Source organism: Pseudomonas sp. NPDC089743, from assembly GCF_044748785.1.
Lineage (GTDB): Bacteria > Pseudomonadota > Gammaproteobacteria > Pseudomonadales > Pseudomonadaceae > Aquipseudomonas > Aquipseudomonas putida_X.
On sequence record NZ_JBIVGS010000003.1, the window covers coordinates 337,413 to 394,601 of the forward strand.

General features: G+C 60.4%; 49 protein-coding genes and 1 pseudogene (1 of these 50 cut by a window edge). 19 read left to right on the plus strand and 31 right to left on the minus strand.

All coding sequences use genetic code 11. The annotated features are described in order from the left end of the window. On the plus strand, positions 1-784 hold the 3' portion of the coding sequence (gene lptG, locus ACIPZC_RS08400; RefSeq protein WP_267818466.1) for an LPS export ABC transporter permease LptG. It extends 278 nt beyond the left edge of the window; only the last 784 of its 1,062 coding nucleotides appear in the window; the start codon falls outside the window, past its left edge; the stop codon is at positions 782-784. A gap of 191 nt (positions 785-975) precedes the next feature. Here lptG and ACIPZC_RS08405 read toward each other — a convergent pair whose 3' ends face one another. From ACIPZC_RS08405 to ACIPZC_RS08440, 8 genes and pseudogenes are all read right to left on the minus strand, one after another. Further along, positions 976-1,464 carry an RDD family protein gene (locus ACIPZC_RS08405; protein WP_267818464.1) on the minus strand — a complete coding sequence of 163 codons (489 nt, stop codon included), beginning with the start codon at positions 1,462-1,464 and terminating at the stop codon, positions 976-978. Positions 1,465-1,555: 91 nt separating this feature from the next. Continuing rightward, positions 1,556-1,768: a cold-shock protein gene (locus tag ACIPZC_RS08410; protein WP_012316046.1), complete on the minus strand. Its 213-nt coding sequence runs from the start codon at positions 1,766-1,768 to the stop codon at positions 1,556-1,558. Positions 1,769-2,123: 355 nt separating this feature from the next. Further along, positions 2,124-3,245, minus strand: coding sequence for a glycine cleavage system aminomethyltransferase GcvT (gene gcvT / locus ACIPZC_RS08415; RefSeq protein WP_400626156.1), 1,122 nt, complete (start codon positions 3,243-3,245; stop codon positions 2,124-2,126). 28 nt (positions 3,246-3,273) lie between these two features. Then, positions 3,274-4,650 (minus strand): L-serine ammonia-lyase, encoded by a 1,377-nt coding sequence (locus tag ACIPZC_RS08420; protein ID WP_400626158.1) that lies wholly within the window; start codon positions 4,648-4,650, stop codon positions 3,274-3,276. Between the two features lie 190 nt (positions 4,651-4,840). Next, a complete protein-coding gene (gcvP, locus tag ACIPZC_RS08425; protein ID WP_400626160.1) occupies positions 4,841-7,696 on the minus strand; it encodes an aminomethyl-transferring glycine dehydrogenase in 2,856 nt (951 codons plus the stop codon). An 11-nt stretch (positions 7,697-7,707) separates the two neighbouring features. Beyond that, the gene (gene gcvH, locus ACIPZC_RS08430; protein ID WP_400626162.1) at positions 7,708-8,091 is read right to left on the minus strand and encodes a glycine cleavage system protein GcvH; all 384 of its coding nucleotides are present in this window, start codon (positions 8,089-8,091) and stop codon (positions 7,708-7,710) included. A 312-nt stretch (positions 8,092-8,403) separates the two neighbouring features. Beyond that, positions 8,404-9,609, minus strand: coding sequence for a sodium/glutamate symporter (gltS, locus tag ACIPZC_RS08435; RefSeq protein ID WP_400626164.1), 1,206 nt, complete (start codon positions 9,607-9,609; stop codon positions 8,404-8,406). A gap of 141 nt (positions 9,610-9,750) precedes the next feature. Then, positions 9,751-9,894: pseudogene (locus ACIPZC_RS08440) on the minus strand (TyrR/PhhR family helix-turn-helix DNA-binding protein); the annotation flags it as partial. A gap of 526 nt (positions 9,895-10,420) precedes the next feature. Here ACIPZC_RS08440 and ACIPZC_RS08445 point away from each other — a divergent pair. After that, complete coding sequence (locus ACIPZC_RS08445) at positions 10,421-12,289, plus strand: S-type pyocin domain-containing protein (RefSeq protein ID WP_400626166.1); 1,869 nt, start codon at positions 10,421-10,423, stop codon at positions 12,287-12,289. Positions 12,290-12,291: 2 nt separating this feature from the next. Further along, entirely contained in the window at positions 12,292-12,573 is a 282-nt protein-coding gene (locus tag ACIPZC_RS08450) for a bacteriocin immunity protein (protein ID WP_241804266.1), read from the plus strand. A gap of 103 nt (positions 12,574-12,676) precedes the next feature. Here ACIPZC_RS08450 and ACIPZC_RS08455 read toward each other — a convergent pair whose 3' ends face one another. The 6 genes from ACIPZC_RS08455 to arcD (ACIPZC_RS08480) form a co-directional block, all read right to left on the minus strand. Further along, on the minus strand, positions 12,677-14,185 hold the full coding sequence (locus ACIPZC_RS08455) for a sigma-54-dependent transcriptional regulator (protein WP_241804267.1): 1,509 nt from the start codon (positions 14,183-14,185) through the stop codon (positions 12,677-12,679). Between the two features lie 149 nt (positions 14,186-14,334). Next, entirely contained in the window at positions 14,335-14,703 is a 369-nt protein-coding gene (locus ACIPZC_RS08460) for a DUF5064 family protein (RefSeq protein WP_349974791.1), read from the minus strand. Between the two features lie 56 nt (positions 14,704-14,759). Continuing rightward, complete coding sequence (arcC, locus tag ACIPZC_RS08465; RefSeq protein WP_400626169.1) at positions 14,760-15,689, minus strand: carbamate kinase; 930 nt, start codon at positions 15,687-15,689, stop codon at positions 14,760-14,762. A 119-nt stretch (positions 15,690-15,808) separates the two neighbouring features. Further along, positions 15,809-16,819 carry an ornithine carbamoyltransferase gene (locus ACIPZC_RS08470; RefSeq protein ID WP_241804270.1) on the minus strand — a complete coding sequence of 337 codons (1,011 nt, stop codon included), beginning with the start codon at positions 16,817-16,819 and terminating at the stop codon, positions 15,809-15,811. A gap of 68 nt (positions 16,820-16,887) precedes the next feature. After that, positions 16,888-18,141: an arginine deiminase gene (gene arcA / locus ACIPZC_RS08475; RefSeq protein WP_241804271.1), complete on the minus strand. Its 1,254-nt coding sequence runs from the start codon at positions 18,139-18,141 to the stop codon at positions 16,888-16,890. Between the two features lie 32 nt (positions 18,142-18,173). Next, positions 18,174-19,601: an arginine-ornithine antiporter gene (arcD, locus tag ACIPZC_RS08480; protein ID WP_241804272.1), complete on the minus strand. Its 1,428-nt coding sequence runs from the start codon at positions 19,599-19,601 to the stop codon at positions 18,174-18,176. A gap of 436 nt (positions 19,602-20,037) precedes the next feature. Here arcD (ACIPZC_RS08480) and arcD (ACIPZC_RS08485) point away from each other — a divergent pair, with 436 nt between their 5' ends. Continuing rightward, positions 20,038-21,465, plus strand: a complete 1,428-nt coding sequence (arcD, locus tag ACIPZC_RS08485; protein WP_400626172.1) for an arginine-ornithine antiporter — start codon at positions 20,038-20,040, stop codon at positions 21,463-21,465. Here arcD (ACIPZC_RS08485) and ACIPZC_RS08490 read toward each other — a convergent pair. From ACIPZC_RS08490 to gap, 6 genes are all read right to left on the minus strand, one after another. Beyond that, positions 21,451-21,858, minus strand: a complete 408-nt coding sequence (locus tag ACIPZC_RS08490) for a YbaN family protein (RefSeq protein ID WP_241804274.1) — start codon at positions 21,856-21,858, stop codon at positions 21,451-21,453. The two genes, arcD (ACIPZC_RS08485) and ACIPZC_RS08490, sit on opposite strands and share 15 nt — an antisense overlap. 54 nt (positions 21,859-21,912) lie before the next feature. Further along, positions 21,913-22,506, minus strand: a complete 594-nt coding sequence (locus tag ACIPZC_RS08495) for a biliverdin-producing heme oxygenase (protein ID WP_400626174.1) — start codon at positions 22,504-22,506, stop codon at positions 21,913-21,915. Positions 22,507-22,705: 199 nt separating this feature from the next. Continuing rightward, on the minus strand, positions 22,706-25,291 hold the full coding sequence (locus tag ACIPZC_RS08500; protein WP_400626176.1) for a TonB-dependent receptor: 2,586 nt from the start codon (positions 25,289-25,291) through the stop codon (positions 22,706-22,708). 126 nt (positions 25,292-25,417) lie between these two features. Next, positions 25,418-26,380: a FecR family protein gene (locus tag ACIPZC_RS08505; RefSeq protein ID WP_400626178.1), complete on the minus strand. Its 963-nt coding sequence runs from the start codon at positions 26,378-26,380 to the stop codon at positions 25,418-25,420. A gap of 90 nt (positions 26,381-26,470) precedes the next feature. Beyond that, positions 26,471-26,983: an RNA polymerase sigma factor gene (locus ACIPZC_RS08510; protein ID WP_241804278.1), complete on the minus strand. Its 513-nt coding sequence runs from the start codon at positions 26,981-26,983 to the stop codon at positions 26,471-26,473. A gap of 164 nt (positions 26,984-27,147) precedes the next feature. After that, on the minus strand, positions 27,148-28,149 hold the full coding sequence (gene gap, locus ACIPZC_RS08515) for a type I glyceraldehyde-3-phosphate dehydrogenase (RefSeq protein WP_400626180.1): 1,002 nt from the start codon (positions 28,147-28,149) through the stop codon (positions 27,148-27,150). A 264-nt stretch (positions 28,150-28,413) separates the two neighbouring features. Between gap and edd the strand changes: the two genes are divergently transcribed. The 11 genes from edd (at position 28,414) to ACIPZC_RS08570 (ending at position 41,685) form a co-directional block, all read left to right on the plus strand. After that, complete coding sequence (gene edd, locus ACIPZC_RS08520) at positions 28,414-30,240, plus strand: phosphogluconate dehydratase (protein WP_400626182.1); 1,827 nt, start codon at positions 28,414-28,416, stop codon at positions 30,238-30,240. Next, a complete protein-coding gene (locus tag ACIPZC_RS08525) occupies positions 30,237-31,196 on the plus strand; it encodes a glucokinase (RefSeq protein ID WP_400626184.1) in 960 nt (319 codons plus the stop codon). The genes edd and ACIPZC_RS08525 overlap by 4 nt, the downstream gene beginning before the upstream one ends. 194 nt (positions 31,197-31,390) lie before the next feature. Beyond that, positions 31,391-32,116 carry a two-component system response regulator GltR gene (gene gltR / locus ACIPZC_RS08530; protein ID WP_241804282.1) on the plus strand — a complete coding sequence of 242 codons (726 nt, stop codon included), beginning with the start codon at positions 31,391-31,393 and terminating at the stop codon, positions 32,114-32,116. Beyond that, positions 32,097-33,551, plus strand: coding sequence for an ATP-binding protein (locus ACIPZC_RS08535; protein WP_400626186.1), 1,455 nt, complete (start codon positions 32,097-32,099; stop codon positions 33,549-33,551). Before gltR ends, ACIPZC_RS08535 begins: the two co-directional genes overlap by 20 nt. Before the next feature lie 107 nt (positions 33,552-33,658). Beyond that, complete coding sequence (locus ACIPZC_RS08540) at positions 33,659-34,885, plus strand: AGE family epimerase/isomerase (protein WP_349974786.1); 1,227 nt, start codon at positions 33,659-33,661, stop codon at positions 34,883-34,885. 104 nt (positions 34,886-34,989) lie between these two features. Further along, positions 34,990-36,276: an ABC transporter substrate-binding protein gene (locus ACIPZC_RS08545; RefSeq protein ID WP_400626188.1), complete on the plus strand. Its 1,287-nt coding sequence runs from the start codon at positions 34,990-34,992 to the stop codon at positions 36,274-36,276. Between the two features lie 148 nt (positions 36,277-36,424). Then, on the plus strand, positions 36,425-37,333 hold the full coding sequence (locus tag ACIPZC_RS08550; RefSeq protein ID WP_241804286.1) for a carbohydrate ABC transporter permease: 909 nt from the start codon (positions 36,425-36,427) through the stop codon (positions 37,331-37,333). Beyond that, on the plus strand, positions 37,326-38,171 hold the full coding sequence (locus ACIPZC_RS08555) for a carbohydrate ABC transporter permease (RefSeq protein ID WP_241804287.1): 846 nt from the start codon (positions 37,326-37,328) through the stop codon (positions 38,169-38,171). Before ACIPZC_RS08550 ends, ACIPZC_RS08555 begins: the two co-directional genes overlap by 8 nt. Before the next feature lie 3 nt (positions 38,172-38,174). After that, entirely contained in the window at positions 38,175-39,329 is a 1,155-nt protein-coding gene (locus ACIPZC_RS08560) for an ABC transporter ATP-binding protein (protein WP_400626191.1), read from the plus strand. Positions 39,330-39,420: 91 nt separating this feature from the next. After that, the gene (locus tag ACIPZC_RS08565) at positions 39,421-40,713 is read left to right on the plus strand and encodes a carbohydrate porin (RefSeq protein ID WP_267824086.1); all 1,293 of its coding nucleotides are present in this window, start codon (positions 39,421-39,423) and stop codon (positions 40,711-40,713) included. A gap of 117 nt (positions 40,714-40,830) precedes the next feature. After that, positions 40,831-41,685, plus strand: coding sequence for a D-hexose-6-phosphate mutarotase (locus ACIPZC_RS08570; RefSeq protein WP_241804289.1), 855 nt, complete (start codon positions 40,831-40,833; stop codon positions 41,683-41,685). On the opposite strand, the gene hexR is transcribed toward ACIPZC_RS08570, so the two are convergent. Further along, complete coding sequence (hexR, locus tag ACIPZC_RS08575; protein ID WP_400626369.1) at positions 41,678-42,541, minus strand: DNA-binding transcriptional regulator HexR; 864 nt, start codon at positions 42,539-42,541, stop codon at positions 41,678-41,680. The two genes, ACIPZC_RS08570 and hexR, sit on opposite strands and share 8 nt — an antisense overlap. A 211-nt stretch (positions 42,542-42,752) precedes the next feature. On the opposite strand from hexR, the gene zwf reads away from it, so the two are divergent. The 3 genes from zwf to ACIPZC_RS08590 are packed head-to-tail and all read left to right on the plus strand — an operon-like array spanning position 42,753 to position 45,614. After that, positions 42,753-44,222: a glucose-6-phosphate dehydrogenase gene (gene zwf / locus ACIPZC_RS08580; RefSeq protein WP_400626193.1), complete on the plus strand. Its 1,470-nt coding sequence runs from the start codon at positions 42,753-42,755 to the stop codon at positions 44,220-44,222. Further along, positions 44,209-44,922, plus strand: coding sequence for a 6-phosphogluconolactonase (pgl, locus tag ACIPZC_RS08585; RefSeq protein ID WP_400626195.1), 714 nt, complete (start codon positions 44,209-44,211; stop codon positions 44,920-44,922). Before zwf ends, pgl begins: the two co-directional genes overlap by 14 nt. A gap of 17 nt (positions 44,923-44,939) precedes the next feature. Beyond that, the gene (locus tag ACIPZC_RS08590) at positions 44,940-45,614 is read left to right on the plus strand and encodes a bifunctional 4-hydroxy-2-oxoglutarate aldolase/2-dehydro-3-deoxy-phosphogluconate aldolase (protein WP_046784404.1); all 675 of its coding nucleotides are present in this window, start codon (positions 44,940-44,942) and stop codon (positions 45,612-45,614) included. Between the two features lie 284 nt (positions 45,615-45,898). Here ACIPZC_RS08590 and ACIPZC_RS08595 read toward each other — a convergent pair whose 3' ends face one another. The 7 genes from ACIPZC_RS08595 to aepX all read right to left on the minus strand — a co-directional run bounded on the left by ACIPZC_RS08595 (position 45,899) and on the right by aepX (position 51,398). Further along, positions 45,899-46,459 (minus strand): cupin domain-containing protein, encoded by a 561-nt coding sequence (locus tag ACIPZC_RS08595; protein WP_400626197.1) that lies wholly within the window; start codon positions 46,457-46,459, stop codon positions 45,899-45,901. Next, positions 46,449-47,600 carry a hypothetical protein gene (locus ACIPZC_RS08600; RefSeq protein ID WP_400626199.1) on the minus strand — a complete coding sequence of 384 codons (1,152 nt, stop codon included), beginning with the start codon at positions 47,598-47,600 and terminating at the stop codon, positions 46,449-46,451. The genes ACIPZC_RS08595 and ACIPZC_RS08600 overlap by 11 nt, the downstream gene beginning before the upstream one ends. Continuing rightward, on the minus strand, positions 47,597-48,481 hold the full coding sequence (locus tag ACIPZC_RS08605; RefSeq protein WP_400626201.1) for an NAD(P)-dependent oxidoreductase: 885 nt from the start codon (positions 48,479-48,481) through the stop codon (positions 47,597-47,599). Before ACIPZC_RS08605 ends, ACIPZC_RS08600 begins: the two co-directional genes overlap by 4 nt. A gap of 172 nt (positions 48,482-48,653) precedes the next feature. After that, complete coding sequence (locus tag ACIPZC_RS08610; protein ID WP_400626203.1) at positions 48,654-49,223, minus strand: hypothetical protein; 570 nt, start codon at positions 49,221-49,223, stop codon at positions 48,654-48,656. Further along, the gene (locus tag ACIPZC_RS08615) at positions 49,220-49,969 is read right to left on the minus strand and encodes a PHP-associated domain-containing protein (protein WP_400626205.1); all 750 of its coding nucleotides are present in this window, start codon (positions 49,967-49,969) and stop codon (positions 49,220-49,222) included. Before ACIPZC_RS08615 ends, ACIPZC_RS08610 begins: the two co-directional genes overlap by 4 nt. Positions 49,970-49,972: 3 nt before the next feature. After that, positions 49,973-50,533 (minus strand): HD domain-containing protein, encoded by a 561-nt coding sequence (locus tag ACIPZC_RS08620; RefSeq protein ID WP_400626207.1) that lies wholly within the window; start codon positions 50,531-50,533, stop codon positions 49,973-49,975. Beyond that, a complete protein-coding gene (gene aepX, locus ACIPZC_RS08625) occupies positions 50,514-51,398 on the minus strand; it encodes a phosphoenolpyruvate mutase (RefSeq protein ID WP_161872947.1) in 885 nt (294 codons plus the stop codon). The genes ACIPZC_RS08620 and aepX overlap by 20 nt, the downstream gene beginning before the upstream one ends. A gap of 210 nt (positions 51,399-51,608) precedes the next feature. On the opposite strand from aepX, the gene ACIPZC_RS08630 reads away from it, so the two are divergent. Further along, a complete protein-coding gene (locus ACIPZC_RS08630; RefSeq protein ID WP_400626210.1) occupies positions 51,609-52,802 on the plus strand; it encodes an MFS transporter in 1,194 nt (397 codons plus the stop codon). Between the two features lie 111 nt (positions 52,803-52,913). Here ACIPZC_RS08630 and leuA read toward each other — a convergent pair whose 3' ends face one another. The 3 genes from leuA to xseA form a co-directional block, all read right to left on the minus strand. Then, positions 52,914-54,587 carry a 2-isopropylmalate synthase gene (gene leuA / locus ACIPZC_RS08635; protein WP_125924466.1) on the minus strand — a complete coding sequence of 558 codons (1,674 nt, stop codon included), beginning with the start codon at positions 54,585-54,587 and terminating at the stop codon, positions 52,914-52,916. A gap of 367 nt (positions 54,588-54,954) precedes the next feature. Continuing rightward, entirely contained in the window at positions 54,955-55,782 is an 828-nt protein-coding gene (locus tag ACIPZC_RS08640) for a M23 family metallopeptidase (protein ID WP_196996972.1), read from the minus strand. Between the two features lie 3 nt (positions 55,783-55,785). After that, positions 55,786-57,165 (minus strand): exodeoxyribonuclease VII large subunit, encoded by a 1,380-nt coding sequence (gene xseA, locus ACIPZC_RS08645; protein ID WP_400626213.1) that lies wholly within the window; start codon positions 57,163-57,165, stop codon positions 55,786-55,788. Positions 57,166-57,189 lie beyond the last annotated feature (24 nt).

Below are 57,189 nucleotides of genomic sequence, written 5' to 3' on the forward strand. Positions count from 1 at the left end.
TTCCATCGGGCGTATCGTATGGGCGGTGATGAAGCCCATGCTGGTGCTGATGCTGGTCGGCCTGCTGATTGGTGAGTACGTGGCGCCGATCAGCGAGAACAAGGCCCAGGCCGACCGTTCCCTGGCCCAGGGCGGCGGTGAGGCGCAGAGCTCCAAGCGCGGTATGTGGCACCGTCAGGGTGATGAGTTCGTGCATATCAACTCGGTGCAGCCCAATGGCCTGCTGCTGGGCGTGACCCGCTACCGCTTCGACGAAGCGCGCAAGATCGTCACCTCGAGTTTCGCGCGCCGGGCACGTTACGAGACCGATCATTGGATACTCAGCGATGTCAGTACCACCTACTTCCGTGGCGATCACACTGAAGTGGTGAAGAGCCCGGAAGAACGCTGGGATGTCTCAGTGACCCCACAATTGCTCAATACCGTGGTGTTGGCTCCGGAGTCGCTGTCGATCACCGGGCTTTGGGATTACATCCACTACCTGTCCGAGCAAGGCCTGAACAATGCCCGTTACTGGCTGGCGTTCTGGACCAAGGTGCTGCAGCCGGCGGTGACTGCGGCGTTGGTGTTGATGGCGATTTCGTTCATCTTCGGGCCGCTGCGTTCGGTGACCCTCGGCCAACGCGTGTTCACTGGCGTACTGGTGGGTTTCGTGTTCCGCATTGCCGGCGACCTGCTTGGCCCTTCGAGCCAGGTGTTCGGCTTCCCGCCGCTGTTGGCGGTGGTGATCCCGGCCGGTGTGTGTGCGCTGGCCGGCGTATGGTTACTGCGCCGGGCGGGATGATGGCCTGGTGAGGTGAGAAAGCCGACCTTGAGGTTGATGCCGGTCAGGTAGCGTTAGCAGGGCTGCTATGCAGCCCATCGCCGGCAAGCCGGCTCCCACAAATACCGCGCATCTCGTGAGGGCTGCGCTGTACCGGTGGGAGCCGGCTTGCCGGCGATGGGCCGCAAAGCGGTCCCTTAATTGCTTGGCTGTCATTTCGTCTGTTTTGGCACCCGCACCAACTCTGTTTGCGAGTAAATGTCATGCCAGCCCCGCTTTCGCTTGTCGATCAGCGACCAGAGAAACCCCAGCCCCAGGCACAGCCATGAGGCGATCGACACGATAAAGCGCAGCAGCGCCTGCCACAGGCTGATTGCGCTGCCATCAGGGTTTTGCACGCGCACGCCCCATACCTGCATGCCCAGAGTCTGCCCGCCGTGGGTCCAGAACTTGGCAAAGAAACCGAACAGCGCAAACAGCAGGATCGTCGACAGCAGCGGGTCGCCGTCCAGGGCACCAGCCTCGGTCAGTTCGCGCATGCGCGCCTCGCCGATGATCGCCATCTGGATCATCTTGTAAGCCCCTGCGGTGACGATCAGCAGGGCCGTACACAGCAGGAAATCGTAAAACATCGCCGCCAGGCGCCGGCCCAGGCCGACCGGCGGGAAATCACCTTGGGGTGAAAGCAGAGGCTTGGGCATGCAGGACAGCTCCGAAGGATGAAGCCGTCATTCTACGGGCAAAAAAAAGCCCCTGCACAGGGCAGGGGCTTTCTTCGAAGTCGCGACCGGCTTAGCCGAGGACTTGAACCTTGTCAGCCTGCAGGCCTTTTTGGCCCTGAACTGCTTCGAAGGTGACCTTCTGGCCTTCTTTCAGGCTCTTGAAGCCGTTGCCCTCGATGGCACGGAAGTGCACGAACAGATCAGCACCGCTTTCTGGGGTGATGAAGCCGTAACCTTTCTCGTCATTGAACCACTTGACGGTACCGTTCTGACGCTCAGCCATTGTCTTATTTCCTATGAAGCTTAAATTTGAATGACAGTTACTTTCACGTTATCGAAAGTGAAAGAGTACTGGGCTGGGTTGCAGGAAAGTAAGTCACGTCGAACGGGTTGTAGCAGATTGCGGCTACTGGCCCAGGTCACGAACTGTTGCGACCCATGCAAACACAGTGCATTGACTCTACGCCAACTCCCAAGAAAAAAACAAGCCCTTGCTCAGCTGGAAAATCGGGCTTTTTTCGATAACTGGAAAATTCGTCGCAAACGGCATGACGCCTGGCCTGGCGCCATGTTCATAAGTTATGGAGCAGGTTCGAAAACGAATAAGTCGACCTGCCCGCAAACCTCATGTACCGCGTTCAACCGCGATAGTAACGTTGCGCCACAAAAGGCGTTTTGCTGACTTTCAGGGCAACCTTCTTGCCGCGCACCAAGGCAAACAGTGGCGTGTCCAGCGCGCCATGTTCGATATCGACATAACCCATGGCCACCGGCGCGCCAAGTGTCGGGCCGAAGCCGCCACTGCTGACGTTGCCCACAGGCTTGTCAGCGGCATCGACAATCTCTGCGCCTTCACGCACCGGTGTACGTTCCTGTGGCAGCAGGCCCACACGCTTGCGGGCCACGCCTGCTTGCTGCTGGGCAAAGATCACCTCGGCGCCGGGGAAGCCGCCGGCACGCGCCCCTTCGGCACGGCGAACCTTGGACATGGCCCAGAGCAGGCTGGCCTCGACCGGCGTGGTGGTGGTATCCATGTCGTGGCCATACAAGCACAGGCCAGCTTCCAGGCGCAGAGAGTCGCGCGCGCCCAAGCCGATCGGCTGCACCTGCGGATCGGCCAGCAGGTGGCGGGCCAGGGCTTCGGCGGCCTTGGCCGGCACCGAAATCTCATACCCGTCTTCGCCGGTGTAGCCTGAGCGGCTGACGTAGCAATCTTCGCCCAGCAGGGTGACGGGGCGTACCTGCATGAAGGTCATGCCGGCCACTTCCGGGGCCAGGCGCGCGAGCACGGTGACTGCGGCCGGGCCTTGCAGGGCGAGCAGGGCACGCTCCTCGAACAGTGGCTGAATCTGGCAACGGTCACCGATATGCTGCTGCAGGTGGGCCAGGTCCTGCGCCTTGCAGGCGGCATTGACCACCAGGAACAGCGTGTCGTCGCCCAGGTTGGCAACCATCAGGTCGTCGAGGATGCCACCTTGCTCGTTGGTGAACATCGCATAGCGCTGCATGCCCACCGGCAGGTCGATGATATCCACTGGCACCAGGCTTTCCAGGGCCTGGGCGGCATCCTTGCCGCGCAGCATGATCTGGCCCATGTGCGAGACATCGAACAGCCCGGCCTGCTCACGGGTGTGCAGGTGCTCCTTGAGCACGCCCAGCGGGTACTGCACCGGCATGTCGAAGCCGGCGAATGGCACCATGCGCGCGCCCAGTTCCAGGTGCAGGGCGTGCAGCGGGGTCTTGTGCAGTGTTTCGGACATCGATGACTCCTTGGGTTTTGTTGTCGGGTCAACATTCGATGATGTTGACGGCCAGACCGCCGCGGGCGGTCTCCTTGTATTTGCTTTTCATGTCGGCGCCGGTCTGGCGCATGGTACGGATGACCTTGTCGAGCGACACGTAGTGCTGCCCGTCGCCACGCAGGGCCATGCGCACCGCATTGATGGCCTTGACCGAGCCCATGGCGTTGCGCTCGATACAGGGCACCTGTACCAGCCCACCGATCGGGTCGCAGGTCAGGCCCAGGTTGTGCTCCATTCCGATCTCGGCGGCGTTTTCCACCTGTTGCACGCTACCGCCCATCACCTCGCACAAGGCGCCGGCTGCCATCGAGCAGGCCACGCCGACTTCGCCCTGGCAGCCGACCTCGGCCCCGGAGATCGAGGCGTTTTCCTTGTACAGGATGCCGATGGCCGCGGCAGTCAGTAGAAAACGCACCACGCCGTCTTCACTGGCGCCGGGGACGAAGCGCATGTAGTAGTGCAGTACCGCCGGTACGATGCCCGCTGCACCGTTGGTCGGGGCAGTGACCACGCGCCCGCCATAGGCGTTTTCCTCGTTGACCGCCAAGGCATAGAGGTTGACCCAGTCAAGTACCGACAACGCATCGCGAAGGTTGGCTTCCGGGTGCTGGCTGAGTTGGCGGTACAGTGCTGGTGCCCGGCGTTTGACCTTGAGCCCGCCCGGCAGGATGCCCTCGTGCCGGTAGCCGGCGGCGACGCAATCCTGCATCACCTGCCAGATCCGCAGCAGACCTGCACGGGTTTCGGCCTCGGGGCGCCACGCCGCCTCGTTGGCCAGCATCACCTGGCTCACCGAGAGGTGATGGGCGGTGCAATGCCCGAGCAGTTGCTTGGCGGTCTTGAACGGGTAGGCGAGGACGGTGCTGTCTTCGACGATACGGTCCAGCCCGGCGGCCTCTTCATCGACCACGAAACCGCCGCCTACCGAGTAGTACTCCCGGCTGCGGATTTGCAGGCCGGCAGCGTCGAAGGCGCGAAAGATCATGCCGTTGGGGTGGTAGGCCAAAGGCTTGCGGATCAGCGCCAGGTGCTGCTTCTCGACGAAGGCGATGCTGTGTTCACCGAGCAGGCGCAGGTGGCCGCTTTCACGGATTGCCTGCAGGCGGGCGGGAATGGCTTCGGTGTCGACGGTATCGGGGTGCTGGCCTTCCAGGCCAAGCAATACCGCCTTGTCGCTGCCATGGCCTTTGCCCGTGGCCCCCAGCGAGCCATACAGTTCGGCCTTGACGCTGGCGGTGCTGGCCAGCAGGCCGTCGCGGCGCAAGCCTTCGGCGAACCGCGCGGCAGCGCGCATCGGGCCGACCGTGTGTGAGCTGGAGGGGCCGATGCCGATCTTGAACAGGTCGAAGACGCTCAGTGACATGGTGCTTGCTCCAGAGGTATCCGGTTATCCCATTGGGGCTGCTGCGCAGCCCATCGCCGGCAAGCCAGCTGCCACAGGTGTTGCTGCGCAGCCCATCGCTGGCACGCCAGCTGCCACAGGTGTTGAAACCTGCCGCGTAACCTGTGGGAGCCGGCTTGCCGGCGATGGGCCGCGCAGCGGCCCCACGCGGTCAGGCGTCCTGGTAGCTCTCGATCGACGGGCAGGCGCACACCAGGTTGCGGTCGCCGAACACATTGTCGACCCGGCCCACAGGCGGCCAGTACTTGCCTTCCACCAGGCTTGGCAGCGGGTACACCGCCTGTTCGCGGCTGTAACCGTGGGCCCACTCGCCAGCCAGCTCGGCAGCGGTGTGCGGCGCGTTCTTCAGCGGGTTGTCATCCTTGTCCAGGCTACCGTTCTCCACCGCGCGAATCTCTTCGCGGATCTGGATCATCGCATCGCAGAAGCGGTCCAGTTCTTCCTTGGCCTCGCTTTCGGTCGGCTCGATCATCAGCGTGCCGGCCACCGGGAAGGACATGGTCGGGGCATGGAAGCCGAAGTCGATCAGGCGCTTGGCCACGTCGTCGACGCTGATGCCGCTGGTGTCCTTGAGCGGGCGCAGGTCGAGGATGCACTCGTGGGCGACCAGGCCATTGCCGCCGGTGTACAGAACAGGATAGTGCTCTTCCAGGCGGCGGGCGATGTAGTTGGCATTGAGGATCGCCATCTGCGAGGCACGCTTGAGGCCGGCACCGCCCATCATGCGGATGTACATCCAGGTGATCGGCAGAATGCTGGCGCTGCCGAACGGTGCGGCGCATACCGCGCCGTCACGGTTGTCCAGTTGCGCGTGGCCGGGCATGAACGGCGCCAGGTGCGACTTGACGCCGATCGGGCCGACGCCTGGGCCACCACCGCCGTGCGGAATGCAGAAGGTCTTGTGCAGGTTCAGGTGCGAGACGTCGCCGCCGAACTTGCCCGGTGCGCACAGGCCCACCATGGCGTTCATGTTGGCGCCGTCGATGTACACCTGGCCGCCGTTGTCGTGAATGATCGCGCAGATCTCGCCGATCGCTTCTTCGAACACGCCGTGGGTCGACGGGTAGGTGATCATGATCGCGGCAAGGCGCTCACGGTGCTCGATCGCCTTGGCGCGCAGGTCCTCGACATCGACGTTGCCACGCGCGTCACACGCGGTGACCACGACGCGCATACCGGCCATGTGTGCGGTTGCCGGGTTGGTGCCATGAGCCGAGGACGGGATCAGGCAGATGTCGCGATGGCTTTCGCCGCGGCTGCGGTGGTAGGCACGGATGGCCAGCAGGCCCGCATATTCACCCTGCGACCCGGCATTGGGTTGCAGCGATACGGCGTCATAGCCGGTGGCGGCGCAGAGCATGGCTTCCAGTTCGGTGGTCATCTGCAGGTAACCCTGGCTTTGCTCGGCCGGGGCGAACGGGTGCAGGTTACCGAACTCGGCCCAGGTCACCGGGATCATTTCACTGGCGGCGTTGAGCTTCATGGTGCACGAGCCCAGCGGGATCATGCTGCGGTCCAGCGCCAGGTCCTTGTCGGCCAGGCGGCGCAGGTAGCGCATCAGCTCGGTTTCGCTGTGGTAGCGGTTGAACACCGGGTGTTCGAGGATGGCCGACTGGCGCAGCAGGGCGGCAGGCAGACGCGAGCCGGTACTGGCGGCCAGGGCGGCGAAGTCCGGTTGGGCCTGCTGGCCACCGAACAGCTGCCACAGTGCCTCGACGTCAGCCTGGGTGCTGGTCTCGTCGAGCGACAAGCCCAGGTGCGCGGCGTCGATCTGGCGCAGGTTGATGCGCTGGGCGCGTGCCTTGTCGTGCAGGCTTGCGGTAGCGCTGCCGGTGTCCAGGGTCAGGGTGTCGAAGGCGGTCTCGCCGACCACTTGCACGCCGAGGGTTTTCAGGCCGGCAGCGAGGATCGCGGTCAGCGCGTGGGTGCGTTCGGCGATGCGCTTGAGGCCCGCCGGGCCGTGGTACACGGCGAACATGCTGGCAATGTTGGCCAGCAGCACCTGGGCGGTGCAGATGTTGCTGGTGGCCTTCTCGCGGCGGATATGCTGCTCGCGGGTTTGCATGGCCAAACGCAGGGCGGTCTTGCCGAATCGGTCGATCGACACACCGACCAGGCGGCCCGGCATGTCACGCTTGAAGGCGTCGCGGGTGGCGAAGTAAGCCGCGTGCGGGCCGCCAAAGCCCAGGGGTACGCCAAAGCGCTGGGCGCTGCCGATGGCCACGTCCGCTTCGAACTCGCCTGGTGGGGTCAGCAGGGTCAGCGCCAGCAGGTCGGCGGCCACGGCGACCAGGGCATTGGCGGCGTGGAAGCGCTCGACGACTTCACGGTAATCGAATACTTCGCCGTTGCTGGCCGGGTACTGCAGCAAAGCGCCGAAGAAGGCGCTGACATCGCCCAGCTCACGCTCGTCGCCCACCACGATCTCGATACCCAGCGGCTCGGCACGGGTGCGCAGCACGTCGAGGGTCTGCGGGTGGCAGTGCACGGACGCGAAGAAGGCATGGCTGGCCTTGTTCTTCGACAGGCGCTTGCAGAAGGTCATGGCTTCGGCGGCGGCGGTCGCTTCGTCGAGCAATGAGGCGTTGGCGATCGGCAGGCCGGTCAGGTCGCTGACCAGGGTCTGGAAATTGAGCAAGGCTTCCAGGCGGCCTTGGGAGATTTCTGGCTGGTAAGGCGTGTAAGCGGTGTACCAGGCCGGGTTTTCCAGCAGGTTGCGCAGGATCGGCGCCGGGGTGTGGGTGTTGTAGTAGCCCTGCCCGATATAGTTCTTGAACAGCTGGTTTTTACCGGCGATAGCTTTCAGCGCGGCGAGGGCATCGGCCTCGCTCTGGCCGTCTTCGGCGCCCAGTACACTGGTGCCCTTGATGGTGTCGGGGATGACTGCGGCGGTCATCGCCTCCAGCGAGTCGAAACCCAAGGTGGCCAGCATGGCCTGCTCGTCTGCGGCGCGCGGGCCGATGTGGCGGGCGATGAATTCGTTGGCGGTGCCGAGGTTGATGGTCATGGTCGGGCTCCTCAGGCGTCGTCGTTGGCTTTGATCAGGCGGTCGTAGGCGTCCTGGTCGAGCAGGGCTCCGACTTCGCTCATGTCGGCAGGCTTGAAGCGGAAGAACCAGCCTTCGCCCAGCGGATCTTCGTTGACCAGCTCCGGGCTGTCGTTGAGCCCATCGTTGACGGCGACCACTTCACCGCTCAGGGGCATGTAGACGCCGCTGGCGGCCTTGACCGACTCGACGGTGGAGGCTTCGGCGCCTTTGTCGTAGTGCTGCAGCTCCGGCAGTTGCACGTAGACCACATCGCCGAGGGCGTTCTGGGCGTAGGCGGTGATGCCTACGGTGACGCTACCGTCGGCTTCGACGCGCAGCCATTCGTGATCTTCAGTGAAACGCAACTCGCTCATGGGGAATCCTCGGGAAGCAGGGCGTTGGGCGCGGTGGGTTCGCGCTCTTGGGTTGAGGTTTCATAAGCAAAAATGCGGCCATTAACAAAAAAACGTTAAAAATCAATTAGATAAAATATTCCGCTAAACATGCGATCAATAATTTGGAATGAAAACGCTACAGCGCAAGCGAGGACGAAAAGGTTCGGAGGATCAAACCCTTGTCCAAGATGACTGGAATGGGTTTGTATTGAATTCGATACGATGTATCGTTTTCAGTACGGCCCTGTGCGAGATGCGTCGCGACAGGGCCCTTGGCCCAAAGACCAGCCGTCAAAGGGCGACGAAGAAAGGCAGCGCCAAGTACAGCTTGATCACGATTACATTGATGATATCGATAAAGAACGCCCCAACCATCGGTACCACCAGGAAAGCGATCTGCGACGGACCGAAGCGCTGCGTTATAGCCTGCATGTTGGCAATCGCAGTAGGTGTGGCGCCAAGCCCGAAACCACAGTGCCCTGCTGCCAGCACCGCTGCATCGTAGTTGCTGCCCATGATTCTGAACGTCACGAAGATCGCGAACAGCGCCATCACCAATGTTTGCGCTGCCAGCAGAACGAAGAACGGCAGAGCCAGCGCAGCCAGGTCCCACAATTTTAGCGACATCAGCGCAATGGCCAGGAACAGCGACAAGCTGACATTCCCAAGTACTGAAACTTCACGCTCGAAGACCTGATACATACCCAGCAATGAAAGCCCATTGCGCAGCAGGACCCCCACGAACAATACGCAAACGAATGTCGGCAACTCGAACGCTGTACCGTGGAGCATGCTGTTCAGCAAGGAGCCTCCCATCAGGCTGACTGCGATCAGCGCAAGCGTTTCGATCATTGTGTAGGGCGTGATCAGATGTTCTTTGTTGGGCTGTTCAAAGCCCTTGGGAGTACGCGGCATTTCCTGTCCCAAACCGGGAGTTTGCACGCGCTTGATGAGCAGCCGTGCGACCGGCCCGCCAATCAGGCCGCCCAGCACCAGGCCAAAAGTGGCTGCGGCCAGTGCCAGTTCACTGGCAGAGGCCAGGCCGTATTTTTCACTGAAGGTGGCACCCCACGCAGCGCCTGTGCCGTGGCCGCCCGACAAGGAAATCGACCCGGACAGCAAACCCATCAAGGGATCGAGCCCCAACGCTTTTGCCAGGGCAATGCCCATCGCATTCTGCGCCAGCAGCAGCCCTGTCACCGCAAGGAGGAATATACCGACAATGCGGCCGCCTTTTTTCAGGCTGGCAATGTCGGCACTTAAACCGATGGTCGCAAAAAACGCCAGCATCAAGGGTGTTTGCAATGAAGTATCAAACTTCACGTGCAGGTCCAATGCACGTAGGCTCAATAGCAGTAGAGCAACCACCAAACCTCCGGCGACCGGTTCGGGAATGTTGTAGGTACGCAAGAAACCAACGCGTGTAACAAGGCCACGCCCTAGTAGAAGCACTAGGGAAGCGGCCACCAGTGTGCCGTAGAAATCGAGTGCAAGCATTCAGGTTACTCTTTGCTCTATTAGTGGCGAACACTGCAGGGGGTCGCCTGGGGGGCGAGTTTAGGGGCAATGTCAGCACGCTACGGCTAGGAAAATTCTGAACAACGTTGCGATTTCACCTTGTTGAAATGACGGCGAGTGTCAGCTTTTGCCGGGAATACCGTACTTGCGCAAGCGTTGGGCAATCGCGGTGTGCGATGTCTGCAAGCGCCCAGCCAACTGCCGGGTTGAGGGGTAACTGGCATCCAGGCGCTGCAGCAGCTCTCGCTCGAAATCACCCACTGCGCTGGCAGCCTTTGGATTCTGCGGAGGCTGCATAAACCGAGCGCCGCCGGCGCGGCGCTCGGTCTCACATGGCTGCATGCCGGGGAGCACCTCGCAGCCCATACCCCCTAAAACAAACTTTAACAGCTTGGGCAATAGAAAGTATGTTGGATCGTTCTTGTGGGAATCCTCTACTTCCACTGATCACTACTGGCTATCGCGAATTGAATCTGTCTTTCTTTGCACTGGGAGCTTTGCCTTCTGCGACTTTGCCTCGTTTTTCCTGAAGATCATCCGCAGGCTGCTGTGGGGCTGGTGCGCGGTTGAAATCTTGCAAGTTGCCAAATGTGCCAAATGCTCAAGCAGCTGAACGGTTAGACGCATTTTTGTTGAGGAAACACGGATGTCTAGAAAACGCAGGCAAATTCAGCTACCCCACAGTTTTGTAGAGGGGAAACCACCTGAGGGTAAGTTCACAATTCCTCCTGGTTATTCTGGGCCGCTGCCACCGTTGGGTAATAATCCCCATGGTGAGTGGGTAAGGCGCATGAATTCTGGCAGTAAAGATGCAAGAAGACAGATGGCACTCTTCAATCAAGCACCCTATGCGATGAAGGCGGCAGATGATGAAGCGAAAAATGAGTATGTGACTAAATTGGCAACTGCGTCGCAGCGCATTGATTTGGATGTTCAAGCACTTCGCCAGAGTGTGGAAGGCGAGCCACAATCTCATATTGATATGCTGAGGCAGAACGTCAATGTACGAAACTTGCTCATTCTACGAAGAACACAGGACTTAGACAGGCATCGTGCAGCTGCAGACAGTTATTTTGGTTCGACCCCGTTTGGCAAAAGCCCAGTTGAATATGCAATTGCCACATATCGCCTGACCGTACAGATGCGGATGAGGCGCCCTGCGTTGATACAAGCATTGAAGAGTGCTTATCACGCCGCTTACTCAGCTCAGCTGGATGAAGCTGAGATACAGATACTTCAGGCGCAGATAGCGACATTGCACCAGGCTATCGCCAATGCTGAAGCACAAGCGCTTGTGCAAGCGCAGCTAGAGGCAGAAGCTGCGGCTCGAGCCCAGGCGGAGGCAGAAGCTGCAGCCCGTGCCCAGGCAGAGGCAGAAGCTGCGGCTCGTGCCCAGGCGGAGGCAGAAGCTGCGGCCCGTGCCCAGGCAGAGGCAGAAGCTGCGGCTCGTGCCCAGGCGGAGGCAGAAGCTGCGGCTCGTGCCCAGGCAGAGGCCCGTGCCGAAGCTGAAGCGCATGTCAAAGCCCAAGAGGCGGCTGAGAGGGCGTTGGCAGAGCAAGCCGTGCGCCAAGCCAACACTTATAAAGCGCTGCTATCTGAGGTAGCGGCAAAGCCAGCCATCGTCATGGCTACGGCAGCGGCTCCAGTGCTAGAGGCTGGTGTAGCACTGGGTACGGCCATTCGCTCAGCCGTCGCATCGTTGAGTGTCGCTTCGATCGAAGCTGTGGCTGGGCCTTTCCTCGTGGGTACCTTCGCACTGCTCTACGCCCCCAAACTGGGGAATGGGGAGTTACCAGACAACTATGTCCTGACCTCGCCGCTGACCGACCTGACGGTTGAATTGAATCCTGCATCTCAAGCTGCCGCCCTTGAGCTTGGCACGGTCGATCTTCCAGTGCGGATGGGCGACAAGCGCGAGCAAGTCGGGTCTATCGAGCTGTTCGCCGCCCGCACCGGGGGGGCCGTCATTCCTTCCACAGTGCCGGTACTGGCGGCAGCGTATGACGCCCCAAGCGGTCAGTACACCGTCACCACCGGTGACATACCGTCCAGAACACTGACATGGACGCCCGCAGTCGAGCCGCAGGACAGCTCGACAACCTTACCAGCGACTCCTCCATCTGGAGCGGCACTGGTTGGACCGACGCTCGAGCCACTTGAGGGCCGGCTCGACATTTACCCTGAGCTGCCAGATTTTGGGTTCGATGACTACGTCATCATTTTCCCCGCCGATTCGGGATTGCCGCCGCTTTATGTGATGTTCAAAAGCTCGCGGAATAAACCGGGGGTTGTGTCGGGTAACGGAGTATTGCACAAAGGCCCGCTGCTGGTTGAAGACAGTGAGAATGGGGCCGCTATACCGACTTCGATTGCCGATCAGTTACGAGGGAAAAGCTTTAGTAGTTTTGATGCGTTCCGAAGACAGCTCTGGAAAGTAATTGCAGATAGTTCCTACTCTGATCAGTTTGATGAGGCTGCCTTGTACATGATGCGTAAAGGCTTGGCCCCCCTCGCTTCCGCATCTGAGCAAGTGGGGGGTAGAATTAAGTACGAAATTCATCATAAAATAAAGATTGTGGAAGGGGGTGCTGTTTACGATGTGGATAATATCGTTATCTTGTCTCCGAAATTTCATATAAATATTCACAGGAAAGGGTGAGCGTGGTGAAGGAAATATCTGACTATACTGAAGCTGAATTCTTGAGTTTTGTGTTGGGAATATATACTGCCAATTCAGAGCTTTATCCTACTGAGCGCGCACATACTAAAGCGATACTGGAGTTCAAGCGATTGTCGGGACACCCGCTTGGAACTGACCTCATGTATTATCCAACCAAGCATGGGTTGAAGGACTCTCCTGAGGAAGTTGTGCGCGTCGTTAAGGAGTGGAGGGCTGCGCAGGGCCTGCCGGGTTTTAAGGCTGAACAGCAGTCTAGCGAATGACTTAGACTTAGCAATTCAGGTGGTGTTGCTAGCGTTCGCAATACCACCTGAGTTATGTATCTGCCATCAAATAAGGGTTTTGTCAGGTTGATGGCGTGAATACTCAACTTTTGCTACGAATTCCGTATTTGCGCAACCGCTGGGCGATGGCCGTATGCGAAGTCTGCAGTCTTCCCGCCAACTGCCGGGTCGAGGGATAACTGGCATACAACCGCTGCAGCAGTTCACGCTCGAAATCACCCACTGCCTGCTCAAGGCTGCCCACCTCACCATCCTGCCCACGCGCTACCGAGGTACCGGCAATGTCGAGGTCGCCGATATCCACCAGGTTGCTTTCACAGATGGCCGCCGCGCGGAATATCACGTTCTGCAACTGGCGCACGTTGCCCGGCCAAGGGTTGGCCAGCATCGCCGAGTGGGCAGCTGGGGTCAGGCGGCAGGCGGGGCGCTGGATCTGCGTGCAGGCCTGCTGCATGAAGTAGTGCGCGAGCATGAGGATGTCCTGGCCGCGGTCACGCAGTGGCGGCACCTGCAGGTTGAGCACGTTGAGGCGGTAGAACAGGTCTTCGCGGAACGTGCCCTCGGCAACCATGCGTTCCAGGTCGCGGTGGGTGGCGCTGATGATGCGCACATCGACCTTTACCTCGCGGTCGCCGCCCACGCGGCGGAAGCTGCCATCGCTGAGAAACCGCAGCAGTTTGGCCTGCAGGTACGGCGACATCTCGCCAATCTCGTCGAGAAACACCGTGCCCTGGTTGGCCAGCTCCATCAGCCCGGGCTTGCCACCCCGTTGGGCGCCGGTGAAGGCGCCGGGGGCATAGCCAAACAGCTCGCTCTCGGCCAGGCTTTCGGGCAGCGCAGCGCAGTTGAGGGCCAGGAAAGGCGCCGCTTGGCGGCTGCTGATGGCATGGCAGGCACGGGCCACCAGCTCCTTGCCGGTGCCGGTCTCACCATTGACCAGCAGGGGCGCATCCAGGGCCGCTACGCGCAGGGCGCGGGCCTTGAGGGTGCGGATCGCCGGGGACTCGCCGAGCAACCCATCAAAGCCCTCTGCATGGTCGTGGTGCAGGGCCGACAGGCGTTCGCCCATACGGTTGGGCGGGTACAGGGTCAACAGGCCGCCGGCGTTGGTGATGGGCGTAGCGTCCAGCAGCAGGCTCTGGCCGTTAAGCTGCATCTCGCGCATCGGCAGATGGAAGTTGTTGTCCAGCAGGGCCTGCAGCAGGCCGGGGTCACCGAACAGCTCGCCAACAGACCGCCCCGCTGACTCACGCCCGCACAGGGCGATCAACGCGGGGTTGGCCAGCAGCACCAGGCCTGCGCTGTCGACGGCCAATACCGGGTCACTCATGGCGGCCAGCAGGGCATCGAGCTGCAGGTGGCGGCGCTGGCCGGGGAGGATGTCGACCACGTCTACCGACTGCACGCCATGTACCTCGAACAGCGCGTCGTGCAGCTCTTCGAGCACGGCTGGGCTCAGGGTTGGGGCGTCGATGTAGACATTCGGTGGGACCATCTCCACGGCGTCCAGGTTGAGGTTGCGGGCACCGAGCAGGGCGAGGACTTCCTGGGTGATGCCGACGCGGTCGATGAAGCTGACGTGGATGCGCATGGGGAGGCGGGGGTCATGGCCGGGGAGGGCGGTAGTATGCCTTGGGATCAGGGTCGAACCCAATCGCCGGCACGCCGGCTCTCACAGATACCCCGCTTGCCTGAGGCTCGGCGGGGTGCCTGGGGGGGCCGGCTTGCCGGCGATTGGCTTCACTCTAAATGTTCAGGCTTGATCGGATCGCCGGACTTCACATCCAGTTTGGCGCGGATGTCCTCGAACATCTGGTCGTAGATCTTGTGCGGTGAACTGAGTGTTTCAAATTTCTTGGGTGGTGTGAGGTGATTCTGCGCCTTGCGGCTGAGCACCATCAAAAAGCTCGGCAAGACCTGGTCTTTGGCCAGGAAGAACGTTTCATCCACCGGTTTGCCCTCGATGCTTCCATGCAGGCGAAACTGCACACCTCGGCCTTCCTTGGGATCCTGGGTCGCTTCGTACTCGATCTTGAGGTCGTAGCTGTGGTCATTGTTATTCAGCGCAACGCGCTCGATATGCACGTGACCAGGTTCGAACTGGGCCATGGCGGAATCCTCCGAAGGGTCGAAAATGGCGGGCGGCCTGCGCCCGCCTACTGCAGTCAACGGTAGCTGATGCCTGGCTTGGCGGTTGAAACACGGGTGCCGGCGGTGCCCTTGACGATATCCTCGATATTCTCCAGCGAGCTGATCACCGCGACCTTGCCGGTGGCGCGGGCAAAATCGCTGGCGGCCTGCACCTTCGGCCCCATGGAGCCGGCGGCAAAGCCCAGGCGTTCGAGTTCGTCGGGGTGGGCCTGGGCAATGGCTTTTTGCGTGGGCTTGCCCCAGTCGGTGTAAGCCGCATCGACGTCAGTGGCGATTATCAGCAGGTCGGCTTCCAATTGCTCGGCCAGCAGCGCCGAGCACAGGTCCTTGTCGATGACCGCTTCGATGCCTTTGAGCTTGCGGTTTTCATCGTACATGGTGGGGATGCCGCCACCGCCGGCGCAGATCACGATGCTGTTTTTTTCCAGCAGCCACTTGATCGGGCGGATCTCGAAGATGCGCTTGGGTTTGGGGCTGGCCACCACGCGGCGGTACTTGTCGCCGTCGGCCTTGACCACCCAGCCTTTTTCCTTGGCCAGGCGTTCGGCTTCTTCCTTGCTGTAGACCGGGCCGATGAACTTGGTAGGGTCCTTGAAGGCCGGATCGTTGGCATCGACCTCGACCTGGGTCAGCAGGGTGGCGAACGGCACTTCGAACGCCAGCAGGTTACCCAGCTCCTGTTCGATCATGTAGCCGATCATGCCTTCGGTTTCGGCGCCAAGCACGTCCAGCGGGTAGGCTTCATCAGGTTTGTACGACAGGGCCTGCAATGACAGCAAGCCAACCTGGGGGCCGTTACCGTGGGCGATGACCAGCTCGTTGCCGGGGTGAATCTTGGCGATTTGCTCCGTGGCGGTGCGGATATTGGCGCGCTGGTTGTCAGCGGTCATGGGCTCGCCGCGACGCAGCAGGGCGTTGCCGCCCAATGCAACAACGATACGCATGGGAATGTCCTTGTGTGGGCAGCTTCAAGCGCCAAGCTACAAGCTCAAGATGAGGCGGGCTGCAGTCATGTGCCGCTGTTCTTGTAACTTGGAGCTTGAGGCTTGCAGCTATTCAGCGTTTAAAGATCAGCCAGGGTCGACACCAGGATCGCCTTGATCGTGTGCATGCGGTTTTCCGCCTGTTCGAAAGCGATGCAGGCGGGCGACTCGAACACGTCGTCGGTCACTTCGATGCCATTGGCCAGGTCCGGGTACTGTTCGGCGATCTGCTTGCCGACCTTGGTTTCGGAATTGTGGAAGGCCGGCAGGCAGTGCATGAACTTGGTCCGCGGATTGCCGGTGGATTTCATCAGTTCCGTGTTCACCTGATAGGGTTTGAGCTGCTTGATGCGCTCGCCCCAGGCTTCGATCGGCTCACCCATCGACACCCAGACGTCGGTGTGCACGAAGTCCACACCTTTGACCGCGGCTTTCGGGTCCTCGGTCAGGGTGATGCGTGCACCGCTTTCCTCCGCGTATTTCTTGCAGCGCTCGACCAGGTCGTCATGCGGCCACAGTGCTTTTGGCGCAGCGATACGCACGTCCATACCGAGCTTGGCGCCGATCAGCAGCAGCGAGTTGCCCATGTTGTTGCGGGCGTCGCCCAGGTAGGCATAGCTGATGTCGTGCAGCGGCTTGTCGCTGTGCTCACGCATGGTCAGCACGTCGGCGATCATCTGGGTCGGGTGGTACTCGTCGGTCAGGCCATTGAACACCGGCACCCCAGCGAACTTGGCCAGCTCTTCGACGATTTCCTGCTTGAAGCCGCGATACTCGATGGCATCGTACATGCGCCCCAGTACCCGGGCGGTGTCCTTCATGCTTTCTTTGTGGCCGATCTGCGAAGAGTTGGGATCGATGTAGGTGACGTTGGCACCCTGGTCATAAGCGGCCACTTCGAAGGCGCAGCGGGTGCGGGTCGAGGTTTTCTCGAAGATCAGGGCGATGTTGTTGCCCTTGAGATGCTGCTGCTCGGTCCCGGTGTACTTGGCACGCTTGAGGTCGCGGGACAGGTCCAGCAGGTACTTCAGCTCGCGGGTGGTGTGGTGTTCCAGGCTGAGCAGGTTGCGGTTGTGAATGTTGAACGCCATGGTGATTCTCCTTGAGTTCGGTAATCGGCCCGGCCACCGCCTTGTGGGGGCAGCCGGGAAAATGGTCGTTAGTAATCGATGGGGTCACGCACGATCGGGCAGGTCATGCAGTGGCCGCCGCCACGGCCCCGGCCAAGCTCGCCGGCACTGATGGTGATGACCTCGATGCCAGCCTTGCGCAGCAGGGTGTTGGTGTAGGTGTTGCGGTCGTAGCCGATGACCACGCCAGGCTCCATCGCCACCACGTTGTTGCCGTCATCCCACTGTTCGCGCTCGGCGGCGAAGCTGTTGCCGCCGGTCTCGACCACGCGCAGCTTGACCCCCAGTTGCTCGCCCACCACTTCGATGAACGACTTGTTCTCGCGGCGTACGTCCATGCCGTAGGGCTTGCTTTCGTCCGGCCGGATGATGAACGGCACGATTTCTTTCACCACCTCGGGGAAGATTGTCACCAGGTCGCGGTCGCAGAAGCTGAAGACGGTGTCCAGGTGCATCGCCGCGCGGGATTTCGGCAGGCCGGCAACGATGACCTTCTCCACTGCGCCCTTGGCGAACAGGTTCTGCGCCAGCTGCCCGATGGCCTGGCGTGAAGTGCGCTCGCCCATGCCGATCAGCACGATGCCTTTGCCGATCGGCATCACGTCACCGCCTTCAAGGGTGGCGTTGCCGTGTTCTTTGTCCGGGTCGCCGTACCAGACCTGGAAGTCGGCACCGGTGAACTGCGGGTGGAATTTGTAGATGGCGGTCGTCAGCAGCGTTTCCTGGCGTCGTGCCGGCCAGTACATCGGGTTCAGCGTAACCCCGCCGTAGATCCAGCAGGTGGTGTCGCGGGTGAACTGGGTGTTCGGCAACGGCGGCAGAATGAAGCTGGAGTGGCCCAGGTAGTCGTTGTACATCTTGACCACGTCGGCGCCCTCGCTCTGCGGCAGGTCCTGGCCGGCCACACCGCCGATCAGAAACTCGGCGAGGTGGCGCGGCTCCAGGCCTTCGAGCCAGCTGCGCACTTCGTTGGTCAGCCCCACACCTACGGTGTCAGGGGTGATCTTGCGGTCAAGGATCCACTTCAGCGCGTCTTTGTTCTGCACGATATCGGTCAGCAGGTTGTGCATCTCCAGCACATCCACGCCGCGCTCGCGCATCTTGGTGACGAAGTCGAAATGGTCGCGTTTGGCCTGGTCGACCCAGATCACATCATCGAACAGCAGTTCGTCGCAATTGCTCGGGGTCAGGCGCTTGTGCGCAAGCCCTGGGGCGCACACCATTACCTTGCGCAGTTTGCCGGCTTCGGAGTGCACACCGTACTTCTGTTTTTCAGCGGACATGGTTCTTTCCTCCAATTGAGCGATGACGTGGGTCACAGGGTCAGGAAGCCGTCATACAGGCCATAGGCCGCCACCAGGGCGCCGATGACCACAGCCGCGAAGATCAGTTTTTCCACGTTGGTGAAGATCGGTTGGCCAATTTCACGCTTGGCCTTGGCGAACAGGATGACCCCAGGGGCATACAGCAAGGCCGAGAGCAGCAGGTACTTCATGCCGCCTGCATACAACAGCCAGATGGCGTAGATCAGTGCGATGGCGCCGATGAGCAGGTCTTTATTGCGTTCGCTGGCGGCCTGCTCGTAGGTTTCACCGCGCATGGCCAGCAAGAAGCCATAGGCTGCCGACCACAGGTAGGGCACCAGAATCATCGAGGTGGCGAGGTAGATCAGTGACAGGTAAGTGCTGGCGGAGAACAGTGTGATCACCAGGAAGATCTGCACCATGGCATTGGTCAGCCACAGGGCGTTGGCCGGCACCTGGTTGGCATTTTCGCGGCGCAGGAACTCCGGCATGGTGTGGTCTTTGGCTGCGGCGAACATGATCTCGGCGCACAGCAGCACCCACGACAGCAGTGCGCCGAGCAGCGAGATGATCAGGCCGACGCTGATCAGCACCGCGCCCCAATGGCCAACCACGTGCTCCAGCACGGCCGCCATCGACGGGTTTTGCAGTTTGGCCAGTTCCGGTTGAGTCATCACACCCAGCGACAACACGTTGACCAGCACCAAGAACAGCAACACGGTGATGAAGCCGATGACCGTGGCCTTGCCGACGTCGGCGCGTTTTTCCGCTCGCGAGGAGAAAATGCTCGCACCCTCGATGCCGATGAACACCCAGACGGTGACCAGCATCATGTTGCGCACCTGGTTCATCACGCTGCCCAGTTCCGGCGTACCGGTGGCCCAGATGTCAGCGGTGAAGATGTCGAGCCGGAAGGCGAACAGGCAGATCAGCGCGAACAGCACCAGCGGCACCACCTTGGCAACGGTGGTGACCAGGTTGATGAACGCCGCTTCCTTGATGCCGCGCAGGACCAGGAAGTGCACTGCCCACAGCAGCACCGATGCGCCGATGATGGCGGCCGGGGTGTTGCCTTCGCCGAAGATGGGGAAGAAGTAGCCTAGGGTGCTGAACAGCAGCACGAAGTAACCGACGTTGCCCAGCCAGGCACTGATCCAGTAGCCCCAGGCCGAGGAGAAGCCCATGTAGTCACCGAAGCCGGCCTTGGCGTAGGCGTATACCCCGCCGTCCAGATCAGGCTTGCGATTGGCCAGGGTCTGGAACACGAAGGCCAGGGTCAGCATGCCCACTGCGGTGATTGCCCAGCCGATCAGTACGGCGCCAACCCCTGCGCTCGCGGCCATGTTTTGCGGCAACGAGAATATACCGCCACCAATCATCGAACCGACGACGAGTGCAACGAGTGCGCCAAGTTTAAGTTTTCCGGAAGAATCAGACATTTAACAACTCCATACCAGGAGAACGTTGACGACAGATTAAAACCGTCGCCGTGGCCATGATCTGACATGGATCAGTTCATGGCGTTGTGAAGTAGGAAATTTCCTTCACTTGACTCCTGGAGCGTGCCGACAGCCCTGTTGCAGGCCCTGTACCCTGGCACCTCCATGCACAACCAAAACAAACGCCGTGTTCAGCCTGCGAACTCTGACGCTAGTCGCTTTTGCAGTTTTCGCAAACTTTTCTCAACAAATGCCAGGGGTGATCGAGGGATTAAAGTTGCACGTCGGACAAGCGTTTATCTGGGATAGCTGGTATAGACAAAAGAGTTATGAGTGCTATAGCTTTAATGGCTTTGTCTATTATAAGCAGCCTTATTCATATACTGATAAAGCTGTTTCAGCGGTATGACAACACGAACGACAGGCGGGGAATCGCATGAGCGAACCAGGACAGAAACTGCGCTTAGGCGCGTTGATAGCACTGGTGGTCGGTTCGATGATCGGCGGCGGCATCTTTTCATTGCCACAGAACATGGCCGCGCGCGCGGATGTCGGTGCCGTGCTGATTGGTTGGGGTATCACGGCGGTGGGCATGCTGGCGCTGGCCTTCGTGTTCCAGACGTTGGCCAACTGCAAGCCTGAGCTGGATTCAGGAGTGTATGCCTATGCCAAGGCAGGGTTTGGCGATTACATGGGCTTTTCGTCAGCGTGGGGGTACTGGATCAGCGCCTGGCTGGGCAACGTGGGGTACTTCGTGCTGCTGTTCAGTACCCTTGGCTTCTATTTTCCGGTGTTCGGTGAGGGCAATACGCCCATTGCCATCGGCTGTGCCTCGTTGCTGCTGTGGTCGGTGCACTTTCTGGTGCTGCGTGGCATCAAGGAGGCGGCGTTCATCAACCAGGTGACCACCGTGGCCAAGGTGGTGCCGCTGCTGATCTTCATCGTCATTGCCGCCTTCGCCTTCCGCGCCGACATCTTCACTCGGGATATCTGGGGCGTGAGCAACCCGCAGTTCGGCAATGTGCTGGACCAGGTGCGCAACATGATGCTGGTCACCGTATTCGTGTTCATCGGCATCGAAGGCGCCAGCGTCTATTCGGGGCGGGCGCTGCGCCGGACGGATGTGGGCAAGGCCACGGTGATCGGTTTTCTCGGGGTACTGGCGCTGCTGGTGCTGGTCAACGTGCTGTCGCTGGGGGTGATGACCCAGCCGGAACTGGCCGGCTTGCAGAACCCCTCACTGGCCTCGGTGCTTGAGCACATCGTCGGGCCATGGGGCGCGTTGCTGATCAGCATCGGCCTGGCAGTTTCGCTGCTCGGCGCCTTGCTCTCCTGGGCGCTGCTGTGTGCAGAAATCCTCTTCGCCACGGCCCGGGACAAGACCATGCCGCGCTTTTTGGCCAAGGAAAATGCCAACCATGTGCCGGCCAATGCCCTGTGGCTGACCAACTGCATGATCCAGGGGTTCTTGCTGATCACCCTGGTTTCGGCGGGTACCTACACCAGCCTGATCTACCTGGCGTCGTCGATGATCCTGGTGCCGTACCTGTGGTCGGCTGCCTATGCGGTGCTGTTGGCGCTGCGCGGGGACAGTTATGCCGGGCAGGAGGCGCTGCGCCGCAAGGACCTGTTGGTGGCGTTGGTGGCACTGTTGTATGCGGTGTGGCTGCTGTATGCCGGCGGGCTCAAGTACCTGCTGCTCTCGGCATTGCTGTACGCGCCAGGGGTGATCCTGTTCGCCCGGGCCAAGCGTGAGCAAGGCCAGGTGCTGTTCACCACGTGGGAGAAGGTGATCTTTGCCGCGGTGCTGATTGGCGCGGCCCTGGCCGCTTATGCGCTGTATTCAGGGCTACTGAGCCTGTGAGGCAGGCGGGCATGCCTGCTCTGGCCGTGACCAGATCCACAGGTTGCCCAGGGCCATGCCGGCGATGGCCAGAAACACCGGCCAGTGATGGTCGAGGAACGCCAGCATCAGGCCAGCGCACAGCAGCATGCTGAGGGTTGCGCTGACCTTCGCCCGGCGTTGGATGACCTTGCCATTGCGCCAGTTGAACAGGATGGGGCCGAACAGCCTGTGGTTCTCCAGCCATGCCGACAGGCGCGGCGAGCTGCGTGTCGCTGCCCAGGCAGCCAGGAGGATGAACTCGGTGGTCGGCAGGCCAGGAATGACGATGGCGACCAGGCCGATACCCAGGCTCACGTAAGCCAGGATGCCATAGAGCAGGCGCGAAAGTTTCGAGCGGGCAGGTCGGGTCATGGTCTCACTGCAGAAAACGGTCCGGCCACCGGAAGGGCGGCCGGGTAGAGCATATCAGGCCAGCGCGCTGTCGGCGGCGTAGGCATGTTTGAGCAGTTCGGTGAAGCGCTCGAAGGCGGCCACAGCGCCGCGCTCGGCTGCAGCGTCGTCTTCGGCAGACAGCGCCAGGCCATCGAGGGTTCGGGTGAACTGCTTCCAGCCTTCGGCGCGGCCTCCGGCCGGTTCGCCCAGGTGGCGGGCGCCAAAGCTGTCGGACAGCCCCAGGGCCACGGCCCGTTTGATCAGAAATGCGGCGCCCAGTTTGGAGCCTTCGGAGACGAAGATCCAGCCCAACGCCTCTGCCAGGCTTGGGTCGCGCAAGGCGCCGGGTACTGCAGCCGGTACTTCGGTGTTGAGGTCTGCCAGGTCCAGGCGGGCTTGTTCGGCGCGGCAGCGCTGGGCCAGGTCAGGCACGATGGCGATCAGTTTCGGGTCGTTGTACAGGGCCTGCAGTTCGGATTGGAACAGGTACTGGGCGACGACGAAGCGGGCGAAACTCTCGCGGCTGTCGAACGGCGCATGCGATTTGACCAGCGCATCGAGCTCGGTGTGCGGTGCGTGGGTGACCTGGTTGAGACGTTGCGAGCGCAGGGCTGGGCGGTCGGTCATGGTGTTTCCTTGGGAATGGGTGGCGTCTAGGGACAAGACGAAACAGCGGCGTGGGGAGAGTAAAAAAACTGGTTTTTCGTGTTGTCAGTAACGGCCCTGTCGCCGGCAAGCCAGCCCCCACAGGGTAGCCACTGCCCTCAGGTTCAGTGGCGTAGCTGTGGGGGCTTGCCGGCGATAGGGCCAGTACCGATCAGCTTAGTCAGATATCCCACACCACATTGATGGCGAAGTTGCGCCCTGGCATGGTCAGGCGGTCGAGGTTGGCCGGCTGGGTCACGCCCGCCTCACCCTGGCCGTCGTAGCCGCGCACCGAGTCCCACTGCCAGTATTTCTTGTCGGTCAGGTTGTACAGCCCAGCGTTGACCGTTACGTCGTCGGTCACCTTGTAGAAACCGCTCAGGTCCAGCACGCCGTAGCCAGGGGTACGGAACTGCGAGCTCTGTCCGTCCGGGGCGAAGAACGTAGTGTCGTCGACGCGGGTCTTGCGCTTGACCAGGGTCCAGCTCAACAGACCACCGTAATTGGGCTGCTCATACCCCAGGCCGAACACGCCGGTCAGTGGGTTGACGCTGTTCAGCGGCTGGCCGTTGTCGTCGTTGCGGCCGTGGGCGTAGGCGATCGAGCCTTGGGTGTAGAGCCCCTCCGGAGCACCGAAATGGTCGAGGTTGAGGCGGCCTTTGACCTCTGCGCCCTTGATGGTGGCGTGCTTGATGTTGTTGGCCTGGAAGGTGGTTTCCAGGTTGGCCGACTGCACGGCGTCTTCGTCGATGAAGTCGCGGTACTTGTTGTAGAACACCGCAGCGCTGAAGTTACCGGCGTCGAAATTGCCGCGCAGGCCGGTCTCGTAGCTCTTGCTCTTCTCCGGCTCAAGCCCGGGGTTGCCCTGCACGCTGTAGCCCAGTGTCGGGTTCTCGAAGCGGCCGTACATCGACTTGGCAGTCGGTGTGCGGAAGCCTTCGGCGTATTGGCCGTACCAGGTGTAGTTTTCGTTGAAGGCGTAGGTCAGGCCGAACTTGGGCGACAAGCGGTGCCACTTCTTGTCCGAATCATCGAGGCTGCCAGGGGCGGCTCCGGAGCCTTGGATGCCCCGCAGGAATTCGTCGGTGAATTTCGGCTCCATGCGCGTGTAGTCGTAGCGGGCACCGGGCAGGAAGGTCCAGTTGTTCCAGCGGATCTCATCCTGCACGAACAGGCTGTAGGTGTTGATGGTCGGGTCCGGGAAATCGCTGACCAGGGCCTGGCCGTCGCGCGAGCTGTCCTGGCCGATGGCGGTGCAGGTACCGCCAATGGCCACACAGGTGCCGGAGCCGCTGCGTGAGCCGGTCACTTCTTCATGCTTTATGGTGGTGCCGTAGGTCAGCAGGTGATCGGTCTGGCCGATGCTGAAAGCTTTGTCCAGCTGGGCATCGAACACCCATTGGCGGTCCTTGTAGGTGGTCTGGCGGTCGCGCAGCACCTGCCGCCCCGACGCGACATACAGCTCATCGGTACGCTGGTCGGTCTTGGCGATCTGGTAGTTCAGGCTCCATTTCACGTGGTCGGCGACCAGGCTGTCGAGGCCGAACTCGTGGTTGATGCCGAAGCGCTCGCGGGTGACGGTGTCGTTGCCCTGGCGCGTGCGGTAGGCGTTCATGGCACCAAAGCCTGGAATGAACGGCCCTCCCACGGCGCTGAGGATGTTCTGGTCGCGGTCGTCCTTGTAGCGCTCATAGGTCAAGCCAAAGCGTGCGTCGTCGGCATAGTTCCAGCCCAGCTTGGCCAGCACGTTGGTGGTGCGCACATCTTCCGGGTTGGCTTCGGTGCGTGACAGCCCGGTGCCGCCGTGTTCGCCATACGATTCGGTTTCGTGGCCATTGCGCTGGCTCACATGCAGCAGGCCGTCGAAGTCGCCCTGGCGGCCGGCCACGGTGGCAGAGGTCAGCCAACTATCGTCGGCCGAGCTGTAGCCGGTCTTCAGGCGCGCGCCCACGTCCCTGCCGGGCTTGATGATGTCGTCCGGGTCGAGGGTGAAGTAGCTCACCGCGCCACCGATGGCGTTGCTGCCATACAGCACCGAGGCCGGGCCGCGCAGGATCTCCACGCGCTTGACGATTTCAGGGTCGACGTAGTTGCGCTGCGTCTGGGCGTAGGGGCCGTAGAAGAAGCTGTCGGGGATCGACACACCGTCGATCTGGGTGAGGATGCGCTCGCCGTCGATACCGCGGATGTTGTAGCCGTTCAGGCCGCTGCGCTGGCCCACGCCGCCGACCGACACGCCAGGCTCGTAGCGCACCAGTTCCTGGATGTCATTGACGTTCTGCCGGTCCAGCTGTTCGCGGGTCTGCACGCTCACGGTGCTGGGTACCTGGCTGACATCCTGAGCGCTGCGGGTCGCGCTGACGGTCATTTGCTGCAGGGCAATGGCGTTGCCCGCCTGACGCTCCAGCACCACATTACCGTTGCTGATCTTGCGATAGCCCAGGCCGGTACCTTGCAGCAGTTGTTTCAGCGCTGCTTCCGGAGGCAGCGAGCCGCGGACGCCTGGCGAATCCACACCCTCGGCCAGTTCGGCGCTGAAGCCCACCTGCCAGCCGGTCACCTGGCTGAAGGCATTGACGGCCTCGACCAGGGGCTGCTGGGCGATGCTGAAGCGGTAGCCGCCCATGCGCGGGGTTGTTGCCTGCGCAGGGTCCGCGGCCAGCGCCGGCAGGCCGCAGGCGCCACTGGCGAGCAGGGCCAGGGTCAGCAGGGACAGTTGGCCGGTACGGCGGGGAAGGTGGGACGGGCGAGTTGGACCTGTGGACATCGAAAGCGCTCCCTGACGCGCGAACTGTTATAGGTGATTACCGTTCCTGTTTTCAAACAAGAATCAGTTGCATTGGCTATAACGAGACGGGCGGGCCAGGGCGATCGCGTAAAAATAATGTTCAGGTCAGTTGAGGATGACCACGGCGGGGTATTCGTGCAGCTGTGCCGAGGTGATATGGGCCAGCGCGCGCAAGGTCTCCAGCGGCTGGTCGAGGCGGTAGTTGCCGGTGACCGCGATATCGCCCAGGTGGGCGTTGCGGTTGATGATCCAGCCAGGGTAATAGCGCCGCACCTCGGCCAGCACCTGGCTAAGTGGGCAGTTTTCGAACACCAGGCGCCCATCGACCCAGGCGAGGTCCTTGTGCATGTCCGGGCGCTGGCGCTGGCCGAAGCCTTTCGGGCCGACGCTGATACTGTCGCCGGCGCTCAGGCGGATCCGCTGGTCGCTGGCGGCCTGCAGGTCGACATCGCCGCGCTGTACCCGGACCTGTGCTTCGCCATCGAGGTAGCGCACGGCAAAATCCGTGTCGCGCACCTGTGCCCGTAGCGGGCCGGCCTGAACTTCCAGGGGGGGTTGGCTGCCACCGGGTACCTGGAAATACGCCTCGCCTTGTAGCAGCTGGGCCACCTGACGGCCGTCGCGCAGATCGCTGGCGAAGGCCGAGTCGGTATTGAGCAGCACCTTGGCGCCGTCATCGAGTTGCAGGCGCTGACGCTCGCCCACCACGGTCAGATGATCAGCTTGCAGGCGCATCGGCAGGTTGCCGACGGTGAACAGGCCGACCAGCAGCACTGCGGCAGTGGCCAGGGGTTTCCAGTGGGCGCGCAGGCGCCCGCCTACCGAGCGTCGCCGGCCCTGGTCCATCTTCATGGCAGCCTGACGCAGGGGGGAACCGTTCCACAGGGCTTCGGCTTCGACGTAGGCTTCGGCGTTTTCCGGCGCAGCACTGAGCCACTGCTCGAAGGCCAGGGTGTCGGCTTCTGTGGCGCATTGCAGACGTACCAGCCAGTCCAGCGCTTCGTCCATCGCTCGGGCACGGGCATTGGGCCCGTTGGTGGGCGGGCGAGGGGCGCAGCTGTCGGTCACGGTGAATCCTTGAAATGATTTTCCCGAATGATCAAGGCTTAGGCGGGGCGTGGCAAGCGCTTCGCCGAAGTAGGGTGGCCAGCGGTCGCCTCACTTCAAACGTTCGGCCACACCCATGCAGATTGCCATGATCAGCTTCAGTTCCTTCTGGACCGTGCTGGCCGAGACATTCAGTTGCTCGGCAATTTCCAGGTAGCTGGCACCGTGCAGGCGGCTGAGGATGAAAATACGCTGCTGACGTTCACTCAACTGGTTGAGGCTGACGCTCAGGTGCTTGAGCAGCTGCTCGGCGTGTGCGGCATCTTCGCTGCTGCTCAGCGGCGCGGCGACGTTGTGGAGGATTTCTTCGGGCACATCGTCCACCAGCATGCGCGCCTGCACCCGGCGTGCGCGCAGATGGTCCAGGGCCAGGTTGCGCGCGGTCTGGAACACGAAAGGCTCAAGGTGTTCGATGGGCCGCTCCCCCAGGGCGCGTGACACCCGCAGGTAGGTTTCCTGAAGCAGGTCCTCGGCGGTGCTGGGGTTGCCCACCATGCGTTGCAAGGTTCGCAGTAGGGGGAGGCGCTGAACGAGGAAGACAGAATTGAACCGGGACTGACTCACAGGGGGACCTGGCCGACGAAAGGTTAATGATAATGCTTATCATCTTGCCTGGAGGTCAAGCCTGGAATTGTTAGGAAAAGGTAAAGATTGTCTGAGGGCGCGGCGTGAAGGCGCGAAAGGGCTGCTGAGCAGCCCCAACGTCGTTCCTGGCGCAACGGGCGTGCTCAGCGGGCGCTGCACAACGCCAGGCAGTTATCCAGCATGCGGTTGGAGAAGCCCCACTCGTTGTCATACCAGGCCAGCACCTTGAGCATCCTGCCGTTGGCGCGGGTATGGTTGGCATCGAAGATCGACGACAAGGGGTTGTGATTGAAATCGCAGGAGACCAGCGGCAGGGCATTGTAGCCGAGCACCTTGGAGTGCCGGCTGGCTTCGAGGAACAGCTGGTTGACCTGCTCGGCCGTGGCCTCGCGCTTGAGGTTGACGGTGAGGTCGACCAGCGACACGTTGATCACCGGTACCCGTACCGCCATGCCGGTGAGCTTGCCGGCCAGCTCTGGCAAGACCAGGCCCACGGCTTCGGCGGCGCCGGTCTTGCTCGGGATCATCGATTGGGTGGCCGAGCGCGCCCGGTACGGGTCGCTGTGGTAGACGTCGGTCAGCACCTGGTCGTTGGTGTAGGCATGGATGGTGGTCATCAGCCCCTGCTCGATGCCGAACTCGCGGTCCAGTACCTGGGCGATCGGCGCCAGGCAGTTGGTGGTGCAGGAGGCGTTGGAAATGACCTGGTGCGAGGCACGCAGGATGTCGTGGTTGACGCCGTACACCACGGTGGCGTCGGCGCCCTTGGCCGGTGCCGAGACGATCACCTTGCCAGCCCCCGCTGCCAGGTGCGCTGCGGCCTTGGCGCGGTCGGTGAAGAGCCCGGTGCACTCGAACACCACGTCGATCGCCTCCGCCTTCCAGGGCAGCTCGGCCGGATTACGGATGGCGCTTACCGCGATACGGTCACCATTGACCGTCAGGCTCTCGTGATCGGCTTGCACCGACGCATCGAATGTACCGTGTACGCTGTCGTACTTGAGCAGGTGGGCGTTCATGTTGCTGTCGCCCAGGTCGTTGATGGCGACGACCTGCAGGTCGTGGCGGTAGCCTTGGGTATACAGTGCGCGCAGGACATTGCGACCGATGCGGCCGAATCCGTTTATGGCGATACGTAGTGTCATGGCAGTACCTCTGGCAGTTCGAGTGAAACCTTTGGCACGAAGCAGCTTCACTGAAACGGTTTTGTTGTTGGAATTACAAGATTATTCACTGAGCGATAGAAAACAAGCCTTTTTACTGGCAGTATTTTGTTTAAATATACAACGAGTGGTCGGGCATGCCGCCGTCTCGATGCGCAGGGTCTCTTACACAGGAGCCTAGGCCGCAATCGTTTGGAGGGGAAATGCCTGGTAAACCGCCCTTACCGCTAGCCTGGAGTCCAGTACATGCACCCGCGCATCCTTGAGGTCACCCAACGGCTGACCGAACGCAGCCGTGCCACCCGTGAACGCTACCTGCAGCTGATTCGCGGCGCGGCCAGTGACGGACCCATGCGGGCCAGCCTGCAGTGCGCCAACTTCGCCCATGGCGTGGCCGGGTGTGGCGCCGACGACAAGCAGAGCCTGCGCCTGATGAATGCCGCCAACGTGGCCATCGTCTCGGCCTACAACGACATGCTCTCAGCGCACCAGCCGTACGTGCATTTCCCCGAACAGATCAAGAAGGCCCTGCGCGAGGTTGGCTCCGTCGGCCAGTTCGCCGGTGGTGTGCCGGCCATGTGCGACGGCGTGACCCAGGGTGAGCCAGGCATGGAACTGGCCATCGCCAGCCGTGAGGTGATCGCCATGTCCACTGCAGTGGCACTGTCGCACAACATGTTCGACGCTGCGCTGATGCTGGGCATTTGCGACAAGATTGTTCCCGGCTTGATGATGGGCGCGCTGCGCTTCGGCCATCTGCCGACCATTTTCGTGCCGGGTGGGCCAATGGTTTCCGGCATCTCCAACAAGCAGAAGGCCGATGTGCGGCAGCGCTATGCCGAGGGCAAGGCCAGCCGCGAGGAGCTGCTGGAGTCGGAGATGAAGTCCTACCACAGCCCGGGCACGTGCACCTTCTACGGCACCGCCAACACCAACCAGTTGGTGATGGAGGTGATGGGGCTGCACCTGCCGGGCGCCTCCTTCGTCAACCCGTACACGCCACTTCGCGACGCGCTGACCGCCGAGGCCGCGCAGCAAGTGACGCGCATGACCAAGGCCAGTGGCAGCTTCATGCCCTTGGGCGAGATCGTCGATGAAAAATCGCTGGTCAACTCCATCGTGGCCCTGCATGCCACCGGCGGGTCTACCAACCACACCCTGCACATGCCGGCGATCGCCCAGGCGGCAGGTATCCAGCTCACCTGGCAGGACATGGCCGACCTGTCCGAGGTGGTGCCGACCCTGTCCCACGTCTACCCCAACGGCAAGGCCGACATCAATCACTTCCAGGCTGCCGGCGGCATGTCGTTCCTGATCCGCGAGCTGCTCGATGCCGGCTTGCTGCACGAAGACGTCAACACCGTCGCCGGCCGTGGGTTGCGCCGCTACACGCAGGAACCGTTCCTCGACAACGGCAAGCTGGTCTGGCGCGAGGGCCCGCAGCAGAGCCTGGACGAGAGCATCCTGCGGCCAGTGGCGCGGCCGTTCTCGGCCGAAGGCGGGCTGCGGGTGATGGAAGGCAACCTTGGGCGCGGCGTGATGAAGGTGTCTGCGGTGGCCCCCGAGCATCAGGTCGTCGAGGCCCCGGCACGGGTGTTCCAGGACCAACAGTCGCTGGCTGACGCGTTCAAGGCCGGCGAACTGGAGTGCGACTTCGTGGCTGTGGTGCGCTTCCAGGGGCCGCGTTGCAACGGCATGCCGGAGCTGCACAAGCTGACGCCGTTCCTCGGTGTGCTGCAGGACCGCGGCTATAAAGTCGCACTGGTCACCGATGGGCGCATGTCGGGTGCATCGGGCAAGATCCCGGCCGCTATCCATGTCTGCCCTGAAGCCTTCGATGGTGGGCCGCTGGCACGGGTGCGCGATGGTGATATCGTGCGGGTAGATGGTGTCGAAGGCACGCTGCAGCTCAAGGTGTCGGCCGAGGAACTGGCCAGCCGCGACCTGCCCCCGCCGCCCCAGGGCAACGACCTGGGCTGCGGGCGCGAGCTGTTCGGCTTCATGCGCATGGCGTTCAGCTCGGCCGAGCAGGGCGCCAGCGCCTTTACCTCGGCCCTGGAGAACCTCAAATGAAGGACCTGCTGGTTGGCGACATCGGTGGCACCAATGCCCGTTTTGCGTTGTGGCGTGACAACCAGCTGCACCAGGTGAAAGTTTTCGCCACGGCTGACTACACCAGCCCGGAGCAAGCCATCGAAGCTTACCTGCACAGCCAAGGCATCGCCCGTGGCGGGTTGTCGGCGGTGTGCCTGGCGGTGGCCGGGCCGGTCGACGGTGATGAGTTTCGCTTTACCAACAATCATTGGCGGCTGAGCCGCAGTGCGTTCTGCAAGACTTTGCAGGTTGATCAGCTGCTGCTGATCAACGACTTCACGGCGATGGCCCTGGGCATGACCCGGCTGCAAGCGCACGAGGTGCGCCAGGTGTGCCCTGGCAAGGCCGACCCGGCGCGACCTGCACTGGTGATCGGGCCGGGCACCGGCCTTGGCGTCGGCAGCCTGCTGCGCCTGGGTGAGCAGCATTGGCTGGCGTTGCCCGGTGAGGGCGGGCACGTCGACCTGCCGGTAGGCAATGCCCGCGAAGCGGCGATCCATCAGCAGATTCACGGGCAGATTGGCCATGTCAGCGCTGAAACCGTGCTCAGCGGTGGCGGCCTGCTGCGTTTGTACCAGGCCATCTGTGCGCTGGACGGTGATACGGTCCGGCACAAGACACCAGCCGAAATCACCGATGCCGCCCTGAGTGGTGAGCCTCGGGCTCTGGCGGTCGTCGAACAGTTCTGCCGCTTCCTCGGGCGCGTGGCAGGTAACAATGTTCTGACCCTTGGCGCGCGCGGTGGGGTTTATATTGTCGGCGGTGTGATTCCGCGGTTTGCCGAGCTGTTCATGCGTAGCGGGTTTGCTGCAAGTTTTGCCGACAAGGGCTGCATGAGCGGGTATTTCGCGGGTGTGCCGGTGTGGTTGGTGACGGCAGAGTTTTCTGGACTGCTGGGCGCTGGCGTGGCATTACAGCAGGCTCTGGATCATTGAGAGGGGGCCGCTTTGCGGCCCGATCGCCGGCAAGCCGGCTCCCACGCAGGTCGCTACAGCACTGGGTATCAGTGAGAGCACTCGGTAACAATGGGGGCACTCGCTATCGGTGGGAGCCGGCTTGCCGGCGATTGGGGCGCGAAGCGGCCCCCGAAGCAGGCAAAAGACCTGCGACAACAAGAGGGCGGGACACCTTGAGCACTGCCGGTAAATCGATCCTGATGGTGGATGACGATCAGGAAATCCGCGAGCTGTTGCAAACCTACCTGAGCCGCGCTGGCTTCCAGGTGCATGCCCAAGCCGATGGGCAAGGTTTTCGCCACGCTCTGGAAAACACTCACTGCGATCTGGTCATTCTCGATGTGATGCTGCCCGACGAGGACGGCTTCAGCCTGTGTCGCTGGGTGCGCCAGCACCCGCGCCAGTCGCGGGTACCGATCATCATGCTGACCGCCAGTTCCGACGAGGCCGACCGGGTCATCGGCCTTGAGCTCGGGGCGGACGATTACCTGGGCAAGCCGTTCAGCCCGCGGGAGCTGCAGGCGCGCATCAAGGCCCTGCTGCGGCGTGCGGAATTCGGCCAGGCCGCCCCAGCCAGCGCGGTACTGGCCTTCGACGACTGGCGCCTGGACACGGTCAGCCACCGGCTGTTCCACCGCGATGGAGAGGAGGTGATCCTTTCCGGTGCCGACTTCGCCCTGCTCAAGCTGTTTCTCGATCATCCTCAACAGATCCTCGACCGCGATACCATCGGCAACGCTACCCGGGGCCGTGAGCCGATGCCGCTGGACCGTATCGTTGACATGGCGGTCAGCCGCCTGCGCCAGCGTCTGCGCGACACCGACAAACCGCCACGGCTGATCCGCACGGTACGCGGCAGTGGTTACCTGCTGGCTGCGCATGTCTGCTGTGCGTCCTGAGCGGCGCTGGCGCTTGCTGCCGCGCTCGCTGCTGGGGCGCATGCTGCTGTTGACCTTGCTGGTGGTGCTGCTGGCGCAGGGCTTGTCCAGCGTCATCTGGGTCACGCAGCTACGTGCCAGCCAGATGCAAGGCCTGCGCGCCAGTGCCGGCAGCCTGGCCCATTCGATGAGTGCCAGCGTCAGTTATTTCCGTTCTTTGCCGGTGGCCTACCGGCCGATGGTACTGGACCAGTTGCGCAGCATGGGGGGGACGCGTTTTTTCGTGTCGCTCAACGACAAGCCCCTGGACATGCCGGTATTGCCCCTTACGCCACGCAAGCGGGCGGTGATCGAAGTGTTTCAGCAGGTACTGCATGAACGGCTGGGCGCCCAGATGGAAATTTCTGTCGAGTTCGTCGCCCCCGATGATCTGCGCATCTTCAACAGCGGCCTCAAGCTCGATGAGCTGCCGCGTTCCTGGGCGCATTACTCGCTGACCCTGGAGCCACTCAACCCGCCCGTACTGGTCACGCAGATTCGCCTGGGCGAAGACGAGTGGCTGTACATCGCCTCGTTGCTGCCTGAGCCCTACACCGGCCTTGAAGCCGAGCGCCTGCCACGCCAGCAGATCGGCTTCATCGTCCTGACCACCGCCTTGCTGCTGTTGTTCATCGGCCTGCTGGTGCACTGGCAGAGCTGGCCACTCAAACGCCTGGCGCGGGCCGCGCGGGATCTGTCGCTGGGCGCCGATGTGGCGCCAGTGCCCGAGGGCGGTGGCAGCGAGGTGGTCGAGGTCGGGCGAGCGTTCAACAGCATGCGTGAGCGTATAAGCCGCTACCTCACCGAGCGCAGTCAGTTGTTCAGCGCCATTTCCCACGACCTGCGCACGCCTATCACCCGGCTGCGGCTGCGTGTGGAACTGTTGGAAGATGAGCGCATGCAGGCCAAGTTCAGTCAGGATCTCGATGAGCTGGAGCTGTTGGTCAAAGGCGCTTTGCAATGCGTGAAAGACACTGACATCCACGAGAACATCGAGCCGGTCGATCTCAACCAGGTCCTGGAGATTCTCGCCGAGCCGTATCTGGGGGATGGCCGCATCACCGTGGAAGGCCAGGCCCTGGCGCCGTACCCGGGCAAGCCGCTGGCCTTGCGCCGCTGCATCGGCAACCTGATAGACAATGCCATCAAATACGGCGAGCGTGCCCACCTGCGCATCATCGACAGCGCGCAGGGCTTTGTCCTGCAGGTGGATGACCAGGGGCCGGGCGTGCCACAGCAGCGCCTTGAGCAGGTGTTCGAGCCGCATTTCAGGCTGGCCGGGCAGCAGCAGGGGTATGGCTTGGGCTTGGGGATTGCACGCAACATTGCCCACAGCCATGGGGGGGAGGTGAGCCTGCTCAACTTGCGCGAGGGCGGCTTGCGCGTGACCCTCCATCTGCCGCGTGGCGTTGAGTGACGGTAGAGTGTGTCACCGATCGGTGACATAGCCGCAAGCCTTCGTGACATCCCAGCCAGGACGGCTGGCTAGAATCTGCAAACCTCACACAGGGAAGCAGCAGGAGCATGGACTACATCGACTCCCCGGAACATACCGCCTGGCTCGCAAGCGAGGGCGAGCGGCTGCTCCGTTTCGCCAAGGCCTCGCAAGCCCCCGAAGGTTTCGGCAATCTCGACGCCCGCGGCAATCTGCCCCCTACGGCTGTTGCCGAAACCATGAACACCGCACGCATGACCCACAGCTTCGCCCTGGCCCACCTCCAGGGGGCGCCTGGCTGCCTGGCATTGGTGCAGCACGGTGTACACGCCTTGTGCGGGCCTTTGCGCGACGCCGAGTACGGCGGTTGGTTCGCCCGGCCGCACGGGCAGGGCGACAATGGCAAGGCGGCTTACCTGCATGCCTTCGTCGCGCTTGCCGCCAGCTCTGCCGTGGTGGCTGGCGCTGCGGGCGCACAGGGGTTGCTGGCGCAGGCGATACAGGTCATCGAAGAGCGCTTCTGGAGCGAAGAGGAGGGTGCAATGCGCGAATCCTTTTCCAGCGACTGGCAGCAGCCCGAAGCCTACCGCGGTGCCAACAGCAACATGCACGCCACCGAGGCCTTCCTCGCCCTGGCAGACGTGACCGGTGATGTGCGTTGGTTAGAGCGCGCCTTGCGTATCGTCGAACGCATCATTCACGGCCATGCTGGCGCCGGTGGCTACCGGGTAATCGAACATTTCGATGCGCACTGGCAACCGCTCCCCGAATACAACCAGGACAATCCTGCAGACCACTTCCGCCCTTACGGCACAACGCCAGGCCATGCATTCGAGTGGTCCCGTCTGGCCCTTCACCTCGAAGCTGCACGTCGTCAGGCCGGGCTTCCCGTTCCAGCATGGCTGCTGGCCTGTGCGCGGGGCTTGTTCGCCAACGCCTGCACCCATGCCTGGAGCGTCGATGGTGCCGAGGGCATCGTCTACACCTTGGGCTGGGACGATCGGCCCAGGGTGCGCGAGCGCCTGCACTGGGTGCATGCCGAAGCCTGCGCCAGCGCCGCAGCGCTGCTGCGGCGAACCGGCGAGCAACAGTACGAACGATGGTACCGGCGCTTCTGGGCCTTCATCGACACCCACTTCATCGACCGCGCAGCCGGAAGCTGGCACCACGAACTCGGCCCGGACAATCAGCCAGCGGCGACGATCTGGGCTGGCAAGCCAGACCTCTATCACGCCTACCAGGCTGTACTGCTGCCAACGCTGCCCCTGGCTCCCAGCCTGGCCAGCGCACTGGCGCGCAATGTAACCAAACGATGACATTCACGCATCGCTTCGTTACCTGACGCAGCGGGCACTCTGATTAGACTCCATGCAATGCAAGCGCTCGACTTGCCCGGCATAACAACAAGAAAGGTACTCCGATGAATTCGACTCTCCGCCTCGCTGCCGCCATTTCCTTCGCCTCCCTGTTCCCGCTCAGTGCCTTCGCCGCCGACTCCAAAGGCAGTGTCGAAGTGGTGCACTGGTGGACATCCGGTGGGGAAAAAGCGGCGGTCGATGTGCTCAAGGCCCAGGTCGAGAAGGATGGCTTCACCTGGAAGGATGGGGCTGTTGCCGGCGGTGGTGGGGCCACGGCCATGACCGTGCTCAAGAGTCGCGCGGTGGCCGGTAACCCGCCGGGTGTCGCCCAGATCAAGGGGCCGGACATCCAGGAATGGGCTTCCACCGGGCTGCTGGACCCGGATGTGCTCAAGGATGTGGCCAAGCAAGAGAAGTGGGACTCGCTGCTCGACAAGAAAGTCGCCGATACCGTCAAGTACGAAGGTGACTACGTGGCCGTGCCGGTGAACATCCATCGCATCAACTGGCTGTGGATCAACCCTGAAGTGTTCAAGAAGGCCGGCATCGACAAGGCGCCGACCACCCTCGACGAATTCTACGCCGCCGCCGAAAAACTCAAGGCGGCCGGCTTCATCCCGCTCGCCCATGGTGGCCAGCCATGGCAGGACAGCACGGTGTTCGAAAGTGTGGTCCTGTCGGTGATGGGGGCAGACGGTTACAAGAAAGCGCTGGTCGACCTCGATGAAGCCACGCTGACCGGGCCGCAGATGGTCAAGTCACTGACCGAGCTGAAGAAGGTCGCCACCTATATGGACCCCGACGGCAAAGGCCAGGACTGGAACCTGGAAGCGGCCAAGGTCATCAATGGCAAGGCCGGCATGCAGATCATGGGTGACTGGGCCAAGAGCGAATGGACCCTGGCCAAGAAGACCGCTGGCAAGGACTACCAGTGCGTAGCGTTCCCTGGCACCGACAAGGCTTTCCTGTACAACATCGACTCGCTGGTGGTGTTCAAGCAGAACGACGAAGGCACGGCCGCTGGCCAGCAGGACATTGCCAGAAAGGTGCTTGGCCAGGACTTCCAAAAGGTCTTCAGCATCAACAAAGGCTCCATTCCCGTTCGTAACGACATGCTCGCGGACATGAGCGCCTACGGCTTCGACGCCTGCGCCCAGACGTCGGCCAAGGACTTCATGGCCGACGCCAAGACCGGCGGCCTGCAGCCGAGCATGGCGCACAACATGGCCACTACGCTGGCCGTGCAGGGCGCCTTCTTCGATGTGGTGACCAACTACATCAACGACCCCAAGGCAGACCCTGCAGCTGCAGCGAAGAAGCTGGCTGCGGCGATCAGATCGGCCAAGTGAAAACCTGATGGCCCCATCGCCGCCAAGCCGGCGCCCACAGTTGCTCCGATGCTTTTGAACACTGTGGCGTACCGGTGGGCGCCGGCTTGCCGGCGATGAGGCCAGTACCGTCAATACAGGGGCTGCCCAGGCCCCGGGTAATCACATCATGACTACAGCAACCGCCCAACTGCGGGCCTCCCCCCTGGATGCGCTGCAGCGCTGGCTACCCAAGCTGGTGCTGGCACCGAGCATGTTCATCGTCCTGGTGGGCTTTTACGGCTACATCCTGTGGACGTTCGTCCTGTCCTTCACCACCTCGACCTTCCTGCCGACTTACAAGTGGGCGGGCCTTGCGCAATACGCCAGGCTGTTCGACAACGATCGCTGGTGGGTGGCGAGCAAGAACCTGCTGGTGTTCGGCGGGCTGTTCATCGGTATCAGCCTCGCCATCGGCGTACTGCTGGCGGTGCTGCTCGACCAGCGCATCCGCCGCGAAGGTTTCATCCGCACGGTCTACCTGTACCCCATGGCCCTGTCGATGATCGTCACCGGTACCGCTTGGAAATGGCTGCTCAACCCAGGCATGGGCCTGGACAAGCTGTTGCGTGACTGGGGCTGGGAAGGGTTCCGCCTGGACTGGCTGATCGACCCCGACCGCGTGGTGTACTGCCTTGTCATCGCCGCCGTGTGGCAAGCCTCGGGTTTCATCATGGCGATGTTCCTTGCCGGCCTGCGCGGGGTCGACCAGTCGATCATCCGTGCTGCACAGATGGATGGTGCGAGCCTGCCACGCATCTACTGGACCGTGGTGCTGCCGAGCCTGCGCCCGGTGTTCTTCAGTTCGCTGATGATCCTCTCGCACATTGCGATCAAAAGCTTCGACCTGGTGGCCGCAATGACTGCCGGTGGCCCGGGCTACTCGTCCGACCTGCCGGCCATGTTCATGTACTCGTTCACCTTCAGCCGCGGCCAGATGGGCATGGGCTCGGCCAGCGCCATCCTCATGCTCGGGGCGATCCTGGCGATTCTCGTGCCTTACCTGTACTCGGAGCTGCGGAGCAAACGCCATGCATAGCCCCATCGAAAAACCGCTGCCAAGCATCAGCCGCATCGCCATTCACGCGGTGTTGCTGATCGCCGTGCTGCTTTACCTGGTGCCGCTTGTGGTGATGCTGCTGACCAGCTTCAAAACCCCGGAGGACATCAGTACCGGCAACTTGCTGAGCTGGCCGACCGTGGTCAGCGGCATCGGTTGGGTCAAGGCCTGGGGCACGGTCAGCGGCTATTTCTGGAACTCGATCATGATCACCGTGCCAGCGGTGCTGATCTCGACCGCCATTGGTGCACTCAACGGATATGTGCTGTCGATGTGGCGTTTCCGTGGGTCCCAGTTGTTTTTCGGCCTGCTGTTGTTCGGTTGCTTCCTGCCGTTCCAGACCGTGTTGCTGCCAGCCTCGTTCACCCTCGGCAAGCTGGGCCTGGCCAGCACCACCAGCGGGCTGGTGCTGGTGCACGTGGTCTATGGCCTGGCCTTTACCACGCTGTTCTTCCGCAACTTCTATGTGAGCATTCCCGATGCGCTGGTCAAGGCCGCACGCCTGGACGGTGCCGGGTTCTTCACCATTTTCCGCCGCATCATCCTGCCGATGTCGACACCCATCATCATGGTCTGCCTGATCTGGCAGTTCACCCAGATCTGGAATGACTTCCTGTTCGGCGTGGTGTTCTCCAGCGGCGATTCGCAACCGATCACCGTGGCGTTGAACAACCTGGTCAATACCAGTACCGGGGCCAAGGAGTACAACGTCGACATGGCGGCGGCGATGATCGCCGGCCTGCCAACCCTGCTGGTCTACGTGGTGGCAGGCAAGTATTTCGTTCGCGGGCTTACAGCCGGCGCGGTCAAGGGGTAAGTCATGGCAACGCTTGAACTTCGTAATGTGAACAAGACCTACGGCAGCGGCCTGCCGGACACCCTCAAGGACATTCAGCTGTCGATCAAGGACGGCGAATTCCTGATTTTGGTCGGCCCTTCGGGCTGCGGTAAATCGACCTTGATGAACTGCATCGCGGGCCTTGAAAACATCACCGGCGGCGCGATTCTCATCGATGATCAGGATGTCAGTGGCATGAGCCCCAAGGATCGTGACATCGCCATGGTGTTCCAGTCCTACGCGCTGTATCCGACCATGAGCGTGCGCGAGAACATCGAATTCGGCCTGAAGATCCGCAAGATGCCGCAGGCCGCGATCGACGAGGAAGTGGCCCGTGTGGCCAAGCTGTTGCAGATCGAACACCTGCTTGCACGCAAGCCGGCGCAGTTGTCCGGTGGCCAGCAGCAGCGGGTGGCGATGGGCCGCGCGTTGGCGCGGCGGCCGAAGATCTACCTGTTCGACGAACCGTTGTCCAACCTCGACGCCAAGCTGCGCGTCGAGATGCGCACGGAAATGAAACTGATGCACCAGCGACTGAAAACCACCACGGTGTATGTCACCCACGACCAGATCGAGGCCATGACCTTGGGCGACAAGGTTGCGGTGATGAAGGACGGCATCATTCAGCAGTTCGGTACCCCGCAACAGATCTACAACGACCCGGCCAATCAGTTCGTCGCCAGCTTCATCGGCTCACCACCGATGAACTTCATTCCGGTGCGCCTGGCCAGGCAGGACGGGCGCCTGCTGGCCCTGCTCGACAGCGGCCAGGCACGGTGCGAGCTGCCGTTGGGCATGGCCGTCGACGAACTCGACGGGCGCGAGGTCATCCTCGGCATCCGCCCGGAGCAGATCAGCCTGGGTACCGGCGAGGGCAATGGCCTGCCGGGCATTCGCGCCGAGGTGCAGGTAACCGAGCCTACCGGCCCCGACCTTTTGGTCTTCGTCACCCTCAACCAGACCAAAGTGTGCTGCCGCCTGGCGCCGGATGTGGCGTGCCGGGTCGGTGACAGCCTTAACCTGCAGTTCGACCCGGCTCGGGTGCTGCTGTTTGACGCCGCCAGCGGCGAACGCCTGGACTTGAATACTGCCAACGTTTCAGTGAAGGACAACGTGACTCACCTCAAGAGCCGTTGAATCGTCGACACCATCAATAAGAAAAAGAGGACGCAAAGGGATGGAACAGCGCAATCGCATAAGGACCTTGGGCTCGCTGGCCCTGCTGGCCATGGTTGGGAGCAGTGGGGCTCAGGCCGCCGAGGCCTTCTCCAGCGAATCGAAATGGATGACCGGCGACTGGGGGGGGACCCGTACCGAGCTGCTGGAAAAAGGCTACGACTTCACCCTCGACTATGTGGGTGAGGTCGCTGGTAACCTCAATGGCGGCTACAACGACGACAAGACCGCGCGCTACAGCGACCAGTTCGCCCTCGGCGCGCACCTGGACCTGCAGAAGATTTTTGGCTGGCACGATGCCGAGTTCAAACTGGCGATCACCGAGCGAAGTGGCCGCAACCTTTCCAATGACCGTATCAGCGACCCGCGGGCCGGCCAGTTCAGTTCGGTGCAGGAGGTATGGGGGCGCGGCCAGACCTGGCGCCTGACCCAGATGTGGATCAAGCAGAAGTACTTCGACGGTGCCCTGGATGTGAAATTTGGCCGGTTCGGCGAGGGCGAGGACTTCAACAGCTTCCCCTGTGACTTCCAGAACCTGGCCTTCTGTGGATCGCAGGTGGGCAACTGGGTCGGCGGCATCTGGTACAACTGGCCGGTCAGCCAGTGGGCGTTGCGGGTCAAGTACAACATCACGCCGGAGTTCTTCGTGCAGGTCGGCGCGTTCGAGCAGAACCCTTCCAACCTGGAAACCGGCAACGGCTTCAAGCTCAGCGGCAGCGGCACCAAGGGCGCGATCCTGCCGGTGGAGGCGGTCTGGTCACCGCACGTCAACGGCCTGCCGGGCGAGTACCGCCTGGGCTACTACTACAGCACGGCTGATGCCGAAGACGTCTACGAGGACGTCAATGGCAACCCGCAAGGGATCAGCGGCGCCGGCTTCAAGTCACACTCCAGCAAGCATGGCTGGTGGGTGGTTGCGCAGCAGCAGGTCACCGCCCATGGTGGCGACGCCAGCCGCGGTCTGAGCCTGTTCGCCAACTTCACCGTGCATGACAAAGCGACCAACGTGGTCGATAACTACCAGCAGGTAGGGCTGGTCTACAAAGGCGCCTTCGATGCCCGGCCCAAGGACGATATCGGCTTTGGTATCGCCCGCATCCACGTCAACGATGACGTGAAAAAACGTGCCGAACAGCTCAATGCCCAGAGTGGCATAAATGACTACGACAACCCGGGCTTCGTGCCGCTGCAGCGCACCGAATACAACGCCGAGCTCTATTACGGCTTCCACGTCACCAACTGGCTGACCGTTCGCCCGAACCTTCAGTACATCAAGAGCCCCGGTGGGGTGGACGAGGTGGACAACGCGCTGGTCGCTGGTTTGAAGATTCAGTCGTCATTCTGAGCCTGTTTGTTGTAAATTTACGCCAATCCAAAAACGGCTCCCGGCATCCACTGGCTTGCAGTGGTTGTCGGGGATAGGCCGAGACAGCGCTATCTCAAACAACAAGAGCTTGGAACCATGCCTGAACATCCGCTACATCGCTTCTTTACCGCACAGCGGCCCAGGCCGACATTCGAGTGGGAGCGTTACCAGCAGCGCGATGTGCTGATCATTGACCACCCCCGTTGCCAGGCGGTGTTCAGCCGCCAGGGTGCGCAACTGCTGCACTTCCAGCCGGCCGGTGAGCGGCCCTGGTTGTGGTGTGCCGAGCAGTGGCCGCAGGTGGGGGCGATCCGTGGGGGCGTGCCGGTGTGTTGGCCGTGGTATGGTCGCCACCCCAGCGAGGACCTGTGGCCTGCCCACGGTTGGGCGCGCCTGCTGGACTGGAAGCTGGTGGACAGCCGTGAGGACGAGGAGGGCGTGAGCCTGAAGTGGCGCCTGGACTTGTGCGACTGGCAGGTCGACCTGCATGCTCGCCTGGGCAGCCGCATGGAACTGAGCTTGAGTACCGAGCACCAGGACAGCGAACCCTGCCAGTTGAGCCATGCACTGCTGGCCTACTGGCGTATCAGCGACGTTTCCGAGATAGCGCTGTCCGGGCTCGAAGATATCCAAGGCTATGACCGTCTGAGCCGGCAAGCCTGCCGCGAAGACGGCGCGTTGAAGCTCAAGGGCGGCTGCCAGAAGGTCTATCCCGGCACGCCGCGCGTACAGCTGCAGGACCCGGCCTGGCAGCGAGAACTGTGCATCGATACGGGTGACAGTGACGATACCGTGGTCTGGCACCCCGGCAACCGCCCGTTGATGGGTGTGAGCGGGCGCGAGTGCCAGGGTTTCGTCTGTGTCGAGGCGGCCAGCGGCAGCGGTGAAGGCCTGAGCCTGGCGCCGGGGCAGCGCGCCCATTTGCGGCTGCAGGCGCACCGGCTCAGCTGAGTTGGTCGTCCTCGATCGGGTAGCGGCTGGCGTTGAGGCTTTCCTTGATCTTGCGCAGGTGCGGCTGGAAGTCCACACCGCGGCGCAGGGTCATCCCGGTGGCGAGTACGTCGAGCACGGTAAGCTGGATGATCCGCGACGTCATCGGCATGTAGATGTCGGTGTCTTCCGGTAGCGGGATGTGCAGGCTGAGGCTGCACGCTTGGGCCAAGGGGGAGCCGGCGGCGGTCAGGCCGAGCACCGAGGCGCCGTTTTCGCGGGCCAGGCGCGCTACCTCCACCAGTTCGCGGGTGCGCCCGGTGTAGGAGATGATCACGAACAGATCGCCAGTGTGAGCCACCGAAGCCAGCATGCGCTGCATCAGCACGTCGGCGTGGGCCGAGACGGCGAGGTTGAAACGGAAAAACTTGTGCTGGGCGTCCAGGGCTACCGGGGCGGACGCGCCCAGGCCGAAGAAGTGGATCTGCCGGGCCTGGATCATCATGTCCACGGCGCGGCTGACCTGCTGCGGGTCAAGCTGCTGGCAGGCGCTGTCGAGCGAGGCGATTGCACTGGCAAAGATCTTCTGGGTGTAGGCTGCAGGATCGTCATCGGCCTCGACCGCGCGGCTGACATAGGCCGCACCACTGGCGAGGCTTTGCGCCAGCTGCAGCTTGAGCTCGGGGTAACCGCTGACGCCGAACGAGCGGCAGAAGCGGTTGACGGTCGGTTCGCTGACCTTGGCCGCCTGGGCCAGTGCGGCAATGCTGAAACGGGTGGCTTGTTGCGGGTTGAGCAGGATGACTTCGGCGACTTTGCGTTCGGCCTTGTTCAGCTCGTCGAGGCGTCCCTGGATCTGCTCCAGGAGGTTTCGCACGCGGTCCATGGGTGTGTCCTTGGGTCGAGAAGACAGCCGGCTGGCGGAGCAGCAGGCTTTTTGCACAGTCGTCTATCGTACTGTCGGTGCGGGTGGCGCACCACTTATCTGTAACACTTGTGTGTAATGTTGTGGTTTTTACTACATTTTCTCTTGAAAACCGTATGTGAAAGCGGTATTCCTAGGCCAACTTTAGGAAAGAACCAACATCATGGCTGCGATCAGTGTTGAACCTTGCACCTTTGCCCTGTTTGGCGCCTTGGGCGACCTGGCATTGCGCAAGCTGTTTCCTGCGCTCTACCAGCTCGACCGCGCCAATTTGCTGCACGCCGATACTCGCCTGCTGGCGCTGGCACGCGAGCCTGGCAGCGTACAGGAGCACCTGAATACCATCGAGGCCCATCTGCGCAAGCACGTGGCGGAGGCTGATCTGGAGCCTGCGGCGCTGGCGCGTTTTCTGGGGCGTCTGAGTTACCAGCACCTGGACTTCCTGCAGCCGGAGGGCTACCAGGCCCTGGCTGAGCAGGCACCTGCCGAGCTGCCGTTGATTGCCTATTTCGCCACTGCGGCGGCCGTGTATGGCGCAATCTGCGAAAACCTCGACAAGGCGGGCCATGCCGCGCGCACCCGGGTGGTGCTGGAAAAGCCCATCGGGCACGATCTTGAGTCATCGCGCCGGGTGAACGACGCCGTGGCGCGGTTCTTCCCGGAAAGCCGTGTTTACCGCATCGACCATTACCTGGGCAAGGAGACGGTGCAGAACCTGATCGCCCTGCGCTTCGCCAACAGCCTGTTCGAAACCCAGTGGAACCAGAACTCCATCTCCCACGTGGAAATCACCGTGGCCGAGAAGGTCGGCATCGAAGGCCGTTGGGGCTATTTCGACAAGGCCGGCCAGTTGCGCGACATGATTCAGAACCACCTGCTGCAGCTGTTGTGCCTGATCGCCATGGACCCGCCCAGCGAGCTTTCAGCCGACAGCATCCGCGACGAGAAGGTCAAGGTGCTCAAGGCCCTGGCCCCGATCACTGGCGAGGGCTTGAGTACCCGCGTGGTGCGCGGCCAGTACATCGCCGGCTACAGCGACGGCAAGCCGGTGCCGGGTTACCTGGAGGAAGACAACGCCAACGCCCAGAGCGACACGGAAACCTTCGTCGCCCTGCGTGCCGATATTCGTAACTGGCGTTGGTCGGGCGTACCGTTTTACCTGCGCACCGGTAAGCGCATGCCGCAGAAGCTGTCGCAGATCGTCATCCACTTCAAGGAGACGCCGCACTACATCTTCGCCCCGGAGCAGCGCTTGCAGGTCGGCAACAAACTGATCATCCGCCTGCAACCGAGCGAAGGCATCTCTTTACGCGTGATGACCAAGGAGCAGGGCCTGGACAAAGGCATGCAACTGCGCAGCGGCCCCTTGCAACTGAATTTTTCCGACACCTGGCGCACCGCGCGGATTCCGGATGCCTACGAACGCCTGCTGCTCGAGGTGATGCGCGGCAACCAGAACCTGTTCGTGCGCAAGGATGAAATCGAATATGCCTGGAAGTGGTGCGACCAGTTGATCGCGGGCTGGCAAAGCGCCGGCGATGCGCCCAAGCCGTATGCGGCTGGGTCCTGGGGGCCGATGAGCTCGATCGCACTGATTACACGTGATGGGAGGGCGTGGTATGGGGATATCTGAATTGAATTTGCCGACATCGGTCAACGCGCATCAGCTGAATGATGCCCGCGTACTTTCGGCAACATTGGCGGCTGATGTGGCCGAGCGCTTGCGCGCAGCCATCGCCGCGAAAGGGCGGGCTTGCCTGGTGTTGTCCGGCGGCCGCAGCCCGGTGCCGTTCCTGGAGAAGCTGGCGACCGAGGCCCTGGACTGGTCCAAGGTCACCGTCAGCCTGGCCGACGAGCGCTGGGTGCCGGTTGAGCACGCCGACAGCAATGCCGGTTTGCTGGCCCGCCATTTGTTCCAGGGGGCCGCTGCCAAGGCTCGTTTTGTCGGGCTGTATCAGCAGGCGGAGAACCTCGACGCGGCGGCCGCCCAAGCCGACCAGGCATTGGCCGATCTGCCGGCCATCGACGTGCTGGTACTGGGCATGGGCGACGATGGTCATACCGCTTCGCTGTTCCCCGGCAGCCCGAATCTGGCCGAAGGCCTGGACCTGAACAGCACGCGCCGCTGCCTGCCGTTGCTGGCGCCGAGCGTGCCGCACCAGCGCCTTTCGCTGACCCGTTCCCTGCTGGCCAGCGCCGCGTTCATCGCGCTGTCCGTGCAGGGCCCGGGCAAACTCGCTACCCTGCGCGCCGCGCTGGCGGGCAACGACCTCAATGAAATGCCGATTCGCGCCTTTCTTCACGACCCCTTGGACATCTACTGGTGCCCATGAGCAAAGGATCCACTGTCATGACCACCCTTGAACGCCCCCAGCCTCTGCTCTCGATGGCCGAGAAAGCCGCCCGGATCGATGCGATCTGTGGGGCGGCGCGCATCCTGCCGGTGATCACCATCGCCCGTGAGGAAGACATCCTGCCGCTGGCCGATGCCCTGGCCGCTGGTGGTATCCGCACCTTGGAAGTAACCCTGCGCTCGCAGTATGGCCTGAAGGCTATCCAGGTGCTGCGAGAGCAGCGGCCGGAGCTGTGTGTCGGCGCCGGCACCGTGCTCGATCGCGGCATGTTTGCCGCGGTCGAGGCCGCCGGCGCTCAGTTTGTCGTGACCCCGGGGATCACCCAGGACATCCTCGAGGCTGGGGTGGACAGCGATATCCCATTGTTGCCGGGCATCAGCACGCCTTCGGAAATCATGATGGGGTATGCCCTGGGTTACCGCCGCTTCAAGCTGTTCCCGGCGGAAATCAGTGGCGGCGTGGCAGCGATCAAGGCCTTTGGTGGCCCGTTCGGTGATATTCGATTCTGCCCTACCGGTGGGGTCAACCCGGCCAACGTGCGCAACTACATGGCGCTGCCCAATGTGATGTGCGTGGGCGGAACCTGGATGCTCGACAGCAGCTGGATCAAGAACGGCGACTGGGCGCGGATCGAAGCGTGTAGCGCCGAGGCGATGGCTTTGCTGGACTGATACTGAATTTGTTGTGTGCTTTACGGCTTATGGGGCGCTTGGTCGGCGCCCCTTTTTTTGCCCGGCGTTTTTGAATTGCCAGTGCCGACCCTTTCGCGGGTCAACCCGCTTTCACAGGCATTGCACAGCTTTCGAATTCTGTGAAGTCTCTATGGGAGCGGGTTGACCCGCGAAAGGCCGGTATAGGTTAAAAAAGCCCGCATCAAATATGCGGACTTTCTCGTTCATCGCGGCACCGCTTAAGTCGACTTGGCTTTCTCCCGGCTCAGCGACTGTGACAGTAGTTAAAGGTAGTCAATCGCGAGAATTTGTGAATCCGGTTCAAGTTTATAGAAACAATGAGGAGTCCATCCTTCAATGAAAATGGAATCTCCCTCATTTAGTACCTCGTTGTGAAGATGTGGATGACTTCCCCATTTAACCCCTACTGTCCCAGAGAGAATGTATACGAATTCTCTAGCCTTATGTCCGGCGTTTAGTATTGCCTTCTCGGCCGATGGGAATAGAGGTGTAGTCCTGAGTACCAGCAGATTTTTATCTGAAGTTGTCTTGAGTAAGTGGCGGTAAAAATAGGCAGGCTCACCCTGCACGTGCCGTAGGCGATCGAATCGGATGAGTCCGCCGAAAACGCAGCTTTGAGATTTATCGTACTCGCCGCCTAATTCGTCAATCACATAGGCTGCTGTGACGTTAAGATAGTGGGCAATTTTTTTAAGCTGCGTAGAGTTAATTGTAATGCCGTCGATGGTTCTATCATAGAGGCCTCGAATATTATCTAAAGTCATTTTTCGTTTTTGTATTAATTTCTGAAGGTCATCGAGTCTTGCTGTGATGTTAAACTCCATGTTGCCTTCCTTTCTTTATAGTGGAACAAAGCATGGCCACATCGGTAAGGCTTATGGCACGTGATTTAATCATGGATACCTCTCTTACCAATTGCAGCAATTGCTGGACTTCATCATCTGAGCATGTGATTTGCAATTGGTCCAATGCGTATTTTATTGAGGCGCGTCCAGAATGTTTACCGACGATAATGTGACGTTCGCGCCCCATCACGCTTGGGTCGTAAGGCTCGAATGACTTGCCGTTGTTGAGAGTGCCTTTTGTGTGAATACCTGACTCGTGAGAAAAAATATTGCTGCCCACGATGGGCTGCCAAGGATTGATTTGAGAGCCAGTTGCATTGGCGACAATCTCAGAGAGTGTTTGAAGCTTTTCCGGCTTAACACCAAGGTCAATCCCGTATTGAATTTTTAGGGACATTACCATTTGCGCCAGGTCAGGCATTCCCGCTCGTTCACCAATACCGTTTACAGTGGCATGAAAATATTTTGCGCCTGCCTGCAAACCGGATAATGTATTGCTTACACCGAGGCCGAAGTCGTTATGAGCATGGCACTGGGTATCAATCTCCACTGCGGATACCACTGTACGGATGATGGAGTGGTACTGTTCAGGCGTAAGCACTCCAATCGTGTCAGAGAGCCGTAACCTATCGGCTCCCGCTTCGCAGATGTGGCCGGCATAATCAACGACAAATGACAAGTCTGAGCGGGCAACATCTTCAGCGCTGATGGAGACAAATACATCGCGTTGCTTTGCACAGTCTATTAATTCGCATGCCTGTCTGACAAGCCAGTCCTTTGATTTGTTTATGCTGTGCTTCAGGTGGACCTCTGAGGTGGGTAACCCGATATGTATGTATCGGTAGCCTGCGTCGAGTGATGCTTCTACGTCTGCACGTATCCCTCTATTCCAGCCTACCAGTCGAATATCAGTTCCCTGTGTGCGCTCTAGCATCTCACTTAATGTTCGACTCTCAGTGCCGCCCATCGCATATATGCCGCCTTCAATCCAGCGTATGCCCGCGTCGATAAGGGCATCGAATATCTTTAGTTTAGTTGCTCTTCCAAACGAAATGCCAGGTGCTTGCTCGCCATCTCGTAATGTCGTGTCTTCGACGATAATATCTTGACGTAGATTCATGATGTAACACTCCGTCGTTGAGCGAGTAGTGAAAAGTATTGGCATTGGTCAACGTCGTCGCCAAAGGCGTGTCTGGCGTCGATGAAGCATTGGATCGCCATCGCTGTTGCTGGATAAGCCTTAAGGTCTGGTAATTGAGATTGCGCCAATTCCAAATCTTTACAGCGGACGGCCAGCGTCACATGACTAGTTGTCAACCCTGAGAGAATATAGTTCAGCGATACATGCATGTAGGCAGAACGACCGCGGCAGGAAGTGAATACCTTCGCCATTGATTCGAGATCCAAGCCCAACGCTTGCCCTTGATGAATAACTTCCAGGGCCCCTGCTAGATTGATAGACTCTGCCAGATTGTTGAGGATTTTAAGTTGCTGTGCCTTTCCAGGTTGTTTAACGTAGTTGATTGTTTTGCAGATTTTTATGAGTATGGGATGTGCCGATGAGTAGGCTTGTTCATTACCTGAGACAATAGAGCATAATTTTCCCTGGAGAGCGCCCATTACTCCCCCAGAGATCGGGCATTCGATATAACTCACACCGATATTTCCGAACGCTTCATGTAGGTTGACCGCAGACCCCGCTGATAAGGTGCTGAAGTCAATTACGATTTTTCCTTCCTGGAGCGAATAAAGCAGTCCGTCAGTATCTGAGTAATAGATTGCCCGTAGTGCACGTTCTCCGCTAACACATACAAGAATAATGTTTGCGTTAGCTGCGAGCTCTCTCAAGTTGTTTTTCCAAAGTGCGCCTCGGTGTATCAGTTTTTCAGCTTTTTCGTACGTGCGGTTGTGGATTAATACCTCGACACCAGTGTCTAGAAGTCGATGGCATATGGCATGACCCATTTGACCTAGGCCAATTAATCCGACGGTGATAGTCATGGTTTGATCCTCTATAATTCACAAGGCATGCATACCTGCAATTTCAAGTAGATAAAGGAGTGCAGCACGGCATGCTTGATGCCTGCCGGTGGAGCTTGCGTCAGTGACTAGTTTTCTAGAAGGTGGCTAGTGTGAAAATTATCCTATGCCACCTGGTCTGTTATTTTCAATGCTAGCCATAGTTGATGGCGATGATTTCTGATTTCTCACCAGGTACATTGCTGACAAACCCGTGAGGTACATCGGGGAGAATGAAGATGGAGTCGCCCTCGTTCAATATCCCTTCTTTAAACTCATTGTCAGAGTCCAGCCACCGAACCCGTACGCTCCCTTTAGTTACGTATACAACTTCCTTCGATGAGTGCCCGTCATTCAAAGGCATGTATTGGAAGTCGTTGGCGCGTACATCCAGTCGTAGAGCCATTAATCGAGGGTCTTGATTGGTTGTAACCAAATGCTCATAAGTGTAGCAATGAGTACCATTTCTGATTTCTTCACGCTTGAAGCCAGTTCCTCGCCTAGCTATTTTTACGCCATCATCCAAGTCGGTAATAGTAAAACCTAAAAAAAGATCGCTCAGTGGCAATGCCAAGTAGCTAGCAAGCTCTCTCAATTGCTCAATACTTTCGAAGTAAGCGAATTTGTCATCGAGCTCCACATCACCAACGTGTGACATGGTCATCTTTCTCGAAGCAAGGAGTCTCTCAAGGTTGTTTTTGCAAATAGTTATTTTGTTGTTCATGGTTCCCTTCTCTCTGTGTCGGTTTGGCGATGGATCCTAGCCAAAGCAGTTAAACGCAATGAGTCGCGATCCGGTTCGTGCGTTGTGTGATGGCTGTGCAGCCATTTTTTCAGGGTGAGTGGACTGTGCGTGTTATCTTCATTTATAAGTGTTTTACAAGCGCCTATGGATATGAATGAGTGAGAATCAGACCCTCCTGTAGTGTCGAGATTTAATGTCGATGCTAATGTCAGGTATTTATGTATGTTAGTGAGGTCTTTGGCCGGGACCTCGATCGCGTTTATGCAGCGTTTTAAAGCTTCAAGATCTGAGCATGTCTTACCTGGCCAAAAAATATGGTGGGCTACTAGTTTAAAAGGTCTGCCTCGCTTCTCTAGCAGTCCATGAAGCGTATCCAGGGTATACGCGCTCGCTCGTCGATCAAGACTCAGCAGTGTTTCCAGGTCAGCATGCACGCCAATGTTCATATTGTTCGCGAGATGTAGCTCTGCACCGGGTAACACAAGGACACCGTTACAAATAACTGAGCCATCTCCCTGCGTGCTACCACCGAGGCGATTGCTGCAGAATAGACCCAGCATCAGTTTTTCGTAAGCATCAGCTTCGATGTGTTCGGTGATGCAGATTGCATCGAGTTCATTAAAGTTTGCTACTTTCAGCGTCTGGCTCACTGAATTCCAATCCGGCTCTGCTTGCTGCTTCCACATGAGCAGATGCACATGAGCATCCAATACTGTCCTTTTCATTCATCACCTCATTACGGCCATGATGATTTTTTCATACCTTGAATACGCATTCACGAATCCATTGTCATAAGGCGTGTCATCAAATTTTCGGATGGATAGCGCGTCATGGTGGTATGGCTGGTTTTGAAATGCCAAGATTTCTTCGCTTGTCATACGTCCCCCCTGGTTAAGTAAGCTTGACAGTGATCCCGAACTCAGTTGATTGTTGTAGTTTTCATTAACGGTGATTAAGTATCGCTTTGCATCGATATGGAGTTGAATGGGGATGCAGACTGACTGAGGGAACCATCGGTTTAGCCATTGGGCACCCAGATCAGCATGCTGGCAGTCCTTTTCATATGGAGTCATTTCCGGGTCACTGTTGCATAGGAAATGGCCAATGTCGTGGAACAACGCTGCGACAATCAGTTCTTCCGCACAGCCCTCAGTCAATGCCTGGTGAGCACTCCAAAGCGAGTGCTCCAAGAGTGTCTCGCCGTTGCTAAGCTTTACTTTTTTACATTCAAGCATGATTGTTTTGAGCATGTGGCAGGCAGCCCGCATGCTAGCTTTCTTGTCGAGCATAAATCAGCTCCGCATCCTTTAGTTCGTCGTAGTTCAAAAGTTGAAATACTTCGGAGAGCGAGCAGATGTTATTGTCGATGTTGCAGATGCTATTGTCTGCCTGAATTTGTGCTGCTGCATTTCGCATTGCAAGCAATGAGGCCCGCATCATTTGGTTTGCACATATATACACCGAGACCCCAACTTCCTGTAGTAGCTCCGTCGACACGTTTTTATAGGTTGTTGGGGCGACTATCAAAGGGCAGCGTCCTGCCCAGCACTTACTGAATTCCAATATGTCGAATCCGTCTGTCTCTTTGGAGTGTATAAAAATTCCATCGGCACCTGCTTCGTAGTACTGCTCCGCTCGTTTCAAAGCCGCCTGGACACTCATTCCGGCTACCAATGCTTCTGTACGAGCAATAACAATAAAGTCATCGTCCCGTTTCGAATCCTGCGCAGCTTTAATCTTTCCGCAAAATTCATCCACGCTACTAAGTGCGTGCTCATGGCTGACGAACGAGTTCATTTTAGGAAACTGTTTGTCTTCTAAAGAAACTCCAGCTATCCCATAGTGCGACAGGCGCTTAACTATGTGCCTTACATTATTGAAATTACCGAAGCCTGAATCTCCGTCGAAAAGAACAGGGATATTTACTGCGTCAGCTATGCATTGAGCGACCTCCATGACCTGACTCCATGATGCCTCATTGCAATCGCGAAGCCCCATCGCTGAGGAAATAGCGAGTCCCGACGCCCAAATAGCTGGATAGCCCGTTTCCTCGACTATTCTAGCGGAGAGCCCATTGTGGGCCTCCAGAATCAGGTCGAGCCTGCCGTTGAATAATAGTTTTCGGAAACTTCCTACAGTTTTTTTTCTTGACATCACAAACTCCGTTTTTTGTTGTTGTGGATGAGTTGCTGATTCAGTCTTAGTCGCACTTGGTGAAAAATTCAATGCTCTGTATGTTTTTTTTACATTTGCTCTTCCATAGATAAAATTGTCACTGTCAGGTGACAATTCAACCTAATCTGCTGGTTGACGGTAGATTGGCCGCGATTTACGCTTCGTTGATTGATTTGTAACTAGTTAATTATGAACAATCAATCAAAGGCAATAACATGTCTGCTTCTTGCTTTCTTTGTCGAGGCGTGTGCAGCGCAGGTGATTTTTATCTACGTACCGCTAAGCAGGCTAAGTGGGTCGGGGGATGAAGTTTTCTCAGCGCTGCTAAGAGCGACCGTTTATTTAGGTCCAGTTGCCTTTGGTTATTGGGCTGGGAGACTTGTGGATGGAGTTCGCTCGCGAGCCTTAGGTTTCTTGGTCGCGCTGGGGCTATGCTGTGATGTGGCGTTGTATGCGATTCGGCGAGGGGGATGGACGTTGTTAGAGACGTTTGTTCTATTAAGTGTGATTTCCATCGGGATATATATACTCAGCAATCTTCGTGCTTGCCTGATACCCCGTATCCTCCATAAAGATTTACTCCCGCGCATGAATGCACGATTACTTATCGTCGAGCACTGTGCGCTCATCCTATCGCCCGTCGCCGTCTCATATTTTTTGATGTTGCAAAATCCGGCGGTAGTATTTTATGGTGCTTCCATTTGTTTTTTGCTTTCAAGTTTTCTGTATCGCTACTCCTCTTTCGAACTCCCGCCTCGCATCGCCCCGGTTGTCCCCACTTCCTTTATCTCCAGCTATAGGGCGCTTGTGCAAAACAAGCCGCTGGTGCATGTTGTTTATATCGTCGTGGGCAATAATGCCTTCACAGCTATTTATCTTTTTTTCGTGCTCCTGAGTGCTGCGGACAGTGGGGTATTCAATATCAGCGAAACACCATTCCTTTTGGTTTCATATGCTTTGGGTTCCATTTTTTCCGGATTAGTCGCACCGAGGATGATGCGTGCATTAAATACCCGCATTGCTGTGTGTACATGCAGTGCTGGAATGGCTGCATCAGGGGTGTCGCCACTTGGACTAGGAACGGTTGAGTCTTACTATGTGTCGGCCTTTTTCGTGGGCTTCTTTGGGGCCTATGTGATCATTACAGCTTGGACATTGAGACAGGCGCTGGTACCCGCGGATTTGCTTGGCAGAGTCACCGGAATTACCAGTGCCCTCTTCAAAGTTTCGATGCTGCTTTCTGTCCCATTGGCAGGGTTGATAAGCAGTTCTTTTGGCAGTGCTGTAGCCATACTTGCGGGTATTGTGCCCGTAGGGTTAGGGCTCACACCTATGGCAGTCGCTTCGTTGAAAGTGAAAATGGGTAGTCCTCATACTGACTGACGGGCCTGATTTTTCTTAAACTGTTGTTTAAGCTGGCTGACAGTCCAACTGGTGAATCCAGGGTAAAAAAAAGCCCGCATCACAGATGCGGGCTTTTTTGGGGGGGGCAAGTTACGCAGCCTTGGCCTCTTGCTGGCTCAGCGAGCGGTTCAGCGCGCTGAACAGTGCCTTGAAGCTGGCCGTGGTGATGTTCTCATCGATACCCACGCCGTGCACCGGGCGGCCACCGGCCACGCGCAGTTCGATGTAGGCCGCGGCCTTGGCATTGGTGCCGGCACCGATGGCGTGCTCGTTGTAGTCCATGATCTCCACCGCAACCGGCAGGCCGGCTACCAGGGCTTCGAGGGCGCCATTGCCCTTGCCGCGCCAGTGCAGGGTAGTTTCGCCTTCACCGGCGACTTCCACTTCCACGGCGCTATGGCCGTTTTCTTCCTGCAGGCGGTGGCTGACCAGTGCGTACGGGCTGTTGGCCTGGAGGTATTCCTTGTGCAGCAGGCTGTAGATCTGCTGCGCGGTCATTTCCAGGCCAAGGCGGTCGGTTTCACCCTGAACCACCTGGCTGAACTCGATCTGCATGCGGCGCGGCAGGCTGATGCCGTACTCCTGCTCGAGCAGGTAGGTGATGCCGCCTTTGCCCGACTGGCTGTTGACGCGGATCACGGCCTCGTAGCTGCGGCCGATGTCGGCCGGGTCGATCGGCAGGTACGGCACTTCCCACAGCTCGCCTTCCTGCTGCTTGGCGAAGCCCTTGCGGATGGCGTCCTGGTGCGAGCCGGAGAACGCAGTGTGTACCAGGTCACCGACATACGGATGACGCGGGTGAACCGGCAGCTGGTTGCACTCTTCGACCACTTTGCGCACGCCGTCGATGTCGGAGAAGTCCAGTTGTGGGTCGATGCCCTGGGTGTAGAGGTTAAGCGCCAGGGTCACCAGGTCGACGTTGCCGGTACGCTCGCCATTGCCGAACAGGCAGCCTTCGGCACGGTCGGCACCGGCCATCAGGCCCAGTTCTGTGGCGGCGATGCCGGTGCCACGGTCGTTGTGGCAGTGCAGGCTGATGATCACGCTGTCGCGGCGGCTGATGTTGCGGCAGAACCACTCGATCTGGTCGGCGTAGATGTTCGGCGTGGCAACTTCCACGGTGGCCGGCAGGTTGAGGATGACCTTGTGCTCAGGCGTCGGGTTCCACACTTCGATGACTGCGTCGCAGACTTCTTTGGCGAACTCAAGCTCCGTGGCGCTGAAGGTTTCCGGCGAGTACTGGAATGTCCACTGGGTTTCCGGCTGCTGGGCGGCGTACTTGACGAACAGCTTGGCCGCGTTCACCGCGATGTCCTTCACGCCTTGCTTGTCCTGGTTGAAGACGATGCGGCGGAACGACGGGCTGGTGGCGTTGTACAGGTGGACGATGGCCTTCTTGGCCCCGCGCAGCGATTCGAAAGTACGCGCGATCAGGTCTTCACGGGCCTGGGTGAGCACCTGGATGGTGGTGTCATCCGGGATGTGACCCTCTTCGATCAAGGTGCGCACGAAGTCGAAATCGGTCTGCGAGGCGGACGGGAACGAGGCTTCGATTTCCTTCACGCCAACCTGCACCAAGGTCTTCCAGAACCGCAGCTTCTTCTCCGAGTCCATCGGCTCGATCAGCGACTGGTTGCCATCACGCAGGTCCGAGCTGCACCAGATCGGCGCTTCGGTGATGGTCTTCGACGGCCAGGTACGGTCTGGCAGGTCGATGGTCGGGAAGGCGCGGTACTTCTTAGAAGGGTCTTTGAGCATGGTCATGGAAGCAATCCTTTTGTGTGCGGCCGAGATCGGGCCTGCCGAGCGATAACGAGATGAAGAGGCGAGGCGACGCGATCAGCCTGGTAGTCGGGCGCTGACCAGGCAGAGGCTGCGATGTTGTCGGAGCAGGATGAGGGTGCTGGAGGTTTTCATGCCTTCAACCCTAACCAGTGGGGTGAGGGATGGCAAGGGCTGCCGAAAAATTGAGATAAATGCTTAAAAAAATCTTTATGGCGAGATTTTATGGCCGTTATTCGTCTCAAGCTTTATACCTGTTGCGCGGTATGTTTTGATTGCGCAAATCAAGCCAAGGGGTGCAAAAGGGTGGGCCCCATCGCCGGCTTGCCGGCGATGAAGGCGCTACGGATCAAGGCTGAAACGCCCCAATGAAGATGGCCGGATCCACCCGCGCATCATTCAGGCTAACGTTCCAGTGCATGTGCGGCCCGGTTGCCCGCCCGGTCGACCCAACCTTGCCCACCACATCCCCGCGGCGCAGCTGCTGGCCGACATTCACGTCGATCTTCGACATGTGGCAGAACATGCTGATGAAGCCCTGCCCATGGTCGACGAACACCGTGCGGCCATTGAAGAAATAATCGCCCACCAGAATCACCTTGCCATTGGCCGGTGTCTTGATCGGCGTGCCGGCTGGCACCGCGAAATCCAGCCCCGCATGCGGGTTGCGCTCTTCACCGTTGAAGAAGCGGCGAACGCCGAACTTGCTCGACAGCGGGCCGCTGACCGGCTTGTCGAGGATCAGGTTGCTCGGCAGGTTGGGGCTGAAGCTGCGGTAGGCCTTGATCTGCTCGGCCAGTTCACGGTCGATGCGCTTGAGGTCGGCGGGGTTGGGGTTGACCTGGCGCTTGTTCTTCAGGGTGATGTGCTGCTCGGGGTACTTCTTGGTGCCAACGCTGAACGGCAGGGTGCGCCCGCCTTGGGACAGCACGGCCGTGCCGGGCTTTTGCGTCAGTGGAATGCCGACGATGGCCAGCCAGTTGTCCTGCTCTTTGACCACCAGCACCGGCTTGCCGTCGAAGCGTGCGCTCGGCGCTGTGGCCGCCGGGCCCAGATCGACCACGGCAACGCCACCCGGGACAGGTTTGTTCAGGGTGCGGGTGATGTAGCTGGCCTGGGCGCCGCCAGCCAGCAACAACAGGGATAGGGCAAGCAGAGGGGCGAACAGGCGGGGCATGTGTCAGTCCAGTAGGGAAAGGGTGACCGGAGTCAGGTGGTTGTCCTCGACGCGCACCTGCAATTCGCCTTCATTCAGGCGGGCTGTCAGGCGCTGGCCGTTGCGGGTTTGCTCGGCACTGCGGATGGCTTGGCCATGCTCATCGAGCAGGATGCTGTAGCCGCGTGCCAGGGTCGCCAACGGGCTGACCACTTGCAGCGTCTGCAGTTGCGCCTGAAAGCGCTGGCGACGGTCCTTGAGCACCTCGCGCATGGCCCGCGGCAGGCGCTCGGCGAGGCTGTCCAGGCGTTGGCTGATCAGTTTCAGCGTGCGCCCCGGATGTTGCGCGGCCAGGCGTGTGTCCAGGCGCGCCAGGCGTTCGCGGCGCTGGTTGAGGCCCTGCAGGAACGCGCGGCGCAGGCGCATGTCCAGGTCGTCCAGGCGCTGGGCCTGCTGGCGCAAGCGCTCGCCGGGGTGGCGCAGGCGCCGGGTCAGCGATTCCAGGCGCAGGCGGTCGTGGGCCAGGCGGTTCTGCATGCGCAGCAGCAGGCGCCGCTGCAGCCCTTCAAGGCGCTGCTGCAGCCCGCTGTTATCGGGGGCAAGCAGCTCGGCAGCGGCAGAGGGCGTAGGGGCGCGCACATCGGCAACGAAGTCGCTGATCGACACGTCGGTCTCATGGCCCACGGCGCTGACGATCGGTGTGACGCAGGCCGCGATCGCACGCGCCACGGCCTCTTCGTTGAAGCACCACAGGTCTTCCAGCGACCCGCCGCCACGGGCCAGGATCAGGGCATCGAAACCGCGGCTGTCGGCCAGGCGAATGGCGCGCACGATCTGCGCGATGGCTTCGCGGCCCTGCACCGCTGTGGGGATCAGGTTCAGTTCGACTTGCGGAGCGCGGCGGCCGAAGACGCTGATGATGTCGCGGATGACCGCACCGGTGGGCGAGCTGATGATGCCGATGCGTTGCGGGTGGGCTGGCAGCGCCTTCTTGCGTTCGGCACTGAACAGGCCCTCGGCCCCGAGCTTTTCCTTCAGTGCCTCGAAGGCCAGGCGCAGGGCGCCGTCACCGGCCGGTTCGACCGTGTCGAGAATCAACTGGTAGTCGCCACGGCCTTCGAACAGCGAGACCTTGCCACGCACACGTACTGCCAGGCCATCACGCAGGGCCTGGCGGACCCGCGTGGCGCTCTGCCGGAACAGCGCGCAGCGCACCTGGGCGCCGCTGTCCTTGAGGGTGAAGTACATGTGGCCGGAGGCCGGGCGGGCGAGGTTGGATATCTCGCCTTCCACCCAGACACTGCGGAACACGTCTTCCAGCAGCACACGGGCACGGCCGTTGAGCTGGCTGACGGTGAGGACCTCGCGGTCCAGGCCGAGTCGTTCGAAGGGGTCTTTGATCATGGGGGCATGATAAGGGGGTGGGGG

Bases quoted from the DNA above. Each gene is read 5' to 3' on its own strand.
- ACIPZC_RS08405 (WP_267818464.1), bottom strand. From the start codon at position 1,464: ATGCCCAAGCCTCTGCTTTCACCCCAAGGTGATTTCCCGCCGGTCGGC.
- ACIPZC_RS08410 (WP_012316046.1), bottom strand. From the start codon at position 1,768: ATGGCTGAGCGTCAGAACGGTACCGTCAAGTGGTTCAATGACGAGAAA.
- gcvT (WP_400626156.1), bottom strand. From the start codon at position 3,245: ATGTCCGAAACACTGCACAAGACCCCGCTGCACGCCCTGCACCTGGAA.
- ACIPZC_RS08420 (WP_400626158.1), bottom strand. From the start codon at position 4,650: ATGTCACTGAGCGTCTTCGACCTGTTCAAGATCGGCATCGGCCCCTCC.
- gcvP (WP_400626160.1), bottom strand. From the start codon at position 7,696: ATGACCATCAACCTCGGCACCGCCAACGAATTCATCGCCCGCCACATC.
- gcvH (WP_400626162.1), bottom strand. From the start codon at position 8,091: ATGAGCGAGTTGCGTTTCACTGAAGATCACGAATGGCTGCGCGTCGAA.
- gltS (WP_400626164.1), bottom strand. From the start codon at position 9,609: ATGCTTGCACTCGATTTCTACGGCACACTGGTGGCCGCTTCCCTAGTG.
- ACIPZC_RS08445 (WP_400626166.1), top strand. From the start codon at position 10,421: ATGAATTCTGGCAGTAAAGATGCAAGAAGACAGATGGCACTCTTCAAT.
- ACIPZC_RS08455 (WP_241804267.1), bottom strand. From the start codon at position 14,185: ATGCGCATCCACGTCAGCTTCATCGACCGCGTCGGCATCACCCAGGAA.
- ACIPZC_RS08460 (WP_349974791.1), bottom strand. From the start codon at position 14,703: ATGGCCCAGTTCGAACCTGGTCACGTGCATATCGAGCGCGTTGCGCTG.
- arcC (WP_400626169.1), bottom strand. From the start codon at position 15,689: ATGCGTATCGTTGTTGCATTGGGCGGCAACGCCCTGCTGCGTCGCGGC.
- ACIPZC_RS08470 (WP_241804270.1), bottom strand. From the start codon at position 16,819: ATGGCGTTCAACATTCACAACCGCAACCTGCTCAGCCTGGAACACCAC.
- arcA (WP_241804271.1), bottom strand. From the start codon at position 18,141: ATGTCCGCTGAAAAACAGAAGTACGGTGTGCACTCCGAAGCCGGCAAA.
- arcD (WP_241804272.1), bottom strand. From the start codon at position 19,601: ATGTCTGATTCTTCCGGAAAACTTAAACTTGGCGCACTCGTTGCACTC.
- arcD (WP_400626172.1), top strand. From the start codon at position 20,038: ATGAGCGAACCAGGACAGAAACTGCGCTTAGGCGCGTTGATAGCACTG.
- ACIPZC_RS08490 (WP_241804274.1), bottom strand. From the start codon at position 21,858: ATGACCCGACCTGCCCGCTCGAAACTTTCGCGCCTGCTCTATGGCATC.
- ACIPZC_RS08495 (WP_400626174.1), bottom strand. From the start codon at position 22,506: ATGACCGACCGCCCAGCCCTGCGCTCGCAACGTCTCAACCAGGTCACC.
- ACIPZC_RS08500 (WP_400626176.1), bottom strand. From the start codon at position 25,291: ATGTCCACAGGTCCAACTCGCCCGTCCCACCTTCCCCGCCGTACCGGC.
- gap (WP_400626180.1), bottom strand. From the start codon at position 28,149: ATGACACTACGTATCGCCATAAACGGATTCGGCCGCATCGGTCGCAAT.
- edd (WP_400626182.1), top strand. From the start codon at position 28,414: ATGCACCCGCGCATCCTTGAGGTCACCCAACGGCTGACCGAACGCAGC.
- ACIPZC_RS08525 (WP_400626184.1), top strand. From the start codon at position 30,237: ATGAAGGACCTGCTGGTTGGCGACATCGGTGGCACCAATGCCCGTTTT.
- ACIPZC_RS08535 (WP_400626186.1), top strand. From the start codon at position 32,097: ATGTCTGCTGTGCGTCCTGAGCGGCGCTGGCGCTTGCTGCCGCGCTCG.
- ACIPZC_RS08540 (WP_349974786.1), top strand. From the start codon at position 33,659: ATGGACTACATCGACTCCCCGGAACATACCGCCTGGCTCGCAAGCGAG.
- ACIPZC_RS08545 (WP_400626188.1), top strand. From the start codon at position 34,990: ATGAATTCGACTCTCCGCCTCGCTGCCGCCATTTCCTTCGCCTCCCTG.
- ACIPZC_RS08550 (WP_241804286.1), top strand. From the start codon at position 36,425: ATGACTACAGCAACCGCCCAACTGCGGGCCTCCCCCCTGGATGCGCTG.
- ACIPZC_RS08555 (WP_241804287.1), top strand. From the start codon at position 37,326: ATGCATAGCCCCATCGAAAAACCGCTGCCAAGCATCAGCCGCATCGCC.
- ACIPZC_RS08560 (WP_400626191.1), top strand. From the start codon at position 38,175: ATGGCAACGCTTGAACTTCGTAATGTGAACAAGACCTACGGCAGCGGC.
- ACIPZC_RS08565 (WP_267824086.1), top strand. From the start codon at position 39,421: ATGGTTGGGAGCAGTGGGGCTCAGGCCGCCGAGGCCTTCTCCAGCGAA.
- ACIPZC_RS08570 (WP_241804289.1), top strand. From the start codon at position 40,831: ATGCCTGAACATCCGCTACATCGCTTCTTTACCGCACAGCGGCCCAGG.
- zwf (WP_400626193.1), top strand. From the start codon at position 42,753: ATGGCTGCGATCAGTGTTGAACCTTGCACCTTTGCCCTGTTTGGCGCC.
- pgl (WP_400626195.1), top strand. From the start codon at position 44,209: ATGGGGATATCTGAATTGAATTTGCCGACATCGGTCAACGCGCATCAG.
- ACIPZC_RS08590 (WP_046784404.1), top strand. From the start codon at position 44,940: ATGACCACCCTTGAACGCCCCCAGCCTCTGCTCTCGATGGCCGAGAAA.
- ACIPZC_RS08595 (WP_400626197.1), bottom strand. From the start codon at position 46,459: ATGGAGTTTAACATCACAGCAAGACTCGATGACCTTCAGAAATTAATA.
- ACIPZC_RS08600 (WP_400626199.1), bottom strand. From the start codon at position 47,600: ATGAATCTACGTCAAGATATTATCGTCGAAGACACGACATTACGAGAT.
- ACIPZC_RS08605 (WP_400626201.1), bottom strand. From the start codon at position 48,481: ATGACTATCACCGTCGGATTAATTGGCCTAGGTCAAATGGGTCATGCC.
- ACIPZC_RS08610 (WP_400626203.1), bottom strand. From the start codon at position 49,223: ATGAACAACAAAATAACTATTTGCAAAAACAACCTTGAGAGACTCCTT.
- ACIPZC_RS08615 (WP_400626205.1), bottom strand. From the start codon at position 49,969: ATGAAAAGGACAGTATTGGATGCTCATGTGCATCTGCTCATGTGGAAG.
- ACIPZC_RS08620 (WP_400626207.1), bottom strand. From the start codon at position 50,533: ATGCTCGACAAGAAAGCTAGCATGCGGGCTGCCTGCCACATGCTCAAA.
- aepX (WP_161872947.1), bottom strand. From the start codon at position 51,398: ATGTCAAGAAAAAAAACTGTAGGAAGTTTCCGAAAACTATTATTCAAC.
- ACIPZC_RS08630 (WP_400626210.1), top strand. From the start codon at position 51,609: ATGAACAATCAATCAAAGGCAATAACATGTCTGCTTCTTGCTTTCTTT.
- leuA (WP_125924466.1), bottom strand. From the start codon at position 54,587: ATGACCATGCTCAAAGACCCTTCTAAGAAGTACCGCGCCTTCCCGACC.
- ACIPZC_RS08640 (WP_196996972.1), bottom strand. From the start codon at position 55,782: ATGCCCCGCCTGTTCGCCCCTCTGCTTGCCCTATCCCTGTTGTTGCTG.
- xseA (WP_400626213.1), bottom strand. From the start codon at position 57,165: ATGATCAAAGACCCCTTCGAACGACTCGGCCTGGACCGCGAGGTCCTC.